Source organism: Brevibacterium luteolum, from assembly GCF_013004595.1.
Classification (GTDB): Bacteria; Actinomycetota; Actinomycetes; order Actinomycetales; family Brevibacteriaceae; genus Brevibacterium; species Brevibacterium luteolum.
In genome coordinates this window covers 1-57,671 of the sequence record NZ_JABEMC010000004.1, presented here as the reverse complement: position 1 = coordinate 57,671, position 57,671 = coordinate 1, and the positions used below count along the sequence as shown (strand labels likewise).

At 67.9% G+C, this 57,671-nt stretch carries 57 protein-coding genes, 1 tRNA gene, 1 pseudogene and 1 riboswitch (1 of these 60 running past the window's edge); of the genes and pseudogenes, 51 read left to right on the top strand and 8 right to left on the bottom strand.

The genetic code is table 11. The annotated features are described in order from the left end of the window. Positions 1–468: the 3' end of a RelA/SpoT family protein gene (locus HLA91_RS07720; RefSeq protein WP_420867888.1), read on the top strand. It extends 1,851 nt beyond the left edge of the window; the window shows 468 of its 2,319 coding nt (coding positions 1,852–2,319); the start codon falls outside the window, past its left edge; the stop codon is at positions 466–468. A gap of 10 nt (positions 469–478) precedes the next feature. Here HLA91_RS07720 and HLA91_RS07715 read toward each other — a convergent pair whose 3' ends face one another. Together HLA91_RS07715 and HLA91_RS07710 are read right to left on the bottom strand one after the other, a co-directional pair. After that, positions 479–1,057 carry a hypothetical protein gene (locus HLA91_RS07715; protein WP_102160335.1) on the bottom strand — a complete coding sequence of 193 codons (579 nt, stop codon included), beginning with the start codon at positions 1,055–1,057 and terminating at the stop codon, positions 479–481. Positions 1,058–1,179: 122 nt separating this feature from the next. After that, on the bottom strand, positions 1,180–2,622 hold the full coding sequence (locus HLA91_RS07710; protein WP_170274218.1) for a DUF349 domain-containing protein: 1,443 nt from the start codon (positions 2,620–2,622) through the stop codon (positions 1,180–1,182). Between the two features lie 127 nt (positions 2,623–2,749). Here HLA91_RS07710 and HLA91_RS07705 point away from each other — a divergent pair, with 127 nt between their 5' ends. Beyond that, a complete protein-coding gene (locus tag HLA91_RS07705) occupies positions 2,750–3,433 on the top strand; it encodes an MBL fold metallo-hydrolase (protein WP_102160331.1) in 684 nt (227 codons plus the stop codon). Between the two features lie 128 nt (positions 3,434–3,561). Next, positions 3,562–4,914 (top strand): histidine--tRNA ligase, encoded by a 1,353-nt coding sequence (hisS, locus tag HLA91_RS07700; RefSeq protein ID WP_170274217.1) that lies wholly within the window; start codon positions 3,562–3,564, stop codon positions 4,912–4,914. A 23-nt stretch (positions 4,915–4,937) separates the two neighbouring features. On the opposite strand, the gene HLA91_RS07695 is transcribed toward hisS, so the two are convergent. Continuing rightward, positions 4,938–5,327: an ArsR/SmtB family transcription factor gene (locus HLA91_RS07695; RefSeq protein WP_102160328.1), complete on the bottom strand. Its 390-nt coding sequence runs from the start codon at positions 5,325–5,327 to the stop codon at positions 4,938–4,940. 127 nt (positions 5,328–5,454) lie between these two features. On the opposite strand from HLA91_RS07695, the gene aspS reads away from it, so the two are divergent. From aspS to nusB, 15 genes are all read left to right on the top strand, one after another. Continuing rightward, on the top strand, positions 5,455–7,233 hold the full coding sequence (gene aspS, locus HLA91_RS07690; RefSeq protein ID WP_170274216.1) for an aspartate--tRNA ligase: 1,779 nt from the start codon (positions 5,455–5,457) through the stop codon (positions 7,231–7,233). Beyond that, positions 7,230–8,666 (top strand): replication-associated recombination protein A, encoded by a 1,437-nt coding sequence (locus HLA91_RS07685; RefSeq protein ID WP_170274215.1) that lies wholly within the window; start codon positions 7,230–7,232, stop codon positions 8,664–8,666. The genes aspS and HLA91_RS07685 overlap by 4 nt, the downstream gene beginning before the upstream one ends. Positions 8,667–8,753: 87 nt before the next feature. Then, positions 8,754–9,470 (top strand): ATP-binding cassette domain-containing protein, encoded by a 717-nt coding sequence (locus HLA91_RS07680; protein WP_170274214.1) that lies wholly within the window; start codon positions 8,754–8,756, stop codon positions 9,468–9,470. Between the two features lie 528 nt (positions 9,471–9,998). After that, complete coding sequence (locus HLA91_RS07675) at positions 9,999–10,367, top strand: hypothetical protein (RefSeq protein WP_170274213.1); 369 nt, start codon at positions 9,999–10,001, stop codon at positions 10,365–10,367. A 213-nt stretch (positions 10,368–10,580) separates the two neighbouring features. Further along, positions 10,581–11,207 carry a 30S ribosomal protein S4 gene (gene rpsD / locus HLA91_RS07670; protein ID WP_102160322.1) on the top strand — a complete coding sequence of 209 codons (627 nt, stop codon included), beginning with the start codon at positions 10,581–10,583 and terminating at the stop codon, positions 11,205–11,207. A gap of 169 nt (positions 11,208–11,376) precedes the next feature. Beyond that, the gene (gene alaS / locus HLA91_RS07665) at positions 11,377–14,034 is read left to right on the top strand and encodes an alanine--tRNA ligase (RefSeq protein ID WP_170274212.1); all 2,658 of its coding nucleotides are present in this window, start codon (positions 11,377–11,379) and stop codon (positions 14,032–14,034) included. Continuing rightward, a complete protein-coding gene (gene ruvX, locus HLA91_RS07660) occupies positions 14,034–14,510 on the top strand; it encodes a Holliday junction resolvase RuvX (RefSeq protein WP_170274211.1) in 477 nt (158 codons plus the stop codon). The genes alaS and ruvX overlap by 1 nt, the downstream gene beginning before the upstream one ends. A 1-nt stretch (position 14,511) precedes the next feature. Further along, positions 14,512–15,660, top strand: coding sequence for an endolytic transglycosylase MltG (gene mltG / locus HLA91_RS07655; protein WP_259795482.1), 1,149 nt, complete (start codon positions 14,512–14,514; stop codon positions 15,658–15,660). 74 nt (positions 15,661–15,734) lie between these two features. Beyond that, entirely contained in the window at positions 15,735–16,616 is an 882-nt protein-coding gene (locus HLA91_RS07650; RefSeq protein ID WP_170274210.1) for a shikimate dehydrogenase family protein, read from the top strand. Beyond that, positions 16,613–17,383 carry an A24 family peptidase gene (locus tag HLA91_RS07645; RefSeq protein ID WP_170274209.1) on the top strand — a complete coding sequence of 257 codons (771 nt, stop codon included), beginning with the start codon at positions 16,613–16,615 and terminating at the stop codon, positions 17,381–17,383. The genes HLA91_RS07650 and HLA91_RS07645 overlap by 4 nt, the downstream gene beginning before the upstream one ends. Positions 17,384–17,393: 10 nt before the next feature. After that, the gene (aroC, locus tag HLA91_RS07640) at positions 17,394–18,587 is read left to right on the top strand and encodes a chorismate synthase (RefSeq protein ID WP_170274208.1); all 1,194 of its coding nucleotides are present in this window, start codon (positions 17,394–17,396) and stop codon (positions 18,585–18,587) included. Continuing rightward, positions 18,584–19,303 (top strand): shikimate kinase, encoded by a 720-nt coding sequence (locus HLA91_RS07635; protein ID WP_338076730.1) that lies wholly within the window; start codon positions 18,584–18,586, stop codon positions 19,301–19,303. Before aroC ends, HLA91_RS07635 begins: the two co-directional genes overlap by 4 nt. Next, positions 19,300–20,403, top strand: coding sequence for a 3-dehydroquinate synthase (gene aroB, locus HLA91_RS07630; protein ID WP_170274207.1), 1,104 nt, complete (start codon positions 19,300–19,302; stop codon positions 20,401–20,403). The genes HLA91_RS07635 and aroB overlap by 4 nt, the downstream gene beginning before the upstream one ends. An 84-nt stretch (positions 20,404–20,487) precedes the next feature. Then, the gene (gene efp / locus HLA91_RS07625; protein WP_102160310.1) at positions 20,488–21,051 is read left to right on the top strand and encodes an elongation factor P; all 564 of its coding nucleotides are present in this window, start codon (positions 20,488–20,490) and stop codon (positions 21,049–21,051) included. Next, a complete protein-coding gene (gene nusB / locus HLA91_RS07620) occupies positions 21,048–21,596 on the top strand; it encodes a transcription antitermination factor NusB (protein ID WP_170274206.1) in 549 nt (182 codons plus the stop codon). The genes efp and nusB overlap by 4 nt, the downstream gene beginning before the upstream one ends. Before the next feature lie 86 nt (positions 21,597–21,682). Here nusB and HLA91_RS07615 read toward each other — a convergent pair whose 3' ends face one another. Then, entirely contained in the window at positions 21,683–22,771 is a 1,089-nt protein-coding gene (locus HLA91_RS07615) for an alpha/beta fold hydrolase (RefSeq protein ID WP_170274205.1), read from the bottom strand. A 207-nt stretch (positions 22,772–22,978) separates the two neighbouring features. Between HLA91_RS07615 and pyrR the strand changes: the two genes are divergently transcribed. From pyrR to pyk, 32 genes are all read left to right on the top strand, one after another. Then, a complete protein-coding gene (pyrR, locus tag HLA91_RS07610) occupies positions 22,979–23,551 on the top strand; it encodes a bifunctional pyr operon transcriptional regulator/uracil phosphoribosyltransferase PyrR (RefSeq protein ID WP_170274204.1) in 573 nt (190 codons plus the stop codon). Continuing rightward, positions 23,548–24,522, top strand: a complete 975-nt coding sequence (locus HLA91_RS07605) for an aspartate carbamoyltransferase catalytic subunit (protein ID WP_170274203.1) — start codon at positions 23,548–23,550, stop codon at positions 24,520–24,522. The genes pyrR and HLA91_RS07605 overlap by 4 nt, the downstream gene beginning before the upstream one ends. Beyond that, entirely contained in the window at positions 24,519–25,832 is a 1,314-nt protein-coding gene (locus HLA91_RS07600; protein ID WP_170274202.1) for a dihydroorotase, read from the top strand. Before HLA91_RS07605 ends, HLA91_RS07600 begins: the two co-directional genes overlap by 4 nt. Then, positions 25,820–26,314: a PH-like domain-containing protein gene (locus tag HLA91_RS07595; protein WP_170274201.1), complete on the top strand. Its 495-nt coding sequence runs from the start codon at positions 25,820–25,822 to the stop codon at positions 26,312–26,314. Before HLA91_RS07600 ends, HLA91_RS07595 begins: the two co-directional genes overlap by 13 nt. Further along, positions 26,311–27,501 carry a glutamine-hydrolyzing carbamoyl-phosphate synthase small subunit gene (carA, locus tag HLA91_RS07590; RefSeq protein WP_170274200.1) on the top strand — a complete coding sequence of 397 codons (1,191 nt, stop codon included), beginning with the start codon at positions 26,311–26,313 and terminating at the stop codon, positions 27,499–27,501. Before HLA91_RS07595 ends, carA begins: the two co-directional genes overlap by 4 nt. Further along, positions 27,494–30,766: a carbamoyl-phosphate synthase large subunit gene (gene carB / locus HLA91_RS07585; RefSeq protein WP_170274199.1), complete on the top strand. Its 3,273-nt coding sequence runs from the start codon at positions 27,494–27,496 to the stop codon at positions 30,764–30,766. The genes carA and carB overlap by 8 nt, the downstream gene beginning before the upstream one ends. Further along, positions 30,763–31,638 (top strand): orotidine-5'-phosphate decarboxylase, encoded by an 876-nt coding sequence (pyrF, locus tag HLA91_RS07580; protein ID WP_170274198.1) that lies wholly within the window; start codon positions 30,763–30,765, stop codon positions 31,636–31,638. Before carB ends, pyrF begins: the two co-directional genes overlap by 4 nt. Before the next feature lie 41 nt (positions 31,639–31,679). Further along, positions 31,680–31,997, top strand: coding sequence for an integration host factor, actinobacterial type (gene mihF / locus HLA91_RS07575; RefSeq protein WP_165882836.1), 318 nt, complete (start codon positions 31,680–31,682; stop codon positions 31,995–31,997). After that, on the top strand, positions 31,994–32,569 hold the full coding sequence (gmk, locus tag HLA91_RS07570) for a guanylate kinase (RefSeq protein WP_165882837.1): 576 nt from the start codon (positions 31,994–31,996) through the stop codon (positions 32,567–32,569). Before mihF ends, gmk begins: the two co-directional genes overlap by 4 nt. 10 nt (positions 32,570–32,579) lie before the next feature. Next, the gene (gene rpoZ, locus HLA91_RS07565; protein ID WP_170274197.1) at positions 32,580–32,918 is read left to right on the top strand and encodes a DNA-directed RNA polymerase subunit omega; all 339 of its coding nucleotides are present in this window, start codon (positions 32,580–32,582) and stop codon (positions 32,916–32,918) included. Then, a complete protein-coding gene (gene coaBC, locus HLA91_RS07560; protein WP_170274196.1) occupies positions 32,915–34,186 on the top strand; it encodes a bifunctional phosphopantothenoylcysteine decarboxylase/phosphopantothenate--cysteine ligase CoaBC in 1,272 nt (423 codons plus the stop codon). The genes rpoZ and coaBC overlap by 4 nt, the downstream gene beginning before the upstream one ends. A gap of 9 nt (positions 34,187–34,195) precedes the next feature. Further along, the gene (metK, locus tag HLA91_RS07555) at positions 34,196–35,395 is read left to right on the top strand and encodes a methionine adenosyltransferase (RefSeq protein WP_170274195.1); all 1,200 of its coding nucleotides are present in this window, start codon (positions 34,196–34,198) and stop codon (positions 35,393–35,395) included. Between the two features lie 21 nt (positions 35,396–35,416). Continuing rightward, the gene (locus HLA91_RS07550; protein WP_170274194.1) at positions 35,417–37,495 is read left to right on the top strand and encodes a primosomal protein N' family DNA-binding protein; all 2,079 of its coding nucleotides are present in this window, start codon (positions 35,417–35,419) and stop codon (positions 37,493–37,495) included. Between the two features lie 30 nt (positions 37,496–37,525). Beyond that, positions 37,526–38,470 carry a methionyl-tRNA formyltransferase gene (gene fmt, locus HLA91_RS07545; RefSeq protein ID WP_170274193.1) on the top strand — a complete coding sequence of 315 codons (945 nt, stop codon included), beginning with the start codon at positions 37,526–37,528 and terminating at the stop codon, positions 38,468–38,470. Beyond that, the gene (locus HLA91_RS07540; protein ID WP_170274192.1) at positions 38,463–39,929 is read left to right on the top strand and encodes an RsmB/NOP family class I SAM-dependent RNA methyltransferase; all 1,467 of its coding nucleotides are present in this window, start codon (positions 38,463–38,465) and stop codon (positions 39,927–39,929) included. Before fmt ends, HLA91_RS07540 begins: the two co-directional genes overlap by 8 nt. Positions 39,930–39,954: 25 nt before the next feature. Continuing rightward, positions 39,955–40,617, top strand: a complete 663-nt coding sequence (gene rpe, locus HLA91_RS07535) for a ribulose-phosphate 3-epimerase (RefSeq protein WP_170274191.1) — start codon at positions 39,955–39,957, stop codon at positions 40,615–40,617. A gap of 65 nt (positions 40,618–40,682) precedes the next feature. Then, positions 40,683–40,808, top strand: a riboswitch (FMN riboswitch). A 102-nt stretch (positions 40,809–40,910) separates the two neighbouring features. Continuing rightward, entirely contained in the window at positions 40,911–41,579 is a 669-nt protein-coding gene (locus HLA91_RS07530) for a nicotinamide mononucleotide transporter family protein (RefSeq protein ID WP_102160278.1), read from the top strand. A gap of 327 nt (positions 41,580–41,906) precedes the next feature. Continuing rightward, positions 41,907–42,170: a phosphoribosyl-ATP diphosphatase gene (locus tag HLA91_RS13855; protein ID WP_180964675.1), complete on the top strand. Its 264-nt coding sequence runs from the start codon at positions 41,907–41,909 to the stop codon at positions 42,168–42,170. Between the two features lie 68 nt (positions 42,171–42,238). After that, positions 42,239–43,078: an ATP phosphoribosyltransferase gene (hisG, locus tag HLA91_RS07520; RefSeq protein WP_170274340.1), complete on the top strand. Its 840-nt coding sequence runs from the start codon at positions 42,239–42,241 to the stop codon at positions 43,076–43,078. A gap of 40 nt (positions 43,079–43,118) precedes the next feature. Next, positions 43,119–43,526: a PH domain-containing protein gene (locus HLA91_RS07515; RefSeq protein WP_259795570.1), complete on the top strand. Its 408-nt coding sequence runs from the start codon at positions 43,119–43,121 to the stop codon at positions 43,524–43,526. A gap of 134 nt (positions 43,527–43,660) precedes the next feature. Next, positions 43,661–44,869 carry a CaiB/BaiF CoA transferase family protein gene (locus HLA91_RS07510; protein WP_170274189.1) on the top strand — a complete coding sequence of 403 codons (1,209 nt, stop codon included), beginning with the start codon at positions 43,661–43,663 and terminating at the stop codon, positions 44,867–44,869. Next, positions 44,866–46,371, top strand: coding sequence for a carboxyl transferase domain-containing protein (locus HLA91_RS07505; RefSeq protein WP_102160275.1), 1,506 nt, complete (start codon positions 44,866–44,868; stop codon positions 46,369–46,371). Before HLA91_RS07510 ends, HLA91_RS07505 begins: the two co-directional genes overlap by 4 nt. A gap of 16 nt (positions 46,372–46,387) precedes the next feature. Beyond that, positions 46,388–47,161: an imidazole glycerol phosphate synthase subunit HisF gene (gene hisF / locus HLA91_RS07500; protein ID WP_102160273.1), complete on the top strand. Its 774-nt coding sequence runs from the start codon at positions 46,388–46,390 to the stop codon at positions 47,159–47,161. Beyond that, the gene (gene hisI, locus HLA91_RS07495) at positions 47,158–47,529 is read left to right on the top strand and encodes a phosphoribosyl-AMP cyclohydrolase (RefSeq protein WP_165882854.1); all 372 of its coding nucleotides are present in this window, start codon (positions 47,158–47,160) and stop codon (positions 47,527–47,529) included. The genes hisF and hisI overlap by 4 nt, the downstream gene beginning before the upstream one ends. 34 nt (positions 47,530–47,563) lie before the next feature. Then, a complete protein-coding gene (gene trpE / locus HLA91_RS07490) occupies positions 47,564–49,039 on the top strand; it encodes an anthranilate synthase component I (RefSeq protein WP_346726241.1) in 1,476 nt (491 codons plus the stop codon). Then, positions 49,036–49,539 (top strand): Trp biosynthesis-associated membrane protein, encoded by a 504-nt coding sequence (locus HLA91_RS07485; RefSeq protein ID WP_170274187.1) that lies wholly within the window; start codon positions 49,036–49,038, stop codon positions 49,537–49,539. Before trpE ends, HLA91_RS07485 begins: the two co-directional genes overlap by 4 nt. Before the next feature lie 109 nt (positions 49,540–49,648). After that, entirely contained in the window at positions 49,649–49,924 is a 276-nt protein-coding gene (locus HLA91_RS07480) for an HGxxPAAW family protein (protein WP_170274186.1), read from the top strand. Continuing rightward, on the top strand, positions 49,921–50,727 hold the full coding sequence (gene trpC, locus HLA91_RS07475) for an indole-3-glycerol phosphate synthase TrpC (protein WP_170274185.1): 807 nt from the start codon (positions 49,921–49,923) through the stop codon (positions 50,725–50,727). The genes HLA91_RS07480 and trpC overlap by 4 nt, the downstream gene beginning before the upstream one ends. A gap of 38 nt (positions 50,728–50,765) precedes the next feature. Beyond that, positions 50,766–52,085, top strand: a complete 1,320-nt coding sequence (gene trpB, locus HLA91_RS07470; RefSeq protein WP_170274184.1) for a tryptophan synthase subunit beta — start codon at positions 50,766–50,768, stop codon at positions 52,083–52,085. Continuing rightward, positions 52,082–52,864: a tryptophan synthase subunit alpha gene (gene trpA / locus HLA91_RS07465; RefSeq protein WP_170274183.1), complete on the top strand. Its 783-nt coding sequence runs from the start codon at positions 52,082–52,084 to the stop codon at positions 52,862–52,864. Before trpB ends, trpA begins: the two co-directional genes overlap by 4 nt. Then, positions 52,857–54,035 carry a prolipoprotein diacylglyceryl transferase gene (gene lgt, locus HLA91_RS07460; RefSeq protein WP_170274182.1) on the top strand — a complete coding sequence of 393 codons (1,179 nt, stop codon included), beginning with the start codon at positions 52,857–52,859 and terminating at the stop codon, positions 54,033–54,035. Before trpA ends, lgt begins: the two co-directional genes overlap by 8 nt. An 87-nt stretch (positions 54,036–54,122) precedes the next feature. Next, positions 54,123–55,643: a pyruvate kinase gene (gene pyk / locus HLA91_RS07455; RefSeq protein WP_170274181.1), complete on the top strand. Its 1,521-nt coding sequence runs from the start codon at positions 54,123–54,125 to the stop codon at positions 55,641–55,643. Positions 55,644–55,720: 77 nt separating this feature from the next. On the opposite strand, the gene HLA91_RS07450 is transcribed toward pyk, so the two are convergent. Further along, a complete protein-coding gene (locus tag HLA91_RS07450) occupies positions 55,721–56,137 on the bottom strand; it encodes a phage holin family protein (protein WP_170274180.1) in 417 nt (138 codons plus the stop codon). A 49-nt stretch (positions 56,138–56,186) separates the two neighbouring features. Further along, a tRNA-Leu gene (locus HLA91_RS07445) sits at positions 56,187–56,268 on the bottom strand. A 100-nt stretch (positions 56,269–56,368) separates the two neighbouring features. On the opposite strand from HLA91_RS07445, the gene HLA91_RS07440 reads away from it, so the two are divergent. Next, positions 56,369–56,986 carry an ANTAR domain-containing response regulator gene (locus HLA91_RS07440; protein WP_102160253.1) on the top strand — a complete coding sequence of 206 codons (618 nt, stop codon included), beginning with the start codon at positions 56,369–56,371 and terminating at the stop codon, positions 56,984–56,986. 61 nt (positions 56,987–57,047) lie between these two features. Here the strand turns inward: HLA91_RS07440 and HLA91_RS07435 are convergent, their stop codons facing one another. Both HLA91_RS07435 and HLA91_RS07430 read right to left on the bottom strand, forming a co-directional pair. Further along, entirely contained in the window at positions 57,048–57,500 is a 453-nt protein-coding gene (locus tag HLA91_RS07435) for a PaaI family thioesterase (RefSeq protein WP_102160251.1), read from the bottom strand. A gap of 39 nt (positions 57,501–57,539) precedes the next feature. Further along, positions 57,540–57,671 (bottom strand): annotated as a pseudogene (locus HLA91_RS07430) (integrase core domain-containing protein); the annotation flags it as partial.

The window sequence follows — 57,671 nt, the reverse complement described above, 5'->3', positions numbered from 1 at the left end:
CGCGGCCACCATTCCTCAACCGAGGGTGTGCGCGTCAAGGGCTCTGATGACATCCTCGTCAAGCTCGCCCGCTGCTGCACACCCGTGCCCGGCGACACCATCATGGGATTCGTCACCCGCGGCGCCGGGGTGTCCGTGCACCGGACCGACTGCAAGAACGTCTCGAGTCTCAAACGCGAACCCGAGCGCATCGTCGAAGTCGAATGGGCACACCACTCGCAGGGCATCTACCTCGTCCAGATCCAGGTCGAGGCACTCGACCGCGCCGGACTGCTCTCTGACATCACCAAGGTCCTCACCGACAACCACGTCAACATCCTGTCTGCCTCGGTGGCGACCTCACGGGCCCGGGTGGCGCAGTCGCGGTTCGTCTTCGAGATCGGCGACTCCACCCACCTCGACACTGTGCTCTCGGCCGTCAAACAGGTTGAAGGCGTCTTCGACGTCTACCGCATCACCGGCGGCTGAACCACCGGTCTCAGCGGATCGGCAGGAGCGTGCGCGCATGGGGGATGATGTCACCGAGCAGGCCGCGCATCCGCACGAGATGCGGGCGCCGGTACTGCTCAGCGACGAACCGGGTGAGCGCGATCTGCTCATCGAAGCCGACTGACTCGAGTACGGCCTGCGCGCCGGCGCGCACCGTCTCCTCGTCCGTGTCAGCATCGAGGAGCTCATAGAGCAGGTCGTACAGCGTCCGCTCCGGTGTCGTCAGGGCCAGCCCGGCCAGCTCAGCTTCTTCGGCGGGGCACACATCGCGTTCGTGGACGACGACCGGCAGGCGGGCAGCCCGGATGCGGCGCCGCACCCGTGTGGTGTATTCCGCAACCACCGGCGCCAGACCCGAACCCCACCACACCCAGTGCGCCGACCGGTGGCTGAGCACCAGTCCCGGCAGTGGAGCGGCCTCGACGCTGCTGGCCCGCAGCCGCGCATCGACCGGCATGCCCACCGGCGCCCAGCAGGTTGCTGAGAGCCGGAAGGCCAGCCCATCGAAGGTCAGCTCCATGAGCTCGGTGTAGCTCAGCGGCTCACCCAAACGCAGCAGATCATCCATGCCCCCACTCTGGCCCAGCTCATGCCGGCAGACCAGGCGCTGGCCCGAATCTGTGGACAGAGCACTGCGGCCCGCCTGAGGACAGGCGAGCCGCAGTCGGCAGTCTCAATCAGACGCAGGCGTCACTGCATCTCTTCAGCCGTGCGGGCGACCTGGTCGCGCCAGGCACGGCGGGCCTCCAGAGCCTCACGCGCCTTGGCGATGTCGCTGTCCTTGCCAGCGGCCTCGGCCTTCTCCAGCTCGGCCTCCAGCTCAGCGATCGAGGCATCGAGCTGGGCGAGCATGCCCGAGGTGCGGGCCTGGTGCTCCGGATTCGTGCGCCGCCACTCAGCGTCCTCCGCCTCAGCCAGCGCCCGCTCAACAGCGCGCAGCCCGCCTTCCATCCGGGAGATATCAGCTCGGGGCACCTTGCCGGCGTCCTCCCACCGATCCTGGATGACACGCAGCTTCTCCTTCGCCGTCACCGGATCGGTGATCGGCAGCAGCGCCTCAGCCTCAGCCAGCAGCTTCTCCTTGACCTTGAGGTTTTCGCCGTACTCAGCCTCGACCTCCTCATTGGCCCGGTTGCGGGCCGCGAAGAACCGATCCTGGGCGGCCCGGAACTTCGCCCACAGAGCGTCGTCGTCCTTGCGCCCGGCACGCGGTGCGGCCTTCCACCGGTCCATGAGGCGCCGGTACTGCTGGGCGGTCTCACGCCAGTCGGTCGAATCCGACATCGCCTCAGCCTCGGTCACGAGCTTCTGCTTGATCCGCTTTCCCTCAGCGTTGCGCTCATCGAGAGCGGAGAAGAACTCGCGGCGGGCCTTGTCGAAGCGGTTGCGGGCCTTGGAGAACCGGCCCCACAGCTGCTGGTCCTGCGAGCGCGGCAGCCTCGGCGTCGTCGCCTGCACCTGCTTCCACTGCTCGAACAGCTCCTTCATCCGGGCACTCGACTGCTTCCACTGCACACGCGCCGGATCCGCATCGGCGATCGCCTCGGCTTCCTCGACGACCTTGATGCGCGCCTGCAGGCCGGCAGCCTTCGACTCCTCATGCGCCTGTGCCTGCTGGGCAGTGGCCTCGGCTGCCTTCTCCGAGACGGCATCGAGCCGGGCGCGCAGCGCATCGAGATCACCGACGACCTGCGCGTCCGCGAGCGCCTCACGCTGGGTGCCGGCCGCCTCGGCGACAGTGGCACCGGCGGCACCAGCAGCCAGGCGCTGCTCCAGCAGCGTGACGGCATCGGCGAGATCGAGGTACTTCTTCGCGAAGTACTCCAGCGCCTGGGCCTCATCGGCATCCGGGTACTGGCCGACCTCCCGCTCACCATCAGAGGTCTTGACGTAGACCGTCGAGTCCTCACCGACCCGGCCGAACGTCTTCGCCTCAGCGATCTCCGCGGTCCGGTCGTGGGCCGGTGCCGCCGGGGCGGCAGGGGCCTGACCGGGCCGGGGACGCAGGGCCGCCGGCGAGGGGACCGCCGAGGGCTTGGGCACCGGCGCCGGCTTCGGCTTCGGGGCGTCGGAGGACTGGGAAGCGCCGGCAGGCGTGGGCGCGGAAGTGGACTGCTGCGTCTCGTCGGTCATATGGCACCTTGTCGTATCGTCGGTCGAATCCTGTGACGGATCACTCAACGCGGGAATGTACCTTCCCAGCATAACGACAAAACCGCGCGCGCCCGCCGCGCTCCGCACGGGTCGATACACTGGTGGCATGGAGATTGCTGGAGTCCGCGCCGAGTTCCTCGACGTCAACTGCTATGCCGTCGCCGCTGAGCATCCCGAGGGGCAGGCACGCGAATGCCTGCTCGTCGACGCCGGCTTCGACTGCGCCCCGCGCATGAAGACGCTGCTCGACGAACTCGGCTGGACCCCGGTCGCGGTGCTGCTCACCCACGGCCACCCCGACCATGTCCTCGGCCTGCCCCGCCTGCGCGAGGTGTTCCCGAGCCTTCAGGCCCACCTCGCCGCCCCTGATGTTTACCGGCTGGCCGACCCTGCCGGCACCCTGTCACCGGAGCTGGGGCAGATGCTCGGCGGGATGATCGGCGACTGGACCGCGCCCGAGGTGGTCGAGACCGCCGATGGTGCGTGCTGGCAGGCTGCCGGGCTGGTGATCGAGGCGACCTACGCGCCCGGGCACACCGAGGGGTCGACACTCTGGCGGGTGCGCGACACCTCGGGCGCGGCCGAGGATCTGGAGGTGCCCGAAGTGCTCTTCACCGGCGATGTGCTCTTCGCCGGATCGATCGGGCGCACCGACCTGCCCGGTGGTGACGATCAGGCGATGCGCACCTCGCTGCGCATGTTCGCCTCGATGCCGGACACCCCGATCCTGCCCGGGCACGGGCCCGGCAGCACGATCGCCCACGAGCTGCGCACCAACCCCTTCCTCTGAACCGGCGCCTGCCGCAGGGGAGAAGCGCATATGACGACCAGCCGACCGGCTGGCACCGGCTGCCGCCTATGATGGATGCGGTCGGCGCACAGCACCGTCGGCACTCACTGGCAAGGAGAACGACTCACATGGCACAAGCCGCACGCCTGTCCGGATTCCCCGAATGGCTGCCCGCCGACCGCATCGTCGAAGAGCGGGTCATCGACCTGCTCAAGCACACCTTCGAGCTCAACGGCTATGCGGCGCTGCATACGCGTGCCGTCGAACCGCTCAGCGCACTGGCCAAGGATGGTGAGATCGACAAGGAGATCTTCGCTGTCTCCCGGCTGCACGGCGACCCGTCTGACTCCCGCAACCCGATGGGCCTGCACTTCGACCTGACGGTGCCCTTCGCCCGCTACGTCGTCGAGAACGCAGGCCACCTGTCGTTCCCGTTCAAGCGCTACCAGATCCAGCCGGTGTGGCGCGGTGAGCGCCCCCAGGACGGCCGGTTCCGCGAATTCATCCAGGCCGACATCGACGTCGTCGCCGAGGACAGCCTCGCCGATCACTTCGAAGTCGAGGTCCCGCTGGTGATGGCGCAGGCCTTCGACGCGCTGCGCGAACTCGGCGTGCCGCCGGTCAGGATCCTGGCCAACAACCGCAAGCTGCTTGAAGGCTTCGCTCGCGGTCTGGGCCTGGAGAACATCCCGGCTGTGCTGCGCAGCCTTGATAAGTACGACAAGATCGGCCCCGACCGGGTCGGCGAGCTGCTCGCCGCCGACGCCGGCGCTTCGGCGGCCCAGCAGCAGGCGCTTTTGAAGCTGGCAGCCATCGAATCCGACACCTCGGCGTTCGCCGATGAGGTCCTCGCCCTCGGCGTCAGCGATGCGCTGCTCGATGAGGGACTCGAATCCCTTGTCCGCCTCGTCGATGCCGCCCACCGCATCCAGCCCGGCGTCGTCGTCGCCCAGCTCAAGATCGCCCGCGGCCTGGACTACTACACCGGTTCGGTGTACGAGACCCAGCTGCTCGGCCACGAATCGCTCGGCTCGGTGTGCTCCGGCGGCCGCTACGACTCCCTGGCCTCTAACGGCAAGAAGACCTACGCCGGTGTTGGCATCTCACTCGGCGTCTCCCGGCTGATGTCGCGGCTGGTCGGTAAGAACCGGATGGTGGCCGCGACCCGCTCGGTGCCCACAGCCGTGCTCATCGCCGTCACCGATGAAAGCGGCCGCAGCGAGGCCGATGCGGTGGCCATGCAGCTGCGCCGCCGCGGCATCCCCGTCGACGTCGCACCGGCTGCCAGCAAGTTCGGCAAGCAGATCCGCTTCGCCGACCGCCGCGGCATCCCGTATGTGTGGTTCGTCGACGGTGAGACCGGTCACGAGGTCAAGGACATCCGCTCCGGCGAGCAGGTCTCAGCCGACCCCGAGCTGTGGACACCGCCGGCCGAGGACGTGTGGCCGCGGGTCGAACGCGTCGCCGGCGACGAGGCCTGACCCACAGGTCTCGACCTGGACCCTCAGCCCTCGCCCTGGACCCGCAGCGGGGCCGCCGTGCGCGGCTCCGGGTCCGGGGCCAGCGAGCCGTCTGGGGCGATGTGGTCGAAGATCTCCGAGACCATCGTCACCACGTGCGGGTCGTCGACGACGTAGAAGATGTGCTTGCCGTCCCGTCTGGAGGACACGAGGCCTGCCAGGCGCATCTTCGCCAGATGCTGGGATACCACCTGCACGCTGACCCCGCATTCCTCGGCCAGGCTGCTGACATCGCGCTCCCCATGGAGCAGATGCCACACGATGAACAGCCGGGTCGATGAGGACAGCATCCGGAACGTCTCGGCAGCGACATCGACCTGGGCGGGCGTCGGCACCTCGGGAACGGCAGATCCGGGGGGAGTGTCATGAGTCATTCGCAGCGTCCAGCCTTTCCATCAGTACCGCGCACTATGACTATCATGGTGCAAGCGCAGAGTCTGCACACCATCCGTGCCCGCAGACCGTCACCTGAATCCTCACACCATGAAGGAGTTCCACCCCATGCTACGCACCCGTGAGGCGGCCACCCTCGGCACGCCCGACATCGACAGCACCGTCACCCTCACCGGATGGGTCGACCGGCGCCGTGACCACGGGGGAGTGGCCTTTATCGACCTGCGCGACTCATCGGGCATCGTGCAGGTCGTCGTGCGCGAGGACGTCGCCGACAAGCTGCGCAACGAGACCGTCATCCAGGTCACCGGTACCGTCGCCGCCCGCCCGGAGGGAAACACCAACGACCAGCTGGCCACCGGTGAGATCGAGGTCGTCGACACCGAGGTGACCGTGCTGTCGCAGGCGGCGCCGCTGCCGTTCCAGGTCTCCGACCACGCCGAGGATTCCGGCACCGTCGGCGAGGAGGTCCGCCTCAAGCACCGCTACCTCGACTTGCGCCGCAGCGAACCGGCCCGCATCATCCGCCTGCGCTCCGAAGCCAACAAGGCCGCCCGCCGGGTGCTCGATGAGCACCGCTACATCGAAGTCGAAACCCCGACGATGACCCGCTCGACCCCTGAAGGCGCCCGCGACTTCGTCATCCCGGCCCGCCTGCGCCCCGGCTCCTGGTACGCGCTGCCGCAGTCGCCGCAGCTGTTCAAGCAGCTGCTGCAGGTCGGCGGCATCGAACGCTACTACCAGCTCGCCCGCTGCTACCGCGATGAGGACTTCCGCGCTGACCGGCAGCCGGAGTTCACCCAGCTCGACATCGAGGCCTCCTTCGTCGAACAGGACGACATCATCGCCCTGGCCGAAGACGTCCTCGCCGCGCTGTGGGAGCTTATCGGTCACACCATCGACCGGCCGATTCCGCGCATGCCCTACTGGGAGGCGATGGAGCGTTACGGCACCGACAAGCCCGACCTGCGCTTCGACATCGAACTGACCGACCTGACCGAGTACTTCGCCAACACCCCGTTCCGCGTGTTCCAGGCTCCCTACGTCGGCGCCGTCGTCTACCCCGGCGGCGGCTCGCTGCCGCGCCGCCAGCTCGACGGCTGGCAGGACTGGGCCCGCCAGCGCGGCGCGAAGGGCCTGGCCTACGTGCTCATCGGCGAAGACGGCACCCTCGGCGGCCCGGTGGCCAAGAACATCTCCGAAGAGGAGAAGGCCGGCCTGGCCGAGAAGGTCGGCGCCAAGCCCGGCGACGCGATCTTCTTCGCTGCCGACAAGCCGGCAGTCGCTCGCGCACTGCTCGGTGCCGCCCGCAACGAGATCGCCGAGCGCACCGGCCTCATCAAGGACGGCGACTGGTCGTTCGTGTGGATCGTCGACGCCCCGGTCTTCGAACCGGCCGAGGACGCCGTGGCTGCCGGTGACGTCGCTGTGGGCGAAGGCAAGTGGACGGCCGTCCACCACGCCTTCACCGCCCCGAAGCCCGAATACCTCGACACCTTCGACACTGATCCCGGCTCGGCTCTGGCCAGCGCCTACGACATCGTCTGCAACGGCAACGAGATCGGCGGCGGCTCGCTGCGCATCCACCGCCCCGAGGTCCAGCAGCGCGTCTTCGACGTCATGGGCATCACGCAGGAGGAAGCGCAGGAGAAGTTCGGCTTCCTGCTCGAAGCCCTGAGCTTCGGTGCGCCCCCGCACGGCGGCATCGCCTTCGGCTGGGACCGCATCGTCGCCCTGCTCGCCGGCACCGACTCGATCCGCGAAGTCATCGCCTTCCCCAAGACCGGCGGCGGCTACGACCCGCTCACCGACGCCCCGGCGCCGATCACCGCCGAACAGCGCGCCGAGGCCGGGGTCGACTACGACCCTGACGCCGAGGACGAATGAGCGACCTGTTCTCATCGGCCAACGAGGCGGCTGCAGGTGCCGACGAGGCACCGGCGGCCGCCTCTGGCACCGAGCCCGCAGAAACCGCCGCACCGCCGAACCCAGACGACCTGAGCGGTGTCAGCGCACTCGACCCGCTGGCGGTGCGAATGCGCCCGCGCAGCATCGACGAGATCGTCGGCCAGGAGCACCTCACCGCCCCCGGCTCACCGCTGCACCAGCTCGCCGAAGCCCGCACCGGCGCTCGCGCCGGGGCCACCTCGGTGATCCTGTGGGGCCCACCCGGAGTCGGCAAGACGACGATCGCCCACGTCATCTCGCACAGCCCCAACCGCAAGTTCGTCGAACTCTCAGCCATCACCGCAGGCGTCAAGGACGTCCGGCAGGTCATCGAGAACGCCCGCAACGACCGGGAGCTCTACCAGCGCACGACCGTGCTGTTCCTCGATGAGATCCATCGCTTCTCCAAAGCCCAGCAGGACGCCCTGCTGCCGGCCGTGGAGAACCGGCTCGTCGTGCTCATCGCCGCCACCACCGAGAACCCGTCGTTCTCCGTCATCGCCCCGCTTGTCTCCCGCTCACTCGTCCTGACCCTCAAACCGCTGACCGACGAGGGGGTGGCCGCACTCATCGACCGGGCGCTGGAATCCCCGCGGGGGCTGGCCGGCACCTTCACCCTCGATGACGACGCCCGCGACTACATCGTCCAGGTCGCCTCCGGTGACGGCCGGCGGGCGCTGACCGTCCTCGAAGCCGCCGCCGCCAGCGCGCGGGCCACCTCCGGCAGCGACGAGACCACCGCCATCACCCGGGATCAGGCCGCGGAATCGGCCAACCAGGCCGTGGTCCGCTACGACCGGGCAGGCGACCAGCACTACGACGTCATCTCCGCGTTCATCAAGTCGATCCGCGGCTCAGACCCCGACGCCGCCCTGCACTACCTGGCCCGGATGATCGTCGCCGGTGAGGACCCCAGGTTCATCGCCCGGCGCATCGTCATCGCCGCCGCCGAGGACATCGGCATGGCCGACCCGCAGGCCCTGCCGCTGGCCGTGGCCGCCCAGACCGCCGTCGAGCGCATCGGCATGCCTGAGGGCCGCATCCCGCTGGCCGAAGCCGTCGTCTACCTCGCGTGCGCCCCGAAGTCGAACGCCTCCTACACCGCCATCGACGCCGCGATCGCTGACGTCAAGGCCGGCAAGGCAGGCGAGGTGCCCCTGCACCTGCGCGACGCCCACTACCCAGGTGCGAAAGCCCTCGGACACGGTGCCGGTTACAAATACGCCCACAGTTACCCGCATTCGGTTGCCGCCCAAGACCATCTGCCCGAGACCCTGGCAGGTGCCCAGTACTACACGCCGACAGCCAACGGCGCGGAGAAGGGCATGGCCGAACGGCTGGCAGCGATCGCCCGGCTGCGCGCCGGAAAGTGACGCCTGCTTCTCCGAACTGCGGATGAACGTCCGTGGCAAACCGCGCGCATGTGGCCTGACACCTGCTAGGCTCCTGCAGGTGCCGTCATGCCATCCCCCGACTGCACGCATGATCCCTGTTCCTCCCCTCGACACCCCACAAGGATCCACTGTGCACAGCGAGACCCTTCTGAGCGCGCGCGGACTGCGCAAGCATACGGCTCCACCGTAGCTCTCGATAGCGTCGGATTCGACATCACCCGCGGCGAGATCGTCTGCCTCATCGGCCGCAACGGCGCCGGCAAGACGACTCTCCTCGACCTGCTGGCCGGCCTCAAGCCGCCGACATCGGGAGAGATGCACCTGGCCGGCGAGATCTACCGTCCAGCCGACCGTGCCGAAGCCCGGGCCGCCGGCGTCGGCATCGTCACCCAGCGCCTGAGCATCGACCCGCGCCTCACCGTTGCTGAGGCGCTTGTGCGCGAGACCTACCGAGCCAGCCTCACCACCGAGCGTCAGCTCGAGTTCGCTCGCCAGGCTCTGGCGGACTACGGCAGCGACCTCGACCAGCTCGAACGCCTCGGGGATTTGGAACGGGCCGACATCACTGTCGTCGAACTGCTGCGCCTGGCGTACGCAGAAACACAGCTCATCCTCCTCGACGAGATCACCGCAACCTTCAACGACCACGAGATCCCCTGTTCCACGCGCTGGCGAACAAGCTGGCTGCCGAAGGACGGGCCATCGTCAGCATCTCCCACCGCCTCGACGAGGTCGCGGCGCTGGCCGACCGTGTGCTCGTCATCCGGGAGGGCCGACTCGTGAGCGAACTGCAGCAGGGAGCCGCGACGAGCACCGCGCTGTTCACCTCCCTGTTCGGCGGCACCTTCGAACAGCGCCGGCGCCCAGCTCCGGCACACAGCGGAGGGTCGCTCATGGAGCTGCGCGATGCCGTCGGCACGCGCGGTCTCGCACCGGTCAATCTCGACATCCGCGCCGGGGAGGTCCTCGGCATCACCGGGCTGCGCCGCTTGGGAATCGCAGAACTTGTCGCGCTGCTCGTCGGCGCCGACAGCCTCACCGATGGACGCATGCTCATCGACGGCGTCGACGTCCGTCTCAACGGCGTGGTCGATGCTCTCCGCGACAGGATCGGATACCTCTCAGACCGCGATGACGAGATCGGCAGCGGTGAGACGGCCACCCTCGGCGGGGCTCTCACCTCGATCCAGGGAGCAGACGCGGCAGGCTCCGGGTCGGTCATCGAGGACATGCGCCTACTGCAGAAGGTGGTCCGAACGATCGAATCGCTGGGCATCCGACGATGCGCCCGCCGAGAAGGAGAACCCACCCATGTCGCAGATCGACACGTTCATCCAGCAGATGCTCATCATCGAAGGCGCCACTGGCGCAGCCATCGTCGACATCTCCTCCGGCATGGCCCTGGCCACCGGCGGACACCCCGGATTCGACCTCAACGTCGCAGCAGCCGGCAACGCCGACGTCGTGCGCGCAAAGCTGCGCACCATGAGAGTCCTCGACATCGACGACAGCATCGAGGACATCATGCTCACCCTCGGCACGGCCTACCACCTCATCGCCGTGCTCAACCAATCCGACACCGAAGGCCCGTTCATCTACCTCGTCCTCGACCGGTCGCGGTCGAACCTCGCCCTGGCCCGCCACAAGGTCAACCAGATCGCCAAGCTGGTGGAGGTCTGAGCTCTGCTCACCCATTTGCCCCGCCCGCCTGCCAGCCGGTAAGGTAGTGCGGTGCTGTGCCTGGCCGAAATCGGCTGCAGGGCGGTCGATGGGCTCCGGTCTCGCGGAGCCGATCCTCTTTCCATACGCGGAAACAGCAGCCTCCCACGCTGACCGAGACACCCGCACGCGCGGGATCAGCCGAGGCAGAAGAAACACGAAAGGTTGGCATCCATGCCTGCACCCGCACGTTCGCGCCGCCAGGTCCGCCTCTCGCGGTCCCTGGGTCTGCCGCTGACTCCGAAGGCCGAGAAGTACTTCGAGCGCCGCCCGTACCCGCCCGGTGAGCACGGCCGCGCCCGCCGCCGCAACGACAGCGACTATTCGGTCCGCCTGAAGGAAAAGCAGCGTCTGCGCGCCCAGTACAACATCCGCGAAGCCCAGATGCTCAAGGTCTACAAGGAGGCCCGCCGCGAGCAGGGCCTGACCGGTGAGAACCTCGTCGAGCTCCTCGAGATGCGTCTCGACGCCCTCGTGCTGCGCGCCGGCTTCGCCCGCACCATCCAGCAGGCCCGCCAGTTCGTCGTCCACCGTCACATCATGGTCGACGGCCAGCGCGTCGATCGTCCGTCCTTCCGCGTCAAGGAAGGCCAGATGATCCACGTCCACCAGAAGTCCGCTGAGATGGAGCCCTTCCAGATCGCCGCTGCCGGTGGTCACCGCGACGTCCTGCCGGCCGTCCCGGGCTACCTCAAGGTCGACCTCGAAGCCCTGCAGGCGACGCTGCTGCGCCGCCCGAAGCGAGAAGAGGTTCCGATCACCTGTGACATCCAGCTCGTGGTCGAGTACTACTCACGCTGATCCACCGTCTGCGCAGACGCTGCGCAGCACCTCCTGCCCGGGTGTTCGCCACTGCGAATGCCCGGGCAGGTTTGTATGATGGCGCAGGAGGAACGCTCCGCGCCCGAGGCGCCGGCCACCGGCCGTCATCGCCTCCCGCCTGACCCCGCAACAGTTTCGAAAGGTTCGCATGAAGACTGCAGAGATCAAACGGCGCTGGCTCGAGTACTTCGCCGCCAACGGCCACACCGTCGTGCCGTCCGCGTCGGTGATCAGCAGCGACCCGACGATCCTGTTCAACATCGCCGGCATGGTGCAGTTCATTCCATACCTCTCCGGCCGCGAACCAGCCCCATACCCGCGGGCGACCAGCGTGCAGAAGTGCGTGCGCACCCAGGACATCGAAGAGGTCGGCAAGACCACCCGCCACGGCACGTTCTTCCAGATGAACGGCAACTTCTCCTTCGGCGACTACTTCAAGGACGACGCCATCCGCTTCGCCTGGGGACTGCTGACGAACTCAGAAGAGGACGGCGGCCTCGGCTTCGACCCCGACCGGCTGTGGGCGACCGTGCACGCCGATGACGCCGAGACCATCGACCTGTGGCTGGAGAACACCTCGATCCCGGCCGAGCGGATCCAGACCCGCGGCAACGAGGACAACTTCTGGCACACCGGCCAGCCCGGCCCCGGCGGCTACTGCTCGGAGATCTACTACGACCGCGGCCCGGCCTACGGCGTCGAAGGCGGACCGGTCGCCGACGAGGACCGCTACATCGAGATCTGGAACCTCGTGTTCATGGAGTTCGCACTCTCCGAGGTCCGTTCGAAGGTCGACTTCACCATCGAGAAGGAACTTCCGGCCAAGAACATCGACACCGGCATGGGCCTGGAGCGCGTGGCCTTCCTCAAGCAGGGCGTCGAGAACATGTACGAGATCGACGAGGTCTACCCTGTCATCGAGGCCGCCTCGAAGCTCTCGGGCCGAAAGTACGGTGACAGCGAAGAAGACGATGTCCGCATGCGCGTCGTCGCCGACCACGTCCGCTCCGCCCTCATCATCATCGGCGACGGCGTGCGCCCCTCGAACGAAGGCCGCGGCTACATCCTGCGCCGCCTGCTGCGCCGTGCGGTGCGTGCGATGCGCCTGCTCGGCGTCACCGAGCCGGTGCTGCCGACCCTGCTGCCGGTGTCGAAGGATGCGATGAAGGACTCCTACCCGGAGCTGGAGACCGACTTCGACCGGATCTCGCGCATCGCCTATGCCGAGGAGACCGCGTTCCTGCGCACCCTCGAATCCGGCACCCAGCTGCTCGGCCGCTCCGTCGACGCCGTCGGCGAAGGCGGCACCATCAGCGGCGACGTGGCCTTCGCCCTGCATGACACGCACGGCTTCCCGATCGACATGACCCTCGAGATGGCAGCCGAGCACGGCGTGTCCGTCGACGAGGAGGGCTTCGCCGCGCTCATGGCCGAACAGCGCCAGCGCGCCAAGGCCGATGCCAAGGCCCGCAAGGGCGGCATGCACACCGATCTGTCGGCGTACTCCGCGCTGCTCGAAGAGGGCTCGACCGAATTCATCGGCTACGACAACCTCACCGCTGACTCCCGCATCCGCGGCGTGGTGGCAGCAGGGGAGAGCGTCGAGGCCGCTGAGTCCGGAGACGAAGTCGACCTCGTCCTCGACGTCACCCCCTTCTACGCCGAATCGGGTGGTCAGAAGGCCGATATCGGCATCATCCGCGGTGACGCCTTCGTCGCCGAGGTCCTCGATGTCCAGAACCCGCTCAAGGGTCTGCCGGCCCACCGGGTGCGCATCGTCGAAGGCGCCCTGCACCCGGGATCTGAAGTGCACGCCGAAGTCGATGCCGGCCACCGCTTCCAGGCCGCCCAGGCCCACTCGGCCACCCACCTCATCCACGCCGCGCTGCGCGAGGTGCTCGGCTCGAACGCCGTGCAGGCCGGCTCGCTCAACCAGCCCGGCTACATGCGCTTCGACTACTCCTTCCCAGAAGCACCTTCTGCTGCCGCCCGCGCAGAGATTGAGGATGCGGCCAACATCGCGGTGCGCGACAACCTTGACGTGGCGTATGAGTACATGCCCTTCGAAGACGCCAAACGCTCCGGCGCTCTGGCCCTGTTCGGTGAGAAGTATCCGGACATCGTGCGCGTCGTCGACATCGGCGGCCCGTTCTCCCGTGAGCTGTGCGGCGGCACCCACGTGCTGCGCACCACCGAGGTCGGCCCGATCTCGGTCGTCTCCGAGGCATCCGTCGGCTCCGGCACCCGCCGCATCGAGGCGACTGTCGGCCTGAGCGCCTTCCGCGAACTGGCCAAGGAGCGCACGATCGTGCAGTCCCTGTCCGACATGCTCAAGGTGCCCGGCCCCGACGTCATCGACCGCGTCTCCGGACTGCTGGCCAAGATCAAGGAAGCTGAGCGGACCATCGCCAAGCTCAACCAGCAGCAGGTGCTCGCCGCTGCCGGCTCGGCTGTGCAGTCCGCCGAGCGGATCGGTGAGATCGTCTTCAGCGGCACCGAACTCGGCGAAGTCTCCTCCGGCGATGACGTGCGCTCCTTCGTCCAGGACGTGCGCAACCGCCTCGGCTCCGAAGCTGCCGTCGTCGCTGCGATCGGCAACGCCGGCGGCAAGCCCAGCGTCGTCGTCGGACTCAACGACGCCGCACGCGAGGCCGGATACAAGGCCGGCGACCTCGTCAAGACCGCCTGCCAGATCCTCGGCGGCGGAGGCGGCGGCCGGCCCGACCTCGCCCAGGGCGGAGGAACCGACATGAGCAAGGCGCCGGAGGCACTGGCCGCACTGCGCCGCGAACTCGGAGCCGCCTAGTGGCGTTCCGCCGCGGCCGCAGGCTCGCCCTCGACATCGGCTCGGTGCGCATCGGCGTGGCCCAGTGCGATCCCGACGGGATCCTCGCCACGCCGCTGACCACCGTGTACCGGCGCGACGGCGATGAGCGCGCGCTCACCGAGATGCATGCGCTCATCGCCGAGCACGAGCCGATCGAGATCATCACCGGACTGCCGACCTCACTCGACGGCCAGCAGCGCGCCTCAGCCGAGGCCGCCCGCTGCTTCGCACGGGTCCTTGCAGGTCAGACCGACATTCCGGTCCGCGAAGTCGATGAGCGATTCACCACAACCCAGGCACACGGCGTGTTACAGTCAGCTGGCAGAAGCTCGCGCCAGAGACGCGAGATCGTCGATTCTGTTGCAGCGGTGATGATCCTGCAGGCGGCGATCGATCAGGAGAAGCGTACCGGCCAGCCCGCCGGCAGCCCCATCGACACGACCGAGGAGCCCTGAGGTGAACCTGTCCGAGGAGTTCGACGCAACCGATGACGGTCTCTCCCGTCAGGAACTGCGCGCCAAACGCCGCCGGCAGATGATGCGCCGCAGGCGCACCGTCACTATCCTCACCGCCTGTGTCCTCGTTCTCGGCGTCGTCGGCGCCGTCGCCTTCTCCACCGCTACTGGAGTGGTCTCGGAGATCTTCGCCGAGAAAGGCGATTACGAAGGTGAGGGCACAGACGAGATCGTCATCACGGTCATGCCCGGCAGCTCCGCCCGCGAGGTCGCCAACCACCTCGTCGAACAGGACGTCATCATGTCCTCGAAGCCCTTCCTCGACGAGATCGAGAAGCGCGACGCCGTCATCCAGGCCGGGGACTTCACGATGCGTAAGCAGATGAGCTCCGCAGCCGCCGTCGAAGCGCTCATCGACCCGCTGGTCAACCAGCGCCTGGCCATCCCCGAGGGCTTCAGCATCAAGCAGATCAAGGGCCGGATGCTCGACTCCGGCATGGACGAGTCCTCGATCAACGAGGCGATCGACGACAAGAAGCCAGCCGACTACGGACTCGACATCGAGGCTCCCAACCTCGAAGGCTATCTGTACCCGGCGACCTATGAGATCAAGCCGAAGATGACCGCCGAGCAGATGGTCCAGGAGATGGTCGACAAGACCAAAGCGGAGATCGACGAGATCGGCATCCCTGCGGAGAAGGTCAATGAGGTCTTCACCCTGGCGAGCATCGTGCAGGTCGAAGCCCCCGGCAACCCCGAAGACCGGGCCAAGGTCGCCCGCGTGTTCCTCAACCGCATCGACAAGGACCAGGCGCTGCAGTCCGACGCGACCGTCAGCTACATCCACGGCGCGCGCTCCGACCTGACCACCACGCAGGAGGAGCGCGAATCCGACAACCCCTACAACACCTACAAGCACACCGGACTGCCGCCGGGACCGATCAACTCACCGAGTGCCGAAGCAGTCGAAGCCGCGCAGAACCCCGCCGACGGCAACTGGCTGTTCTTCGTCGCCGTCAACCCCGACACCGGTGAGACGAAGTACGCCGAGACGTACGCCGACCACCAGAAGAACGTCGAAGAGTACCGCGTCTGGCTGCGCGAGCACCGCAAGAACAACCCCAGTGACGACGCCGGAGGCGAGGGCTGAGGTCGAACCCAGGCCAAGCACAGGCTGAGATGATGTTGTGAGGTGGGAGACCACCGCCAGGAGAGGAGAACCTGATGACCGGGATCACCGCCGCCGTGCTCGGCTCGCCGATCGCCCACAGCCTCTCACCGGTGCTCCACACCGCAGGCTACCGCGCACTCGGCATCGCCGAGGCGAGCAGCTACGGCCGCTTCGAAGTCACCGAAGACCAGCTCGCAGCCTTCCTCGCTGAACACCCGGAGCACACCGGATTCTCACTGACGATGCCGCTCAAGACCGAGCTCGTCGGCCTTGCCGCCGACCGCAGCTGGCACAGCGATGAGACCGCTGCCCAGACCGGTGCCGCCAACACCCTCATCCGGCATCCTGACGGGCAGCGGATCGCCAACACCGACGTCATCGGCATCGTCGAGGCGATCGCCGAATGCCAGCCCGCAGCCACCGACACCGCTGCGATCCTCGGCAGCGGGGCGACCGCCGCCTCGGCTGTGGCCGCACTCCACCGCCTCGGCGTCGCCGCACTCGACCTCTACGCGCGCAGGCCGGAACGAGCCAGGGGAGCAGCCGATTTCGCCTCCCGCCTCGGCATGCAGGCAGCCATCCACCCGCTGGCCGACTATCAGCCGGGTCAATGCCCGCTGACCGTCTCCACGCTGCCGGCCGGTGCGCTGAGTCCTGAGTCCTTCAGCTGGCCGGACAGCGTCGACGCGGCCACCGTGCTCCTCGACGTCGCCTATGCGGCAGGCGGCTACAGCGTCGGCGCCGACATCGCCGCCCACGGCGGACAGGCGATCGCCGGGGAGCGGATGCTCATCCACCAGGCCGTCGAACAGCAGCTGCTCTTCGCCGCAGCCGCCGGCGTCGACGCGCCACCCCAGACCTGGCGGCCGCGCCTGGCCGCTGCCATGACCGAAGCCCTGAGAACCGCGCACACCGCGAAAGGAGACCGCCGATGATCGAGCAGCTGTCGCTTGTCTCCAGCCTCACCATCACCGTGGGCGTTGCCCTGCTCACCAGCCTTCTCATCTGGCTGCGGTTCCCATGGATCATCAACGACGAGGCAGGCATCCGGCTGCTGCGCGGGGTCAACAGCATCAATCGGCCCGGCGGGCTCGTCACCTTCGTGCTCTCCAGCGTGGGCCTCGTCCTCTCCTGGCTGGCCGCTTTCATCGTTCCCGGCTCTCTGTCACGCACCCTGGCCGATGTGCCGCTCATGATCGCCTTTGCAATGGTCGCCGGTGCCACCGGCTGGCTGTTCTGGATCGACATCTCGATCCACCGGCTGCCCAACCGGATCGTCATGCCGATCACCGTGCTGTCCCTGGCGCTGTTCCTCATCTCGCTCATCATGGGCGTCGGGCAGGCCGACCGCAGCGACGTCCACCTGTGGGCCGGTGCCGGAACACCTGCCCTCAACGGGCTCATCGGCGCACTGGCCATGCTCATCTTCTTCGTCATCCTCAACGTCGGCGGCACCCTCATGCGCCGCTCGACGATGGGCATGGGCGACGTCAAGCTCTCCGTCAGCGTCGGCCTGCTCACCACTGCCCTGAGCCCGAGCGGCCCGATCCTGGCGCTGCTGCTCATCAACGGCATCGCCGTCGTCCACGTGCTCATCCTGCTCGCCACCAAGCGCCGGCAGTGGGCATCGAAGATCGCTTTCGGGCCGTACATGCTGATCGGTACGTGGACGACTGTCCTGGTCGGTGCGGTCTTTTTGTAGGATGGGTTGAATGTTGAGATGGCTGACTGCAGGCGAGTCACACGGTGAGGCACTTGTCGGGATTCTGGAGGGGATCCCGGCGCATGTTCCCGTCACTCGCGACGATATTTCCCAGGCATTGGCGCGGCGCCGGCTCGGCTACGGACGCGGCGCCCGCATGAAGTTCGAAGCCGATGAGGTGCGCATCCTCGGTGGTGTCCGCCACGGCTCCACGCTGGGCTCGCCGATCGCCATCGAAGTCGGCAACACCGAATGGCCCAAGTGGGAAACCGTCATGAGCGCCGATCCGGTTGATCCCGAGGTGCTCGCCGACCAGGCCCGCAACGCCCCGCTCTCACGCCCCCGCCCCGGTCACGCTGACCTGGTGGGCATGCAGAAGTACGGCTTCGACGAGGCCCGTCCGATCCTCGAACGCGCCTCTGCTCGCGAGACCGCTATGCGCGTCGCGCTCGGCGCCGTCGCTGCCCGCATGCTCGCCGAACTCGGCATCACCGTGCTCTCCCACACCGTGGCCATCGGCCCGGTCGCCGGCTCTGGTGAGGAAGCTCTGCCGACCATCGACGACGTGCCGGCTCTCGATGCCGACCCGCTGCGTTGCTTCGACGCTGAGCTGTCCGCGCGCATGGTCGCCGAGGTCGAGGATGCCAAGAAGTCCGGCGACACCCTCGGCGGCGTCGTCGAAGTCATCGTCGACGGCGTGCCTCCAGGGCTCGGCTCCCATGTCCACTGGGACCGCAGGCTCGACTCCCGGCTGGCCGGAGCCCTCATGGGCATCCAGGCGATCAAGGGTGTCGAGGTCGGCGACGGATTCCGCACCGCCGCCCGCCGCGGTTCGGCCGCCCACGACGAGATCGAGTCCGCTGAGGGCCGCATCACCCGCCGCAGCAACCGCGCCGGTGGCACTGAAGGCGGCATGTCGACCGGTGAGAGCCTGCGCGTGCGCGCGGCGATGAAGCCCATCGCCACCGTCCCGCGGGCACTGGACACCATCGACGTCACCACCGGTGAGGCCGCCCGGGCCCACCACCAGCGCTCTGACGTCTGCGCCGTGCCAGCTGCCGGTGTCGTCGCCGAGGCGATGGTCGCCCTGGTCGTGGCCGAGGCCGTCTGCGAGAAGTTCGGCGGGGACTCCCTGGCCGAGGTCAAGCGCAACCTCGACTCCTACCTCGCCGCGATTCCGGATACGCTGCGCTCACACTCGTGAACGCGCCGGACCTGCCCGTCCCGCGCCCGGCTCCGCCGCTCGACCCGGTGCCGGCGGCCACTGCCCGGATCGTGCTCATCGGACCGCCGGCGGCAGGAAAGTCGACGATCGGCCGTTTGCTCGGTGACCGCCTCGGGATTCCGTTCAGTGACACCGACGCGATGATCGTGTCCGCCCACGGGCCGATCGCTGAGATCTTCCGCACTCGCGGGGAAGCCCGCTTCCGGGAGTTCGAACGCGAGGCCGTCCGCCGCGCCCTGCGCCGGCTGCTCGATCGGCCCGGGGTCGTCTCACTCGGTGGCGGCGCGATCCTCAACTCCGGCACGCGGGCCCAGCTGAAGCACCCGGCGATCAAGGTCATGAGCATCGAGATCGACGAGGAGACCGCCTCTGCCCGGCTGCACGGCTCCCACCGGCCGCTGCTGGCCGACGAGGACCCGGTCGAACGCTGGAAGGCCCTGGCCGAGGAGCGCCGGCCGCTCTACGAGTCCGTGGCCACCGCGACCGTCTCGGCGTCCAACGACCCGCCCTCGACGGTCGTCAACCGAGTCGTCGACGTGCTCACCGGCCTGCAGCGGGCAGAGAACTACGCGAAGTTCGCCGCCGAGGGCGAGGCCCAAGCAGCACACGCCGATGGCGGGTACGCTGAGGACGGCCAGCGCACCGTCGCAGACGACACAGACGCAGACGACACAGAAGGAAGTGATGAGGCGTGAGTTCCACGCGCATCGACGTGACCGGCGGCGGGAACTACAGCGTCCACGTCGGCTCAGGACTGCTCGGCACCCTGCCTGAGCTGCTCGGCTCACGCGTGAGCAAAGTGCTCGTCATCCATCCGCGGGCGCTGCGCACCACCGGTGAACTCGTCCGCGAGGACCTCGGCGCTGCCGGCTTCGAGGCGCTGTCGGCTGAGATCCCCGATGCCGAGGAGGCCAAGCACATCCAGGTCGCCAGCTTCTGCTGGCAGGTCCTCGGGCAGGCCGACTTCACCCGTACGGATGCGATCGTTGCCGTCGGCGGGGGAGCGGTGACCGACCTCGCCGGCTTCGTCGCCGCCACCTGGCTGCGCGGCATCCGCTTCGTGACCATCCCGACCACGGTGCTCGGCATGGTCGATGCCGCGATCGGCGGCAAGACCGGCATCAACACCGCCGAGGGCAAGAACCTCGTCGGCGCCTTCCACGCCCCAGCCGGTGTCCTCGCCGATACCGACACGCTGGCCACTCTGCCGGAGAACGAGCTGTTCACCGGCCTGGCTGAGGCGGTCAAATGCGGCTTCATCGCCGACCCGGCGATCCTTAACATCATCGAATCGACACCTCGGGAGCAGCTGGCAGACCACACCTCGCCGCAGCTGCGTGAGATCATCGAACGCTCCATCCAGGTCAAAGCCGACGTCGTCTCCGATGACTTCAAGGAATCCGGCCGCCGCGAGTTCCTCAACTACGGTCACACCCTCGGGCACGCGATCGAACGCACCGAACGCTACCAGTGGCGCCACGGAGCGGCCGTAGCCGTCGGCATGATGTTCGCCGCCGAACTCTCGGCGATGACCCGCAACCTCGACGCTGCGGTCGTCGACAGGCACCGCAGCGTGCTCGAGCACCTCGGCCTGCCGACCGGCTACCGCGGCGACAAATGGCCGCAGCTGCTGGAGACGATGCGCCGGGACAAGAAGGCCCGCGGAAGCCTCATGCGCTTCATCGTCCTCGACGACCTGGCCAGCCCCGGCGTCCTCGAAGCCGCCGACACCAGCCTGCTCTACACCGCCTACCAGGCGATCGGCACCGAATCGCCGGTCACCCGGCTGAGCTGACCTGACAGGCCGAAAGGCCTTGCTACACTTGACCCCTGGTGCGCCGCGAACGGCGCCGCCGTTATCGACTGCGAAGGATTTGCATTGGCAACGACCAACGACTTGAAGAACGGCATGGTCCTCAAGATCGAGAACCAGCTGTGGCAGGTGCTTGAGTTCCTCCACGTCAAGCCCGGCAAGGGACCGGCTTTCGTGCGCACGAAGCTCAAGAACGTCACCTCCGGCAAGATCATCGACAAGACGTTCAACGCCGGCACCAAGGTCGAGACCGCCAACGTCGACCGCCGCGACATGGAATACCTCTACAACGACGGCACCGACTACGTCTTCATGGACCTGGAGGACTACGACCAGGTCTCCCTCGCCCCCGAACTCGTCGGTGACTCCGCGAACTTCATGCTCGAGAACCAGAAGGTCCAGGTGGCCTTCCACGACGGTGCAGCCCTATACATCGAGCTGCCGCCGAGCGTCGAGCTGGCCATCACCCACACCGAACCCGGACTGCAGGGCGACCGCTCGACCGGCGGTTCGAAGCCGGCAACCGTCGAGACCGGATACGAGATCCAGGTGCCGCTGTTCCTCGAAGAGGGCACCAAGGTCAAGGTCGACACCCGCTCGGGCGAATACCTCGGCCGCGTCAAGGAGTGAGCTCCCGCAGCCGCGCGCGCAAGCGCGCCCTCGAACTGCTCTTCGAGTCTGAGCAGCGCCGCCTGCCGGAACCCGAGCTCATCCGCATGCGCTCGGGCGATCCGGACTACCCGATGAAACCCTACGCCGTCGAGATCGTCACCGGTGTCGTCGACCACCGCGACGAGATCGACGGGCTCATCGAGGAGTTCGTCACCGACTGGCCGGTCTCACGCATGCCGGCTGTCGATCGGGCGCTGCTGCGCATGGGCATCTGGGAGATCATGCACAACGACGACATCGACGATCCCGTTGCGATCTCCGAAGCCGTCGCGCTCAGTCGTGTGTACTCCCGTGACGAATCCCCGGCCTTCATCAACGCCGTGCTCGACGCGGTCAGCCGCAAACGGCGGACCGGTGAGGCACAGCCGGCTGTGGCTGCCCCCAAGGCAACCGCTTCCAACGTGCCGAGCGGGTCGACGCTCACGCTTGTCGACGACGCATCCGCTGCTCAAGGCTCCAGCGACGACTCGCCCGAGGCAGACGACTCCGAACCGTCTGCCTGACAGCGCAAGCGCGATCTGCAACAACGACGAAGCCCCGGTCACCGACAGCTCGGTGACCGGGGCTTCACGTTGCGCTTCTGAGCGCTTCAGCCTTCCTGGCGGACGGAGCTGAGCCAGTCGGTGAGCACTTCGGTGGTGTGGATTGGCTTCTCCTGCACCACCCAGTGACCCGCTTCGATGATGCGCTCGGTCAGCTGGGGGACCGCCTCGCGCATCGGCTCGGCCATCGTGGACCCGAGGGTGTCGCACACCTGGTCGTAGCGGGCGTGGACGAACAGCGCCGGCTGGGGGATCCGCCCACCGCCGGGCAGGCTCTCGGTGAACGCGGCGTTGGCCTCGACATTGCGGTACCAGGCATTCGGGTAGGCGAATCCGGTGCGCGAGAGCGAGGCGACGAGCGCATCGTAGTCTTCGGCGCTGAGCACCCGGCCATCCCGCTCCCGGAACGGCACGCCGTCAGGGAACCAACCGCCTCGGGACCGGATCTTGGCCTGCAGGGCAGGCTTGGTCATCTGCTCCGGATTGCCCCGGCGCATGATCGTGGCGATGAAACCGGGCACATCAGCATCGAACTCCGCGGCGAGCTTCTCCGGCATCTGCTGGTGGGCGACCATGTAGTCCCACTGGCCGTAGGGGAACGTGTCCTCCGGGTACATCGACCGGTTGACATGCGCAGTCATCGACGCACCTGCCGGCAGATGCGGCACGCACATCCCGGCCACCGCCCTGCACATCTCCGGGTGCGCAGCAGCGAACGACCATGCGACCGGGGCGCCGTAGTCGTGGCCGACGACGATCGCCTCGGCGTGCTCACCGGGCTTGAGCGCGCTGATGAGTCCGCGCACATCGGCCACCGCATTCTCGATCGCGTACGCCGAGGTGTCCGCGTACACCGTCGAGGCGCCGTAGCCGCGCATATCGGGAGCAACCGCGAAATAGCCCTCGGCCGCGATGCGCGGCAGCAAGCCGGCGAACGAGCGTCCGAGCTCCGGCCAGCCGTGCAGGAACACGATGAGCGGATCGGCCTGGCTGCCTGCGTGCAGATAGCCGCAGGTGTGCTCGCCATCGGCGGTGGGGTAGGTCGCGGTGGCGAACGACACCTCGGCAGGCAGGCCAGCGGTGTGTACGTCGAGGTCGAGGGCGGGCAGCTGTGCGTGTGATGATGCGGAACTCACGCGGTTCTCCTCACGAAGGGCGTATGAGCCCGGCGCAGTGGGGCCGGGCTCGGGGCGCTCGAGTGCATCGCGCATTGGTGAGAGTCTAATCACAGCTTGCCGGGCGCACCACCCAGGCGGTGTCCGGTACCGGCCGAGGGGGTACACTCGTGTGCAGACGACACTCCTTTAACCACCGTCCCGTGAGGCGGAGAAGGGGGACCGCACATGCGTGTTCGCACTGTACTGAACGCCGACGAGATATCCCGCGCCATCACGCGGATTGCCCATGAGATCCTCGAGAGCAACAAAGGTGCCGGCGACCTCATCATCCTCGGCATTCCCACCCGCGGCGTCCCGCTGGCACAGCGGCTGACCGCCAGGATCGCCGACATCGAACGCGGCGTCGATCCCGCCCAGATCTGCGGCAGCCTCGACATCACGATGTACCGCGACGACCTGCGCCACGGCAAGCTGCGCGCACCCGAACCCACCCACATCCCGCCCGGCGGCATCGACGGGCGCACCGTCGTGCTCGTCGACGATGTGCTGTTCTCCGGGCGCACCATCCGCGCAGCTCTCGATGCGATCGCCGACATTGGACGCCCGGCGGCCGTCCGGCTGGCCGTGCTCGTCGACCGCGGCCACCGCTGCCTGCCGATCCGCGCCGACCACGTCGGGAAGAACCTCCCGACCGCCGTCGACGAGCGCGTCTTCGTTGGCCTCGAAGAGATCGACAGTGAGGACACCGTCACGATCTCCTGGCCCGAGACCGCCGAGGCGGAGGGAGACCCGGCATGAAGCACCTCCTGTCGACCGCAGACCTCAGCCGGGAGGACGCCATCGGCCTCCTCGACGTCGCCGAGGAGATGACCCAGGTCAGCACCCACTCGGTGAAGAAGCTGCCGGTGTTGCGCGGCCACACCGTCGTCAACCTCTTCTTCGAGGACTCCACCCGCACCCGCATCTCCTTCGAAGCCGCCGCCAAGCGACTCTCAGCCGACGTCATCAACTTCTCCGCCAAGGGCTCGAGTGTGTCAAAGGGCGAGAGTCTGCAGGACACCGCCCAGACGCTCGGCGCGATGGGCGCAGACGCCGTCGTCGTCCGCCACAACGGCTCCGGCACCCCCTACCGGCTGGCCACCACCGGCTGGATTGACGCCGGGGTCGTCAACGCCGGCGACGGCACGCACGAGCACCCCACCCAGGCGCTGCTCGACTCCTTCACCCTGCGGCGCACGCTCACCGGATCGCCGGCCTCGGGACCGGGAGGCAGCGCCCGCGGCACCGACCTGGCCGGCACCACCGTCGCCGTCGTCGGCGACATCCTCCACTCCCGGGTCGCGCGCTCGAACGTCCACCTGCTCACCACCCTCGGCGCCCGGGTCGTGCTCATCGCCCCGCCGACCCTGCTGCCGTGGGGTGTCGACACCTGGCCGGCCGAGGTGTTCTACGACTTCGACAACGCCCTCGACGCCTATGACTTCGACGCGGTCATGATGCTGCGCGTGCAGTTCGAGCGGATGCACCAGTCGTTCTTCCCCAACACCCGCGAGTACAGCCGGCTGTGGGGCCTGACCGCCACCCGCTACAACCGACTGCCCGAGCACACGGCGATCATGCATCCGGGCCCGATGAACCGCGGCTTCGAGATCTGCGCCCAGGCGGCCGACTCTCCGCGCGCGGTCATCCTCAACCAGGTGGAGAACGGCGTGGCCGTGCGCATGGCCGTGCTCTACAGTCTGCTCACCGGTAAGGAAGGTGCCCTATGACATCGCTGCTCATCCGCGGTGCGAACATCCTCGGCAAGGAGACCGGCGACATCGCGATCGATCACGGCCGCTTCGTCGACCCGGCCTCGCTCACCAGCCCTGATGAGGTCATCGACGCCACCGGGCTCATCGCCCTGCCCGGCCTCGTCGACCTGCACACCCACCTGCGCGAACCCGGCCGCGAAGACGCCGAGACCGTGCTCACCGGCTCCCAGTCAGCCGCCCGCGGCGGCTTCACTGCCGTGCACGCGATGGCCAACACCGCACCGGTGGCCGACACCGCCGGCGTCGTCGAGCAGGTCTACCACCTCGGCCGCGAAGCCGGCTACACCGAGGTCGTGCCGATCGGCGCGGTCACCGTCGGGCAGAAGGGCACCCAGCTGGCCGAACTCGGAGCGATGGCACGCTCGGCTGCCGGGGTGACGATCTTCTCCGACGACGGGCTGTGCGTGTTCGATCCGCTCATCATGCGCCGCGCCCTGGAGTACGTCAAGACCTTCGGCGGAGTCATCGCCCAGCACTCCCAGGAGCCCCGGCTGACCGAAGACGCCCAGATGAACGAAGGCGTCGTGTCTGCCGAACTCGGCCTGCCCGGCTGGCCGGCGGTGGCCGAGGAGGCGATCATCGCCCGCGACATCCTGCTCGCCGAGCACGTCGGCTCCCGCCTGCACATCTGCCACCTGTCGACCAAGGGCGCGGTCGACCTCGTGCGCTGGGCGAAGTCCCGCGGCGTGCAGGTCACCGCCGAGGTCACCCCGCACCACCTCATGCTCACCGATGAGCTCGTCCGCAGCTTCGACCCCGTCTACAAGGTCAACCCGCCGCTGCGCACCCGGGCCGATGTCGACGCCGTGCGCGCCGGCCTGGCCGACGGCACCATCGACATCATCGGCACCGACCACGCCCCGCACCCGTCCGAGCACAAGTGCTGCGAATGGACCGCTGCGGCGATGGGCATGGTCGGCATGGAGTCAGCGCTGCCGATCGTCGTCGAGGCGATGGCCGACTACGACTTCGGATGGGCCGATATCGCCCGCGTCATGTCGACCACACCGGCACGGATCTCCGGCCTGCGCGAACAGGGCAGCCTGGAGATCGGCACCGGTGCCAACCTCGTGCTCGTCGACCCGGAGGCCGCAGACCGGATCACCCCAGATGCGCACGCGACGATGGGACGCAACAACCCATTCGCCGGGATCGAGGTGTCCTCCCGGATCGTGCACACGATTCTCTACGGCCACCGCGTCGTCACCGACTCCCAGCTGTCCGACCCGCACCCGATCACGAGAGGCGGCACATGGATCGCCTGATCCCGACCCTCATCGTCGCAGCCGTCATCGTCGTGTTCTTCGCTCTCATGTGGCTGGGCTGGCGGTCCCGGAAGCATCGGCAGTCCGGCATCCCTGCTCCTGAGGCGCCGGCAGCCGACCTTAAGCTCAGCTCACCTCCGGTCGCGGGCACCTATGTGGCGACCACCCTGGCCGCCGAACCGCTCGAACGCGTCGCCGTCCACCACCTCGGCGTGCGCACCACCGCCTCACTGGGCATCAGCGGCACCGGCATCGTCCTCGACCGCGACGGCGTGCCCGACATGCTCATCCCCACCGCCGACCTTGAAGCCGTGCGCACCGACTCGGGGATGATCGGCAAATTCGTCGAACGCGACGGGCTCATCATCATCACCTGGCGGCTCGGCGACACCCTCGTCGACACCGGCTTCCGCCCCCGGCACGCAGCCGACCGCACACCGACACTGAATTCCATCCGCCAGCTCCTCGGGGAGGACTCATGACCCTGCACCAGCGCCCACCTGCCGTTCTCGTCCTCGACGACGGCCGCACACTGACCGGCCGCGCCTACGGCGCTGAGGGCTCGACCACCGGCGAGGCCGTGTTCGTCACCTCGATGACCGGCTACCAGGAGACCCTGACCGACCCGTCGTACCGGCGCCAGATCGTCATCCAGACGATGCCGCACATCGGCAACACCGGCGTCAACGACGAAGACGACGAATCCCGCGACATCTGGGTCGCCGGCTACGTCGTCCGCGACGCCGCCCGCCGCCGGTCGAACTGGCGGGCCACCGGCGACCTCGAAGCCCGGCTGGCCGACCGCGGCATCGTCGGCATCACCGACATCGACACCCGCGCACTCACCCGCCACCTGCGGGACAAAGGCGCGATGCGCGCCGGGATCTTCTCCGGTCCCGAGGCGCAGCGCCCGAACGCAGAGCTGCTCGCCGAGGTGCGCGCTGCCGAACCGATGGCAGGGGCGAACCTGAGCGCAGAAGTCACCTGCGAGCAGCCGTACACGATCCCGGCTGAAGGGGAGAAGAAGCACAGCGTCGTCGCCTACGACCTCGGCATCAAGACGACAACTCTCGACCAGTTCGCCGCCCGCGGCATCGAGACGACCGTCGTGCCGGCCGACTTCACCTTCGAACAACTCACCGAGCTGGACCCCGACGGCGTGTTCTTCTCCAACGGGCCCGGCGACCCGGCGAGCGTGACGAACGCCGTCGACGTGCTCGCCCGCGTGCTGGAGGCCAAGATCCCGTTCTTCGGCATCTGCTTCGGCAACCAGCTGCTCGGCCGGGCACTGGGTTTCGAGACCTACAAGCTGCCCTTCGGCCACCGCGGCTCGAACCAGCCGGTCCTCGACACCGCCAACGGACGGGTCCACATCACCACCCAGAATCACGGCTTTGCCGTCGACGCCCCGCTGCGCGCGGTCGTCACCGCGCCTGCCGGTGAGCACCTCGGCCGAGTGGAGGTCAGCTACATCGGACTCAACGACGACGTCGTCGAAGGCCTGCGCTGCCTCGACCTGCCGGCGTTCTCCGTTCAGTTCCACCCCGAATCCGCTGCCGGGCCGCACGACGCCCGCGACCTGTTCGACCGGTTCATCGAACTGCTCGACGGCGCCGCCACCGTCACCCCGAGCATCGAGACCAGCGAAGGAGACAACGCACATGCCTAAGAGGGACGATCTCTCCTCAGTCCTCGTCATCGGCTCCGGGCCGATCGTCATCGGCCAGGCCTGCGAGTTCGACTACTCCGGCACCCAGGCCTGCCGCGTCCTCAAACGCGAGGGCATGCGGGTCATCCTCGTCAACTCCAACCCGGCGACGATCATGACCGACCCGGAGCTCGCCGACGCCACCTACGTCGAGCCGATCGACCCGGCCGTCATCGAGACGATCATCGCCAAGGAACGCCCCGACGCGCTGCTGCCGACTCTCGGTGGGCAGACCGCGCTCAACGCCGCGATCAACCTGCATAAGGCAGGTGTGCTCGAGAAGTACGGCGTCGAGCTCATCGGCGCCGATGTCGAGGCGATCCAGCGCGGTGAGGACCGCCAGCAGTTCAAACAGGTCGTCGAACGCTGCGGTGCCGAGGTCGCCCGCTCGGCGATCTGCCACTCGATGGAGGAATGCCTCGCCGCCGCCGAGGAGCTCGGCTACCCGATGGTCGTCCGCCCCTCGTTCACGATGGGCGGGCTCGGCTCCGGCATGGCCTTCAACGAAGCCGATCTGCGCCGCATCGCCGGCGACGGACTCGTCGACTCCCTGACCCATGAGGTGCTGCTTGAGGAGAGCATCCTCGGCTGGAAGGAGTACGAACTCGAGCTCATGCGCGACAAGAACGACAATGTCGTCGTCGTGTGCTCGATCGAGAACGTCGACCCCGTGGGCGTGCACACCGGCGACTCCATCACCGTCGCCCCGTCGCTGACGCTCACCGACGTCGAATACCAGGAGATGCGCGACATCGGCATCGCCGTCATCCGCGAAGTCGGCGTCGACACCGGCGGCTGCAACATCCAGTTCGCCATCGACCCCGATGACGGGCGCATCGTCGTCATCGAGATGAACCCGCGCGTCTCCCGCTCCTCAGCACTGGCGTCGAAGGCCACCGGCTTCCCGATCGCCAAGATCGCCGCGAAGCTGGCGATCGGCTACACCCTCGATGAGATCCCCAACGACATCACCGAGGTGACCCCGGCCGCCTTCGAACCGGCACTCGACTACATCGTCGTCAAGGTCCCGCGGTTCGCCTTCGAGAAGTTCCCGGCCGCCGACCCGACGCTGACGACGACCATGAAGTCCGTCGGCGAGGCGATGGCCCTGGGCCGGAACTTCACCACCGCCCTGCAGAAGGCGATGCGCTCGATCGAGCAGAAGAACTCCTCGTTCTCGTGGAACGACCCGCTCGACATCTCCACCGATGCCGCGCGCGCCCAGGTCATCCGCGACCTCGGCCATGCCACCACCGAGCGCCTCTACACCGTGCAGCGGGCACTGGCCGCCGGCATGAGCGTCGAGGAGGTCCACGAGGCCTGCGACATCGACCCCTGGTTCCTCGACCAGATCCAGCTCATCAATGATGTCGCCGAGGAGATTGCCGCCGCTGAGAGCCTCGACGTCGAAACGCTGCGCCTGGCGAAAAACCATGGCTTCTCCGACGCCCAGATCGGCCAGCTGCGCCACCTCGACGAAGGCGTCGTCACCGCCGTGCGCCAGGCACTCGGGTTGCGCCCGGTGTTCAAGACCGTCGACACGTGCGCTGGCGAGTTCGAGGCGAAGACCCCGTACCACTACTCCAGCTACGACGACGAGACCGAGGTGTCCCCGCGCGAACGCGAGGCCGTCATCATCCTCGGCTCCGGTCCCAACCGGATCGGCCAGGGCATCGAATTCGACTACTCGTGCGTGCACGCCACCATGGCACTGGCCGAGGCCGGCTACGAGACGATCATGGTCAACTGCAACCCCGAGACCGTCTCAACCGACTACGACACCGCCGACCGGCTGTACTTCGAACCGTTGACGTTCGAAGACGTCATGGAGATCTACCATGCTGAGAAGCAGGCCGGGCCTGTCGCCGGCGTCGTGTGCACCCTCGGCGGGCAGACTCCGCTCGGCTTGGCCGACCAGCTCAAGGCCGCCGGCGTGCCGGTGCTCGGCACCCAGCCGGAGGCCATCGACCTGGCCGAGGACCGCGGCGAGTTCGGCCAGGTGCTCGCCGAAGCCGGGCTGCGCGCGCCCAAGCACGGGACCGCCACGACCTACGATGAGGCCCAGTCGATCGCCGAGGACATCGGCTACCCGGTGCTCGTGCGCCCCAGCTACGTGCTCGGCGGCCGCGGCATGCAGATCGTCTACGACACCGAACAGCTGATGAACTACATGGCAACGGCCACCGAGGTCTCGATCGACCGGCCGGTGCTCGTCGACCGGTTCCTCGAAGACGCCGTCGAGATCGACGTCGATGCCCTCTACGACGGCAACGAGACCTACATCGGCGGGATCATGGAGCACATCGAGGAGGCCGGCATCCACTCCGGTGACTCCGCCTCGGTGCTGCCGGCCCTGACCCTGGGGGAGAACGTCATCGAGCAGGTCCGCAACGCCACCGCCGCGATCGCCCGCGGCACGAACGTGCGCGGCCTCATCAACATCCAGTTCGCCGTCGCCGCTGACGTCCTCTACGTCATTGAGGCAAACCCGCGCGCCTCCCGCACGGTGCCGTTCGTCTCGAAGGCCACCGCGGTGCCGCTGGCCAAGGCCGCCGCGCTCATCGCCGTCGGCAAGTCGATCAGAGAGCTGCGCGGCAGCATCCTCGCCGCCGAACACGACGGCTCGACCCTGCCGGATGACAACCCGGTCGCCATCAAGGAGGCGGTGCTGCCCTTCCGCCGGTTCCGCACCGTCGACGGCAAGGTCGTCGACTCGATCCTCGGTCCTGAGATGCGCTCGACCGGCGAGGTGATGGGTATCGACACCGCCTTCCCCGTCGCCTTCGCCAAAGCCGAGCTCGCAGCCGGAGCCGCCCTTCCCACCTCGGGCACGGTGTTCGTCTCGGTTGCCGATCGCGACAAGCGCTCCTCGGTGCTGGCGGTCAAGCAGCTCGTCGACATGGGCTTCGACGTCGTCGCCACCGCCGGGACCGCGGCGATGCTCGACCGCTACGGCATCACCAGCACCCGGATCGCGAAGTACTACGAGGCCGCCGAAGGTGAGCGCACGATCCTCGATGACATCACCGAAGGCCGCATCGACCTCGTTATCAATGTGCCGGCCGGCCGGCAGGAGCGTGCTGACGGCTACGAGATCCGCGCAGCCGCCGTCGCCTCGTCGATCCCGCTGGTGACCACGGTCGCCGAATTCACCGCCGCGGTCACCGCGATCGAAGGCCAGCGGGCAGCGGCCTTCGATGTGCGCTCCCTGCAGGACTGGGCATGAGCCAACACGACACGGGCGCCCAGCCCGAGCGCGACTACGGACGCGACTGGCCGCAGGCCAACCGGACCCGGCTGTGCGTCGGCATCGACCCACACGCCGGGCTGCTGGCCGACTGGTCGCTGCCGGATTCGGCAGCCGGGGTGCGCGACTTCGGGCTGCGCGTCGTCGAGGCGGCGGCAGGGGAGTGCGGGACGGTCAAACCGCAGGCGGCGTTCTTCGAACGCCACGGCTCCCGCGGCCTCGCCGCCCTCGAAGACGTCCTCGCTGCTGCCCACGATGCCGGGCTGTCGACGATCCTCGACATCAAACGTGGAGACATCGGCTCGACAATGGCAGGCTACGCCGAGGCCTACATGAACCCGGCCTCCCCGCTGTACGCCCACGCCGTGACCCTCTCGCCGTACCTGGGCTTCGGCTCACTCGAACCGGCCTTCGAGTGCGCACGCACCTACGGCACCGGCGCATTCGTCCTCGCACTGACCTCGAATCCAGATGGGGCCAGCGTCCAGCATGCGCGCACCTCCGGCGGCCCATCGGTCGCCGCCGAGGTGATCGCAGGCGTCCGGGACGTCAACGCACAGCTCGGTGCCCCACGCCTCGGCGTCGTCATCGGCGCGACCACCGGCACTGCCGCCCGCGACCTCGGCATCGACCTGACTGCAGGCGACTACCCGATCCTGGCACCGGGCTACGGCGCTCAGGGCGGGGGAGTCGAGGATCTGCACTCCGTGTTCGGAGCAGCGTTCGCAGACGGCCGTGTCATTGTGAATGCCGGACGCACGATCCTCTCAGCAGGGCCGGCGATTCCGGCGCTTCAGGAGCGCATCCGGGAAACGACCCGTGCGCTCACCGGTGCAGACGGTCTACACTGATACAAATCTGCTGATGCGGACTGGACCACTAAGGAGTAGACGTGGCTCTCCAACCCCTGACACCCGAACAGCGTTCTGCAGCACTCGACAAAGCGTTCAAGGCCAGGCAGGCTCGGGCAGATGCCAAGGCCGCACTGAAGTGCGGTGAGAAATCCCTGTCGACAGTCCTGAAGGAAGCAGCAGACGACGAAGCACTGAGCAAGATGAAGGTTCATGACCTGCTGCGCTCCATGCCCGGCGTCGGAAAACGCCGCGCCTCAGTGCTCATGGAGCAGATCGGCATCGCCGAATCCCGGCGACTCAAAGGCCTCGGTGTGCACCAGAAGGCCGCACTCCTGGAGAGATTCGAAACCGCGTGACACAACGACTGACTGTTCTGGCAGGACCGACCGCCGTCGGCAAAGGCACCGTCGGCGCACACATCCGCAGAAACTTCCCACAGATCTGGTTCTCCGTATCCGCCACCACGCGCCCACCGCGTGAGGGCGAACGCGACGGCGTCGACTACTACTTCGTGACCGAAGAGGAATTCGATCGGATGATCGACGACGGTGAACTCCTCGAATACGCAACCGTGCACGGCCGGTACCGCTACGGCACGCCCGCGAAACCGGTGCGCGAAGCGCTCGAAGCCGGTTCGCATCCGCTGCTGGAGATCGACCTGCAGGGCGCCCGCCAGGTCAAGGAGACGATGCCCGAGGCGAGGTTCGTGTTCCTCGGCCCACCGAGTTGGGATGAGCTCGTCCGCCGGCTCATCGGCCGCGGCACCGAATCCGAAGAGGAACAGGCCCGCCGGCTGGAGACTGCGAAGGAAGAACTCGCCGCTGAGACCGAGTTCGACCACACCGTCATCAACCACGACATTTCAGAAGCCGCCGAGGAACTAGTAACATTGATGGGGTTGTCAATCGACAACACCCCCGACAACTGATGGAGTTTGAGTGTCCGCTGAACCGAAAGGTATCACCAATCCGCCGATCGACGACCTGCTGGCGGTGACGGATTCGAAGTACGAACTCGTCATCGAATCGGCTCGCCGCGCCCGGCAGATCAATGCCTACTACGCGCAGCTCCAGGAAGGCCTGCTCGAGAACGTCGGCCCGCTGGTGACCCCGGAGCCGAACGAGAAGCCGCTGTCGATCGCCCTGCGCGAGGTCAACGAGGGCAAAATCCTCATCCGCGAGCCGCGTGAAGAGGACTTCGCCGCGCCGGTCATCGAGGACTTCGAGACCGCTGAAGCCGACATCGACCTGAGCTTCGACACCCCCACCGAGCAGTGAACATCGTCGTAGGGGTCAGCGGCGGCATCGCGGCCTACAAGGCCTGTCATGTCGTCCGCGCCCTGCGAGAACTCGGGCACACCGTCAAGGTCGTGCCCACTGCCTCGGCGCTCACCTTCGTCGGCGCTGCCACCTGGGAGGCCCTGAGCGGCCAGCCGGTGCAGACGAGCGTGTTCGAACGCATCGACGAAGTCGAGCACATCCGCATCGGCCAGCACGCCGATCTCGTGCTCATCGCCCCGGCGACTGCCGACCTCATCGCCCGGCTGCGCGCCGGACGCGCCGATGACCTGCTGACCGCCACCGTCATCTCCACCACCGCACCGGTGGTGCTCGCACCTGCGATGCACACCGAGATGTGGCTCAATCCCGCCACCGTGGACAACGTCACAGTGCTGCGCAAACGCGGCATCCATGTCATCGAACCGGCCAGCGGCCGGCTCACCGGAGCCGACTCCGGTCCCGGACGGCTGCCCGAACCCGAGGACATCGTCACCGCAGCCCTCGACGTCCACCGGACCCGCACCTCGGGAACGGAGACCGAGGCGGCACTTGCCGGCCGGCGCGTGCTCATCACCGCCGGCGGCACCCGCGAGCCGCTCGACCCGGTGCGCTTCCTCGGCAACCGGTCCTCAGGCAAACAGGGCATCGCCCTGGCCCGCGCCGCAGCAGCACTCGGTGCCGATGTCACCCTCATCGCCGCCAACGTCGACGATCGGCTGCTGGAGAACCTCAGCGACCGGATCACCGTCACCGGCATCGAGACGACCGCCGAGCTGCAGGACGCCGCCCAAGCCGCCCAGCCCGATGCTGACATCATCATGATGTGCGCTGCCGTTGCCGACTACCGGCCGGCTGAGACCGCCGCGCACAAGATGAAGAAATCCGGGGACTCCGGACTGACGATCGAACTCGTGCAGAACCCCGACATCCTCGCCGGTCTCGTCGACACCCGCGCCGAGGGTCAGACGATCATCGGATTCGCCGCCGAGACCGGCTCCCCGGACGCCAGTGCCGAACAGCTCGCCCAGCAGAAGCTGCTGCGCAAGGGCTGCGACATGCTCGTGCTCAACGACGTCTCCGCCGGCCAGGCCTTCGACCGCGATGACAACAGCCTCGTCGTCTACGAACGCATTGATGCTGACGCCTCCGAGGGTGGAACCGCTGGTGAGAGTGCCGGTGTGCGCGAGGTGCTGCGCACGGCCGGGTCGAAGGAGAATGTGTCGCAGGAAGTCATGGCCGCTGTCGCTGTCCGTGCGAATCGATAGGATGGCCGGGTGAGCACACAACATCTTCGCCAATTCACCTCAGAGTCCGTCACCGAAGGACACCCCGACAAGATCTGCGACCAGATCAGCGACGGCGTCCTCGACGAACTGCTGAGCCAGGACCCCAACGCCCGCGTCGCCGTCGAGACGATGGTCACCACCGGCCTCGTCCACGTCGCCGGTGAAGTCTCGACAGACGGCTACGCCGATGTCGCCGGCATCGCTCGCAGAATCATCACCGGCATCGGCTACGACTCCTCCGAAAAGGGCTTCGACGGCCACTCCTGCGGCGTGTCCGTCTCGATCGGCGCGCAGTCGCAGAACATCGCCGATGCTGTCACCACCTCCCTTGAACACCGCACCGGCGGCGAGGTCGAAGATGCCGACTCGCTGCTCGGCGCCGGCGACCAGGGGCTCATGTTCGGCTACGCCGATGATTCCACCGACGTGCTCATGCCCCTGCCGATCCACCTGGCGCACCGGCTGAGCGAACAGCTGAGCCGGGTGCGCAAGTCCGGCCGGCTGGACTACCTGCGGCCCGACGGCAAGACCCAGGTGACGATCGGCTACGACGGCGACACCGCCTGCACCGTCGAGGCACTTGTCGTCTCCACCCAGCACGATGCCGCGATCGGCCAGCACCAGCTCGAAGCCGACGTCAAGCGCGAGGTCATCGAACCGGTGCTCGCCGACTTCAGCCTCGACACCGCCGCCACGAAGTTCTACATCAACCCCGCCGGCCCGTTCGTTGTCGGCGGCCCGATGGGCGACGCCGGACTGACCGGCCGCAAGATCATCGTCGACACCTACGGCGGCTTCGCCCGCCACGGCGGCGGAGCGTTCTCCGGCAAGGACCCCTCGAAGGTCGACCGCTCCGGTGCCTATGCGATGCGCTGGGTGGCCAAGAACGTCGTCGCCGCCGGCCTGGCCCGCCGCTGCGAAGTGCAGGTCGCCTACGCGATCGGCTCCGCCCGCCCGGTCGGCCTCTACGTCGAGACCTTCGGCACCGAAACCGTCGACCCGGCCCGCATCGAAGCGGCCATCCGCGAGGTCTTCGACCTGCGCCCGTCGATGATCATCAAGAGCCTCGACCTCAAGCGCCCGATCTACACCGAGACCGCCACCCACGGTCACTTCGGGCGCACCGTTGAGAACTTCACGTGGGAGCGCACGGATCGCGCCGAGGACCTGCGCCGCCTGTGCTCCTGACCCGGTCAGGGGAGCAGACACATGAGCCAGCAGCCGCGGCTCATCGCCGACGACGGCGATGACGACGGCCTCGACACCGGCATCAGGGTGCGCGGCGGCAAGACGCCTGCCGCGCACCTTCCGGTCGCCGAGGTGCTGGTCGAAACCCAGCTGCCGCACCTGGCCCGCCCTTTCGATTACGCCGTCACCGAAAGCCTCGCCGCTGACGCACAGCCCGGAGTGCGCGTGCGGGTCCGCTTCGCCGGACGGCTCATCTCCGGATTCGTCGTCGCCCGCAAGGACAGCACCGAACACGTCGGCGAACTCACCGCCATCGAACGCGTCGTCTCCGACCTCGTCGTCCTCACCCCCGGGCTGCGGGCCCTGTGCGAGGAGATCGCCTCCCGCTATGCCGGCACCCTGCCCGATGTCCTGCGCCTGGCGATCCCGCCCCGGCACGCGACGGCTGAGAAGCGCGCCCGTGCAGCAGAACCCGAACCCTTGGGCGAAGTCGAACGGCAGCAGATCTGCGATGAGATCAGCGCCCACACCGATGAGCCAGCGGACTTCACCGACTACCTCACCGCCCTCGACACCTGGATCGGCGATACACCGTCCGAGGCCACCGACACCGGACGCCCACCTGCCGGCCCGCGCGCAGCCATGGCGCTGTTGCCAGGAAGCATGCCGGGCACCGGCTGGATCCACTACGGACTGCGCGCAGCCGCCCGCGTGCTGCGCACCGGCCGATCGGTGCTGTGGCTCGTACCCGATCACCGCGAACTCTCAGCCCTCGACGCCGCCCTCGGCGACCTCAAGCCGCTGGCCATCCGCCTATCAGCCGACCAGGGCCAGTCCGCCCGCTGGTCAGCCTGGGTGCGCGCCCTGCACGGGGCAGGCCGGCTCATCATCGGCACCCGCGCCGCCGCCTTCGCCCCGACATCCGACATCGGCCTCGTCATCTGCCTCGACGACGGCGACGAGAACTACCTCGACCAGCACGCCCCCTACCCGCACGCCCGCCAGGTGCTGCTCACCCGCATCCAGCAGACCGGCAGTGCAGCCCTGTTCCTTGACTACAACCGCACCGTCGAGATCCAGCGGCTCGTGCGCATCGGCTGGTTCGGTGAGATCACCTATCCGGGACCGGTTCATCGCCAACAGGCCCCGATCTGCCAGCTGCCACCCGACGACCTGCCGCCGCACCAGCATCAGCGGCTGCCCGAACTCGGCTTCCGCCTCACCCAGGCAGCGATCGGGCGGACGACGGAATCCCCGGCCATCGGACCTGTCCTCGTGCAGGTCCCGCGTGCCGGCTACCTGCCGGTCGTGGCCTGTGCTGGCTGCCGCAGCGTCATCGAATGCCCGCAGTGCGCCGGCAAACTTGAAGCCGCCTCCCAGACCGGTCCGTTCGCCTGCCGCGCTTGCGGCTTCCGCGCTGAGACCTTCACCTGCCCGCAGTGCTCCAGCAACGCCATCCGGTCGGTCGTCGCCGGCATCGAGCGCACCTTTGAAGAACTCGGCCGCGCCTTCCCCGGCACCAAGGTCATCCGCTCGGGCGGCAGCCACATCATCGACCGGGTCCCAGACGAACCGAGCATCATCGTCGCCACCACAGGCGCCGAACCGTATGCAGACAACGGCTACGCCCTGGCCCTGCTGCTCGACTCGCTGTGGCCAGGCCCCGGTCTGCAGGCCACCGACCGCGCCATTGCTCGCCGCATGCGGGCCGCCTGTCTGGTGCGCGGCTGGCAGCACGGCGGGCGCATCCTGCTCATGGACGACGACCCCTCGATTCGGCAGGTCATCTCCGCCTCCGCACCCGTCGCCTGGGCCGATGAGCAGTACCAGGCGCGCAGCGAGTTGCGCTTCCCGCCGGCCGTGCGCACCATCGGCCTGCGCGGCGACCGGTCCGCCGTCGCCGAGGTGGTCGCTGCGGCCTCCGAGGTAGGGGAGGTGTGGGACATCTATGCCCACGACGAGCCGTATGAGCGCATCATCGGCACGACGATCGCCTCCGGTCCTGCTGTCACCCGGCGCATCGCCGCCGAGGTCGCCGCCCGGTCCATGCGGCATGAGGAGTCCGTCTTCGCCCGGGTCGACGATCCCGACGTGCTCTGAACCGGCCGGCCCGGTCGTTAGACTGGCGGGGTGAGAATCGTCTTCGCAGGAACCCCCGCCGTCGCCGTGCCCGCTCTCGAGGCGCTGCTTGAATCCGACCATGAGGTCATCGCCGTGCTCACCCGCCCCGATGCCCCGGTCGGCCGCAAGCGCGTGCCGACCTCGAGCCCGGTGAAGGAGCGCGCCCTTGCCGCCGGCATCCCGGTGCTCGAGGCCGCCCGGCTGCGCGGGGAGATCCTCGACGAACTCGAAGCCCTCGGCCCCGATGTCGTCGCCGTCGTCGCCTTCGGTGCGATCGCCGGACCTCGTGCCCTGTCGATCAGTGAGCACGGCTGGTACAACCTGCACTTCTCCCTGCTGCCCCAGTGGCGCGGGGCAGCACCGGTCCAGCGGGCGCTCATGGCCGGACAGACGACCTCAGGAGTCACTGTCTTCCGCATCGACACCGGCATGGACACCGGACCGGTCCTCGCCCAGCAGGAACTCGACCTGCCCTCGGCACCGGCCGGAGAGGTCCTCGACTCCTACGCCCGCACCGGGGCGGAGCTGCTCGTCACCGCCTTCGATCAGCTCGCAGACGGCAGCGCCGAACTCACCCCACAGCACGGTGAGACCAGCCACGCTGAGAAGATCACCCCCGACGAAGCCGAACTGCCCTTCACCGCCACCACCGCCGAACTCGTCGCCCGCGCCAACGGCGTCGCCCCAGCACCGGGCCCATGGGCGCTCATGGACGGCAAGCGCACCAAGCTCTCCGGCATCACCGCCGCCGATGACCTCAGCAGCGCCGCCTGGCAGCAGCCCGGCCGGCTCGCAGCCGCCGCTGACGGCACTGTGCTCATCGGCACCAGCGACGGTGCCGTCGCTGTCGAACGCATCCAGCCCTTCGGCAAGGCGATGATGGACGCCGCCGACTTCCTGCGCGGCCGCGGCCAGGCCGCCTTCGACATCAGCGAGGAGCCCGGCGATGCCTGAGTCCAGCGGAGACCGCAAACCCGCTCCCGGCAAACTCGGCCCCGGCGTCAAACGCCGCCGTGCCAGCCACGGCCGCACCCGCGTCAACCCCGGTAGGCGCATCGCCTTCGACGTTCTCATCGGCGTCGACGATGACGACGCCTACGCCAACCTGCTGCTGCCCCCACGGCTCAGCCGTGCCGGGCTGAGCACCGCCGACGCCGGGCTGGCAACCGAACTGACCTACGGCACCCTGCGCGGCCGCGGTCTTTACGATGCGATCATCGCCCACGCCGCCGGCCGGCCGGTCAGCAAGCTCGACACGCCCGCCCGCAATGCCCTGCGGCTGGGTGCCCACCAGCTGCTCGACATGAACACCGCCGCCCACGCCGCCGTCAACGAAGCCGTCGGTCTCATGCGGGCGACCAAGCACATGAAGGCCGCAGGCTTCGTCAACGCCGTCATGCGCCGCATCAGCGAACGCACCCGCATCGAGTGGCTCGACCTCGTCACCAGAGGCGCCAGCGACGACGAGCAGATCGGGCTGACCTACGCGCACCCGGCCTGGATCGTCACTGCACTGCGCCGATCGCTCACCGCCCACGGGCGCGATGCCGGCGAACTCACCGCACTGCTCGCAGCCGACAATGTGCCCGCCCGCGTGTGCCTGACAGCCCTGCCCGGCCTGGCCGACCGGGAGGCGATCGCCGCCGACTGCGGAAAGCCCACCGCGCTGTCCCCGCTCGGCGTCGAACTGTCCTCCGGAGACCCCTACGCACTTCCTGAGGTGCAGGCAGGACAGGCCCGCGTCCAGGACGAAGGCTCCCAGCTCGTAGTCCTCGGCCTGACCGCAGCCCCGGCACCTGACGGCCCGGTCCTCGACCTGTGCGCCGGGCCCGGCGGCAAGACTGCCATCCTGGCAGCAGACGCCGCTGCCACCGGAACACCAGTCGTCGCCTGCGACGTCTCCGCACACCGCGCCGAACTCGTCCGCGACTCCGTACGCGCCATCGACGCAGACGTCACCGTCCTCAACACCGACGGCCGCAGCCTGACAGACGAGCACCTCGGCCGCTACACCCGCGTGCTCGCCGACGTTCCCTGCACCGGCCTCGGCGCGCTGCGCCGCCGACCCGAAGCCCGCTGGCGGCGCAAACCTGAGGACGTCGAGGCACTGCAGCCCATCCAGCGCGAACTGCTGACCCGGGCGATCGAGCTCACCGCACCCGGGGGAGTCGTGGCCTACACCACCTGCTCGCCCCACCACGGGGAGACGATCGACATCGTCACCGAGGTGCTCACCGCCTCGGGCACGGACGTCGAGGTGCTTGACGCGCCGGCGATCCTCGCAGACGTCACCGGCCAGGAGGCCGCCCAGTTCGCCTCGGCGCCGATCGGCACCGGGCAGGCCGTGCAGCTGTGGCCGCACGTGCACGGCACTGACGGGATGTTCCTGGCACTGCTGCGCCGCACCGGCTGAAGCGCTGAGGCTCTATGCTGGGAGGGTGAGCATTCGCATTCATCCCAGCATCCTGTCCTGTGACTTCTCCCGCCTGTCCGAGGAACTCGACGCGATCTCGGCAGCCGATATGGCCCACGTCGACGTCATGGACAACCACTTCGTTCCCAACCTCACCTTCGGCCCGCCGGTCGTCGAGCGGATCCGTGAGGTCTCGCCGATTCCCATCGACGCACATCTCATGATCGAGCAGGCCGACCGGCACGCCCAGGTCTACGCGGAGATGGGCTGCGCATCGGTCAGCTTCCACGCCGAAGCCTCCGCGGCCCCTGTCCGGCTGGCCCGCGAGATCCGCGCACTCGGGGCGAAGGCCTCGCTGGCGATCCGCCCGGCCACTCCGATCGAGCCCTACATCGACCTGCTGGCCGAATTCGACCAGATCCTCATCATGACCGTCGAACCCGGCTTCGGCGGCCAGTCATTCCTCGACGTGTGCCTGCCGAAGGTCACCCGCACGCGCCAGGCGATCGACGACGCCGGACTCGAAGTCCAGCTGCAGGTCGACGGGGGAGTCTCGACCACCACCGTCGCCCGCGCTGTGGCCGCCGGAGCGAATGTGCTCGTGGCAGGCTCCGCCGTATACAGCGCTGAAAACCGCAGCGCAGCGATCGAAGAGCTGCGCGAACTCGCTCTCGACGCCCTGCGCTGAACAGGCATGCGCGGCAAGACAGAAGTTGCCGCGCATGTGAGCCAGAGCCTATAGTGCCACCAGGAGTACGTGCTCCGGGGTCGGTGAAAGTCCGAGCCGGCGGTGACAGTCCGCGACCCCCGTTCCGACGGGGCTGAACTGGTGGGATTCCAGTACCGACGGTGAAAGTCCGGATGGGAGGAAGCACGTCTGCGTCCGCGCAGCTGATGGCGATATGTGCCTGAGCCTACGCGGCGCCACCGCGCTATTCACGCGTCGCAACCCCCGGAGCCTTGAGCGAAAGGTTTCGGAAAGTGGATATCATCTCGTGGCTCAACGCCCCGGTCTTCGAACTCATGGGCAAGCCCGTTCCCTGGTCCGATGTCATCGGCAACATCTGCGCACTGGCAACGGTGTTCCTGGCACTGCGGCGCAACATCTTCTCCTGGCCTGTGCAGATCACCGGCTCGATCTTCCTGTTCTCGGCCAGCATCTCGGCAGGCCTCGGCGGCAACGCCGCGCGCCAGGTCGTCATCGTCGCCGCTGCGATCTGGGGATGGAGCCAGTGGAAGCGCTCCCAGGAGGAGACCGGTGAGATCCGCGTGCGCTGGGCGACCTGGCCCGAACGACTACTGCTCATCGCCGCCCTGGCCGCAGGCACTGCCGGTTTCGGCTGGATCCTGGCGTGGGGCGACTGGTCGTGGAACCCATACCCGGACGCCTACATCTTCATCGGCTCACTCGTGGCGATGTACGCCCAAGGCCGGGCGATCGTCGAGTTCTGGTTCGTGTGGCTGGCCGTCGACCTCGTCGGGATTCCACTGGCCATCATGGGCGGCCTGCTGTTCTCCGGCATCGTGTACTTCGTCTTCCTCATCATGGTCATCGTCGGCATCGTCGACTGGGCGAGGAAGTCCAAGCAGACGATCGCATCACCGAGCGAACCCGCACAGACGATCGCCGGGCACTGCGCCGACGGCTGAGGGTCTTCGAACGTCGTGTTGACGTCGACCCCGATCATGTACGTCCGCCCTCGGCATTGCCCTCAACCATCCGGTCTGTGCGCCATCCCGCACGGGGCAGGCTCCCGAGCTCACGGCAGGAGGTTTCGGTGGCCTGGAGCTGTGATCCTCCCCTCACTTCCTCCTGATCGCAGTTTCATACGTCATCGTCTGGATGCGCCGGGCGCGGGCCGCAGCCTCTGGGGCCGCTGCTTCCAGCTCCTGCGCTGGGACTTCGCCTCTCTGCTCTGTAGGGCGGCGCCTGAGACTCTCTGCAGACTGGTGCCGGTGGTGTATTACCCTGGCCGTGTGAAGACCTTCGAAGAACTGTTCGCAGAACTGACCGAAAAAGCAGCCACCCGTCCCGCTGGTTCGTCCACCGTGGCCGAGCTGGACGCCGGAGTCCATGCGATCGGCAAGAAGGTCGTCGAAGAGGCCGCCGAGGTGTGGATGGCCGCCGAGTACGAATCCGATGTCGAACTCGCAGGTGAGATCGCTCAGGCGATCTACCACCTGCAGGTGATGATGATCGCCCGCGGGATCAGCCTCGACGACGTCTATCGCGAACTGTGAGCCGAAAGGAAGCTGTGAGCCGAGAAATCACCGATACCGGCCGCATCCCGGCGGTCCGGGCCGACGGCATGCTGCGCGTGGCTGTGCCTAACAAGGGCTCGCTGTCCGAATCAGCGACGACGATGCTGCGCGAAGCCGGCTACCAGGTGCGCACGACCTCCAAGCGACTCGTCCACCGCGACGTCGACGCCGGCATCGAGTTCTTCTACCTGCGCCCGCGCGATATCGCCGTCTATGTCGGCCGCGGGCTCATCGACCTCGGCATCACCGGCCGCGATCTGCTGCTGGAATCCGGTGCCGAAGCCGAGGAGCTGCTGCCGCTGGGCTTCGCCCGCTCCCGCTTCCACTACGCCGGAGCCGAAGGCGCTTTCCACGAGATCGACGAACTCGAGGGCCTCACCATCGCCACCAGCTATCCGACGCTGGTCGAACGCGACCTTGCACAGCGCGGACTCGAAGCCCGGGTCATCAAACTCGACGGGGCCGTGGAGGTCTCGATCGAACTCGGTGTCGCCGACGTCATCGCCGATGTGGTTGAAACCGGCACCACGCTGCGGATGGCCGGGCTGCAGACCTTCGGCGAACCGGTCCTGCACTCCGAAGCCGTGGTCATCTCCAACCGGAAGTCGAACCCGGGCACCCGGAAGTTTCTGCGCCGGCTCGAAAGCGTCATGGTCGCCCGCGACTACGTCCTCGTCGACTACGACATCGCCGCCGAACACCTCGCCGAGGCGACCGCGCTGACCCCCGGCTTCGAAAGCCCCACCGTCTCCGCCCTGCACGACAGCGACTGGTACGCCGTGCGCACCATGGTCGCCGCCCGCGACGTGCACAAGACCATGGACCAGCTCTACGAAGTCGGCGCACGCGCCATCCTGGTGACGAACATTGGCGCCTGCCGCATCTGAGACACGGCCATTCAGGCCCTATTTCACGAGGATCCTCACCGTGTTCCTCGCGATCACGATCGTCGTGTCCTTCGCACTGCTGAGCTGGGGGCTGACTCAGTTGCACTGGACCGGCTGGAAGACCCGCGACATCATCTGGATGAATGCTCTGGGCGTGATCTTCGGAGCCGTCGTCTGGCGCGTCGGGGCGATCGCCGCATTTGTCACCGACGAAGCACTCATCGTGCGCAACATCTTCAGCACGACGAGGGTCGAATGGACGCGCATCCTCTCCATCAGCTTCCACCCGCGGGGTGGTGACTCGTGGGTCACCCTCGACCTGTCCGACGGTTCGACCCTGTCGGTGATGGCGATCCAGTCCGCAGACGGAGACCGGGCGCGCTACGCCTGCGAGCGGTTGCGTAGACTCGTGGACACATACAGCTCACCCGATGTGCCGGACAACTGAACCGGTCTGACACCACCCGTGCAGACACGCGTCCGCGAGACGACAGCGCAGCGGCACCGACACCTCGGGCACACTGAGACCAGCCGCCGGGCACGGCTGCCAGCGGCCGAACGACGAAGGAGAACCGCCTGACGATGAGCAGCACATCCGAGACCACCACCCGCCCCGGACCGCTGTCCGGCTACACCGTCGTCGACCTCTCCCGCGCACTGGCCGGACCGCACGCCGGGCAGATGCTCGGCGACCTCGGCGCCCGCGTCATCAAGGTCGAGAACCCCGCCTCCGGCGACGACTCCCGCTCCTGGGGCCCGCCCTTCGTCGGCCCTGAGGACGACCCGCAGGCCACCTACTTCTTCTCCTGCAACCGCAACAAGGAATCCATCGCCCTCAACCTCAAGGACGACGGCGACAAGGAGGTCCTCGCCCAGCTCATCGAACGCGCCGACGTGCTCGTCGAGAACTTCCGCGGCGGCGTGCTCACCCGCCTCGGGTTCTCCACCGAACGCTGCATGGAGCTCAACCCGCGCCTCGTGATCCTCTCGATCACCGGCTTCGGCCACGACGGCCCCGAAGCCTCCCGCGCCGGCTACGACCAGATCGCCCAGGGTGAGGCCGGCCTCATGTCGCTGACCGGCTCCGGCCCCGATGACATGCAGAAGGTCGGCGTGCCGATCGCCGACCTGCTCTCCGGCATCTACGGCTCCTACGGCGTGCTCGCCGCCCTGCTCGAACGCGAGCGCACCGGCCGCGGCAAGGTCGTGCGCACTTCGCTCATCGCCGGCATGGTCGGCGTCCACGCCTTCCAGGGCACCCGCGCCACGGTCGCCGGGGAGAACCCCGCACCTGGCGGCAACCACCACCCGTCGCTGTCGCCCTACGGCCTGTTCCACTGCAAGGGCGGGGCCGTGCAGATCTCGGTGGGCAACCAGAACCTGTGGCACAAACTCTGCGCCGCCTTCGACATCGACTCCGAAACCCAGGGCATGGCGACCAACGCCGAGCGCGTCGCCAACCGCCCGGCAGTCATCAGCGTCATCGAGGAGCGCTTCCGCGACTACACCGCCGAAGAGCTGCTCGAGAAGCTCGCCGCCGCCGGCATCCCATCGGGCATCGTGCGCTCCCTGCAGGAGGTCTACCAGTGGGAGCAGGCCCTGTCGCAGGGACTGAAGATCTCCGTTGAGCACCCGGTGCTCGGTGAGATCGACCTGCCCGGCCCGCCGCTGCGGTTCTTCGACGCCGATACCGAAGGCGAGACCGAATCGACCCCGCGCGAGCACCTCGCCCCGCCGCTGCTCAACGAGCACGGCGACGCGATCCGCCGCTGGCTCGAGGAGACGCCATGAGCTCGCGGCTGAGCGCCCGGGAGCTCATCGACCTCGTCGTCGACGACGGCACCTTCGTCTCCTGGGACGAAGAGCCGATCGAACCTGCTGATGGGATCTCCGAGACCTACGCCGCCGAACTCGCCCAGGCTGCCCAGAAGTCCGGTGTCGACGAGGCCGTCATCACCGGTGAGGGCCGCATCTACGGCCGCCGCGTCGCGGTCGTGGCCTGCGAGTTCCGGTTCCTCGCCGGATCGATCGGCGTCGCTGCAGCCGAACGGCTGTGCCGGGCGATCGAACGCGCCACCGCCGAAGGCCTCCCACTGCTGGCCGGACCGGCATCCGGCGGCACCCGCATGCAGGAGGGCACCGTCGCATTCCTCACGATGGTCAAGCTCGCCGCTGCTGTGAAGGTCCACCGCAAGGCCGGACTGCCCTACCTCGTCTACCTGCGCCACCCGACTACCGGAGGCGTGTTCGCCTCCTGGGGATCACTGGGCCACTTCACCGTCGCCGACCGCGGCAGCCTCATCGGCTTCCTCGGCCCGCGCGTGTACGAGCAGCTCTACGGCGAGAAGTTCCCCGACAGCATCCAGACCGGTGAGAACCTCTACCGCAACGGGCTCATCGACGCCGTCCTCTCACCTGAGCGGATCGCCTCGACGGTCAACATGGTCCTGAATGTGCTCATGGGTGCCCGCGAAGTCCCGGGACCGGTGCCGGATCCGCGCACCGAACCCGACCCGATGCCGGTCAACACCCACGCCTGGGACATCATCACCGCCTCGCGCCGGCCCGAACGCCCCGGCGTGCGCGAACTGCTGCGCCACGGCGCCACCGACGTGCTGCCGCTCAACGGCACCGGCCAGGGTGAGAAGGACCCCGGCCTGCTGCTGGCCGCCGCCCGTTTCGGCACCGCACCGTGCATCGTGCTCGGCCAGGACCGCAGCCGGCAGGCCGCGGGCGAACCGATGGGACCAGCCGCCCTGCGTGAAGCCCGCCGCGGCATGGCCCTGGCAGCCGAGCTGCACATCCCGCTCGTCACGATCATCGACACCCCGGGTGCCGCGCTGTCGAAGAGCGCTGAGGAAGGCGGGCTGGCCGGAGAGATCGCCCGCTGCCTGGCCGACCTGGCCACCCTCGACGCACCGACCGTCTCCCTCATCATGGGCGAGGGGACCGGCGGCGGGGCATTGGCACTCGTCCCAGCTGACCGGGTGCTCTCAGCCGAGAACGGCTGGCTGTCACCGCTGCCGCCCGAAGGCGCCTCGGCGATCGTCTACCGCGACACCGACCATGCCCCGGAGATGGCGCAGAAGCAGGGCGTGCAGGCCGAGATGCTGCTCAAGCACGGCATCGTCGACCGGGTCATCGCCGAGCAGCCAGATGCCGCCGACGAACCCGAGGCGTTCGTCACCCGGGTGGCGAAGACCCTGGAGTACGAGATCATCTCGCTGATGCGCGAGCCGGCCTACCGCCGCGAGCACCGGCGCATCGAACGCTACCGCAGCCTCGGACTGTAAGAGGAGCCCCGCGAACATGACCCTTGCCGTGCGCGTCATCCCGTGCCTTGACGTCGACGCCGGCCGCGTCGTCAAAGGGGTGCGGTTCGAAAACCTGCGCGATGCCGGTGATCCGATCGAACTCGCCCGCCGCTACAGCGAACTCGGCGCTGACGAAGTCACCTTCCTCGACGTCACCGCCTCCAGCAGCGACCGGGAGACCACCTACGACATGGTCTCCCAGTGCGCGGAGACGGTGTTCATCCCGCTGACCGTCGGCGGGGGAGTGCGCAGCACCGACGACGTCGACCGGCTGCTGCGGGCCGGCGCCGACAAGGTCGGCGTCAACACCGCAGCCGTCGCCCGGCCCGAACTCATCACCGAGATCGCCGAACGCTTCGGCAGCCAGGTCCTCGTCCTCTCCCTCGACGCCCGCCGGGTCCCAGCAGACCAGCCGGCCACCGCCTCGGGATTCGAGGTCACTACCCATGGCGGCCGCCGCGGAACCGGCATCGACGCCATCGAATGGATCCGCGAGGCAGCCGAACGCGGGGCAGGGGAGATCCTGCTCAACAGCGTCGACGCCGACGGCACACATGAGGGCTTCGACCTTGAACTCATCCGCGCCGCCCGCGCAGCCGTCGACGTCCCGCTCATCGCCTCCGGAGGCGCCGGCAAGCTCGAGCACTTCGCCCCGGCCGTCCACGCCGGAGCCGATGCCGTGCTCGCCGCCTCGGTCTTCCACTTCGGCACCTTCACGATCGCCGAGGTGAAGGAAGCCCTCGCAGCCGACGGGATCACCGTCCGATGACCGGCGTCCCGGACTCCAGCCTCGACCCGGCGATCGCCGAACGCCTCAAACGCGGCAGCGGCGGGCTGCTGCCGGTCGTCGTGCAGGAGGCGACGAGCCGCGAGGTGCTCATGCTCGCGTGGATGGACGACGAGGCACTGGCCCGCACCCTGCGCACCGGCAAGGCGACCTACTGGTCGCGATCCCGCCAGGAGTACTGGGTCAAGGGCGAGACCTCCGGTCACACGCAGAAGGTCCGCTCGGTCGCCCTCGACTGCGACGCCGACACCATCCTGCTCATCGTCGACCAGGTCGGGCCGGCGTGCCATACTCAGACAGCCACCTGCTTCACCGGAAGGGAGCTCGATGCACATCTCGCCGACACGTGAGGAGTTCCGCGCCAGTGCGGAACACCATCGGCTCGTGCCTGTCTTCACCCGCGTGCTCGCCGACGCCGAGACGCCGCTGAGCCTGTACCGCAAGCTCGCCGCCGGCCGCAGCGGAGCGTTCCTCTTCGAATCGGCCAGCCAGGGCCAGTGGGACCGCTACTCCTTCATCGGCCGCGACCCGGTGGCCACCCTGACCGAGCAGGACGGCGAGCTGCTGTGGCTCGGCACCGCCCCGGCCGGAGCGCCCACCAGCGGAGACGTGCTCACCGGCCTGCACGAGACGATGCGGCTGCTGTCCATCGAACGCCCCCACGCCGGCCTGCCGCCGATGATCTCCTCCTTCGTCGGCTACCTCGGCTGGCACTTCGTGCGCCGCACCGAACGCCTCGGACCCGGCCCAGAACCCGTCGACGCGGTCCCCGAACTCAGCCTTTCGGTCCCCGGCGACGTCGCCATCTACGATCACTACACCTCTGAGGTGACCCTGGTCGCCAACGTCGTCAACGTCAACGGACTCGACAGCGGCGTCGACGACGCCTATGACGCCGGCTGCCAGCGCCTCGAGGCGATGCTGGCCGAGCTCGCCACACCGCTGGAGTCCGACGTCGCCTGGTACGACCGGGCCGAACCGCAGGTCTCCTCGCGCACCGACCGCGACGACTACCTGCAGATGATCGAACGGGCCAAGGGCAACATCGTCGACGGCGACGTCTTCCAGGTGGTCCTCTCCCAGCGCTTCGAAGCCGAGTGCACGGCCGACCCGCTCGATGTCTACCGGCTGCTGCGCACCTTCAACCCGAGCCCGTACATGTACCTGCTCGACGTGCCAACCCCCGACGGGACCCCGATGGCGATCGTCGGTTCCTCACCCGAGGCGCTGGTCACCGTCACCGACGGGAAGGTCGAGACGCATCCGATCGCCGGCTCTCGGCCGCGCGGTGCCACCGCCGAGGAGGACCGCCAGCTGGCAGCCGAGCTGCTGGCCGACGAGAAGGAGCGCGCCGAGCACCTCATGCTCGTCGACCTGGCCCGCAACGACCTCTCCAAGGTCTGCCGGCCCGGCAGCGTCGATGTCGTGAACTTCATGGAGATCGAGCGCTACAGCCACATCATGCACATCGGCTCGACCGTCGTCGGCACCTGCGATGACGATGTCGACGGCATCGATGTGCTCTCGGCGGTGTTTCCCGCCGGCACGCTGTCCGGGGCGCCGAAGCCGCGCGCCCTCCAGCTCATCGACGACTACGAGACCGTCGCCCGCGGAGTCTACGGCGGAGCAGTTGGGTACCTGTCCTTCACCGGCGACCTCAACGTCGCCATCGCGATTCGCACCGGCGTCATCCGCAACGGGCGCATCTCCGTCAGTGCCGGTGCCGGAGTCGTCGCGGACTCCGTGCCCGCCTCGGAAGATCAGGAATCGCGCAACAAGGCCGCCGCAGTGCTGCGTGCAGCAGCCGCCGCGCAGACGCTGACCCGCCCGAACGGGAGCGCAGCAGAGGTCCGGCCATGACCCGATCTCGTGCCGTCATCGCGCTGCTCGCCGCAGCCGCCGTGCTGTGGATCGTCGGCTCCCAGCCATGGTTCGAGCCCGCCGAGACCGCAGAACTCGCAGGCGTGAGCGCAGGATCGGTCGCGGCTCCAGAGAACTCGCCGGTGCTGCTCGCCTGCGCGGGCATCGTCGCTGTCAGCGGCCTGCTGCTCACCATGCTCAAGCGCATCGGCCGCTGGATCGTCACCGCCTGTGCGGCACTGGCCGGGCTCGGCTTCGCCGGGGTGGCCCTGAGCGCGACGCTCAGCAGCGCGGCGACGACGAACCTGCCGGCCATCGGCATCATCGCCGGGCTGCTCGCCGCAGCAGTTGCCGTGTGGGTGCTGCTGCGTTCGGGCAGCTGGCAGACGACCGCGCGCTTCGAAGCCGACACCTCCGAAGCGGAAGCTGAAGACGAGCAGGGTGACCTCGACCCGACCCGTACCTGGGATGCGATCTCCCGAGGCGAGGATCCGAGCTGAGACCTGTGCCACATCGATGACGATCAGATGTCGGTTAGCGGGTCGGTTTCTGGCCCGCCGCATCGTCGTGAGAGAATGACCGCATACCGCGTGAGAACGAAGGAGAACCATGCCGAAGACCATTTCCCGCAATGGGGCATACGACCTCGACCGCTCGAGCATCGACTACGACACAGTCAAGGATCCGGGCCACGGGAACACCGTTGCCGCCTGGACCGGAGTCTTCATCATCCTCGTCGGCTTCATCGTCGGGTGCATCGGCGTCGTCGCCGAGACCCCGATGCTGCTTTGGGTCGGCCTCATCATCTGCGTCCTCGGTCCGATCGTCGGGCTTGTGCTGCGTGCGGCCGGCAGGGGCGGGAAGAAGACCAAGGCGAAGGCGTGAGCGTTCTCGCCGACATCGTCAGCGGGGTGAAGGCAGACCTGGCAGAACGCCGGGCTGCCTGCCCACTGGCAGACATCGCCTCACGCGCCGCGGATGCACCCGCGGCGCTTCAGTTCCTGCCGCGTGCGGCCGACGACTTCAGCATCATCGCTGAGGTCAAGCGCTCCTCGCCGTCTGCCGGAGCCCTGGCCGACATCGCCGACCCCGCCGGGCTCGCGAGCTCCTATGCCGCAGGCGGTGCGGCTGCGATCAGCGTGCTGACCGAGCAGCGCCGCTTCAACGGCTGCTTGGACGACCTCGACGCCGTCCGTGCTGCGGTGGATATTCCCGTGCTGCGCAAGGACTTCATGGTCGACGAATACCAGTTCCACGAAGCCCGCGCCCATGGCGCCGATATCGTGCTGCTCATCGTGGCCGCGCTCAGCCCCGCCCAGCTGCAGGAGTTCAGCGAACTGTCCGCCAGCCTCGGGATGGCAGCGCTCGTCGAGACCCACACTGCTGAGGAGATCGAGATCGCTGCCGGCATCGAACCGGCCCTCCTCGGCATCAACACCCGCAATCTCAAAGACCTCAGCGTCGACCTCAACCGCTTCGCGCCATTGGCCGAGCTCTGCCCGCCCGATACCGTGCTCGTCGGCGAATCCGGTGTCAGCGAGGCCGGTGATGTCGCCGCCTATGCTGCGCAGGGTGCCGATCTCGCACTTGTCGGCCAAGCGCTCGTCACCGGCGGGAAGCCGCGCGAGAACGTCGCCGAGTTCACCGAGGCCGGGCGGAAGGCGAAAGCCGAGCGCCGAGCCCCCTGACACCGCCTCGTCTTTGCGTCTCGTTGGGAAAGGACCACATGGACTACGAACTCTTCTCCCCGCAGCACAGCGAACTGCCGCAGGGTCCCTACTTCGGCGACTTCGGCGGCCGGTTCGTGCCCGAAGCGCTCATCGGCGCGCTCGAAGAGATCGGCGAAGCCTTCGCCAAAGCGATCGTCGACCCGGAGTTCGTCGCTGAGCTCCAACGCCTCCACGCCGAATACACCGGCCGGCCGAGCCTGCTGACCGAGGCTCCGCGGTTCTCCGAACACGCCGGCGGGGCGCGCATCTTCCTCAAGCGCGAGGACCTCAACCACACCGGCAGCCACAAGATCAACAACGTCCTCGGACAGGCGCTGCTGACCAAGCGGATGGGTAAAACCCGCGTCATCGCCGAGACCGGTGCCGGCCAGCACGGCGTGGCCTCCGCCACCGCCGCAGCACTGCTTGGGCTCGACTGCACTATCTACATGGGAGCCGAGGACTGCGCCCGCCAGGCACTCAACGTCGCCCGCATGCGCCTGCTCGGCGCCGAGGTGGTTCCCGTCGAAGCCGGGACCCGCACACTCAAGGACGCGATCAACGAGACCTTCCGCGATTGGGTCGCCTCTGTGCAGACCACCCACTACCTCTTCGGCACCGTCGCAGGCCCCCACCCATTCCCATTCCTCGTGCGCGAACTCCAGCGCATCATCGGCGTCGAGGCCCGCGGCCAGATCCAGGAGCAGACCGGCCGGCTGCCCGATGCCATCACCGCATGTGTGGGCGGCGGCTCGAACGCGATCGGCATCTTCCATGCCTTCATCGGCGACGAGGAGGTCCGGCTCATCGGCTGCGAGGCAGCCGGGTCCGGCATCGCCTCCGGCCAGCACGCAGCCCCGCTCAACGACGGCCGCGTTGGTGTGCTGCACGGTTCGAAGTCGGTCATCATGCAGGACGAGGACGGCCAGACTCTGCCGTCGCACTCCATCTCAGCAGGACTCGACTACCCCGGTGTCGGCCCCGAGCACGCCTGGCTGCAGTCGACCGGCCGCGGTGAGTACCGCCCGGTCACCGACGACGAGGCGATGGCCGCCTTCCGTCTGCTGTGCCGCACCGAGGGCATCATCCCAGCGATCGAGAGCTCGCATGCCCTGGCCGCTGCACTCCAGGTCGGCCGCGAGCTCGGTGAAGGCGCGATCATCATCGCCAACCTCTCCGGCCGCGGAGACAAGGACGTCGACACAGCAGGGAAGTACTTCGGCTACCTCGACGCCCAAGCCGAAGAAGCTGAGACCGCAGAACCCGTCGGCGCACAGGACCCGGCTGAAGCCGAGGATGCCGCCGACGCAGGACACGCCGAGAGGAGCCGTTCGTGAGCACCGCTGACGTGCTGCGCGACTGCGCAGCAGACAACCGCGCCGCCTTCATCGCCTATCTGCCGGTCGGCTATCCTGACGTACCCGGCTCGCTCGATGCGATGCGCGCCGTCGTGGCCGGCGGCGCTGACATCGTCGAAGTCGGCATCCCGTACTCCGACCCGGGGATGGACGGACCGACCATCCAGGCCGCCTCGGTCCAGGCGCTGCGCGGCGGCGTGCGCACCCGCGACGCCTTCACCGCTGTCGAGGCCGTCGCCGCGGCCGGAGCCACCCCGGTAGTGATGTCGTACTGGAACCTCGTCTACCAGTACGGTGTTGAAGCTTTCGCCCGCGACCTTGCCAACGCCGGGGGAGCAGGCATCATCACCGCAGACCTCACCCCGGATGAGGCCGGCGACTGGATGACGGCAAGCGAAGCGCACGGTCTCGACCGGATCTTCCTCGTCGCCCCGTCGTCCAGCCCCGAACGCCTCGCCTACGTCGCCGCCCATGCCTCCGGTTTCGTCTACGCCGCCTCGACGATGGGCGTCACCGGCACCCGCGCGCAGGTCGGCGCCTCAGCCGAGAAGCTCGTCGCCGACACGCGCGCCGCCGGCGCCGAGCGCGTCTGCGTTGGACTCGGCGTATCCAACCGGCAGCAGGCGGCAGAGGTCGCCGCGCACGCTGACGGCGTGATCGTCGGTTCTGCGCTCGTCACCGCCCTGACCGACGGCGGGCCAGCCGCCGTCGAAGCCCGAGCCACCGAGTTCGCCCAGGGAGTGCGCGACCATGCCTGAACCGGTCACCGGTGCCGCTGCGCTCACCCCGCTGAGCGCGGCGATCCCCTCACCGAGCTGGTCCGGATTCGAGGTCGGGCCCTTCACCATCCACGCCTACGCGCTGTGCATCCTGGCCGGCATCGTCGCCGCCCTCATGCTCGCCCAGTACCGCTGGAAGCGCCGCGGCGGCAGCGAAGACGATTTGTGGAACATCGCCGTCTGGGCGATCCCGGCGGGCATCATCGGCGGGCGGCTGTACTACGTGCTCACCGTGCCCGGCCCGTACTTCGGGCCCAACGGCAACCCGCTCGATGCATTCAAGATCTGGCAGGGCGGTCTCGGTATCGGCGGTGCGGTCGCCCTTGGTGCGCTGACCGTGTTCCTCGTGTGCCGTCACTACGGCATCCGCTTCACCTCGTTCATCGATGCTGCGGCCCCTGGGCTCATCCTCGCCCAGGCCTTCGGCCGCTGGGGCAACTGGTTCAACCAGGAGCTCTTCGGACGCCCGACGACCCTGCCCTGGGGCCTGGAGATCGACAAGGTCCTCAACGGCGCACCGAACCCCAACTGGCCTGATGCCGCGCTGCCGGCCGACACCCTGTTCCACCCGACCTTCCTGTACGAGTCGCTGTGGAACTTCGCCGGCTGCCTGCTGCTCATCTGGGCGGCTAAGCGCTTCCGGCTTGGTCACGGCCAGGTCTTCTACGCCTACATCTGCTACTACACGATCGGCCGCCTCTGGATCGAGTCGCTGCGCATCGACCACTCCGAGTACTTCCTCGGCGTGCGCATCAACATGTGGTTCTACATCGTCGTCCTCTTCATCGGCCTGGCCCTGTTCACCTTCTCCCGGATGCGCCACCGCGAACCGGCACCGGAGGTCTACACCGAACGCTGCCTGGCACGGATGGCAGCCGAACGGGCAGACGGAAAGAACTCCAACGATGCCAACGACCGCCGAGGCGGCGGTGACGGCGGCACCGGCGGGCCCACCGCCTCGGGAACGGCAGGCGGCAGCAGTGCCGCCAGCACCGGCCGCTCGGGCACCGGCGACCGACGCGATGACGACGGCGGCAACGCGCTGACCAACCGCAGCTTCGGGTTCTTCGGTGCGGTCACCTCGGCGATCTCGATCGTCCCGCAGGTGCGCCGCAGCCCGCGCGAGGACGGGTCCGCTAGCACCGACTGACCGGCCTTTGTGTCCACCTGCTGGTCAGAGCGCAGAAATTTGGACAGGATTGAAGGCAGGTGCGCAGACCCGACTAGTGTGGTGGACATGAGGCATGCAAAGATCGTCGCCACTCTTGGCCCTGCCCAGCAGAGCTACGAAGACATCCGCTCGCTGATCGAAGAAGGCGTCAACGTCTTCCGATTCAACCTCAGCCACGGCACCCACGACCAGCATGAAGAGAAGTACCGGTGGGTCCGCAAGGCCGGCCGCGACACCGGTGAGCCGGTCAGCGTGCTCATCGACCTGCAGGGCCCGAAGATCAGGGTCGGCACCTTCGCCGACGGACTCAAGCCCGAACTGAGCAAGGGCGACACATTCACCATCACCACCCGTGGCATCGAAGGCACCGCGACCGAGGTGGGCACCACCTATGCCGGTCTCGCCCGTGACGTCGAGGTCGGGGATCCGCTGCTCATCGACGACGGCCGAATCCGGCTGCGCGCCACCGATGTCACCGACACCGACGTCACCTGCGAAGTCGAGGTGCCCGGCCGGATCTCCGACCACAAGGGCATCAACCTCCCCGGAGTGCCGGTGTCCGTGCCAGCGATGAGCGACAAGGACGTCGAGGACCTGCGCTGGGGACTGCGCCTGGGCGCGGACTGGGTCGCACTGTCGTTCGTGCGTACACCCGAGGACGCGGGGACGGTGCGCGAGATCATGCGCGAAGAGCGCATCCTCGTCCCGCTCATCGCAAAGCTGGAGAAGCCCCAGGCCGTCGAGGCGCTCGAGAGCATCGTCGATGCCTTCGACGGCATGATGGTCGCCCGCGGCGACCTCGGCGTCGAACTGCCGCTGGAGCAGGTGCCGATCGTGCAGAAACGCACCGTCGAACTGTGCCGCCGCAACGCCAAGCCCGTCATCGTCGCCACCCAGATGCTCGAATCGATGATCGAGGAGCCGCGGCCCACCCGCGCTGAGGCCAGCGACTGCGCCAACGCCGTACTCGACGGTGCTGATGCGCTCATGCTCTCGGGTGAGACCTCGGTCGGTGCGCACTGGCTGGAGGCTGTGCGCACGATGGCCCGGATCATCGAGTCGACCGAAGAGCACGGCCTTGACCGGATCGCCCCGCTCGGCACCGAACCGCACACGCAGGGCGGCGCCGTCACCGCTGCCGCGGTGCGGATCGCCGAACAGCTCAACATCGACACCCTGTGCACCTTCAGCCAGTCAGGCGACTCGGTGCGCCGCATGTCGCGGCTGCGCGTACAGCAGTCGATCCTCGCGTTCACCCCGGACGTGCGCGTGTACCACCAGCTGGCTCTGACATGGGGTGTGCGCGCCTTCCTCGTCAACCAGGTCCGCCACACCGACCAGATGGCCCGCCAGGTCGACCACGTGCTGCGCTCCCGCGGCCTGGCCGAGGACGGCGAGAAGTGCATCATCGTCGCCGGTTCGCCTCCCGGAATCGTCGGATCGACGAACGCGCTGCGCATCCACACTGTCGGCAACGCGATCACCGGCAAGGCCGCCGCCTACCGCGACGACTCCGACACCGGCCCGGTCAACGAGGTCTACGGCGAGATCGCCGAACCGAAGGAATACGAGCAGAACACCGACTGATCCCTTCTGCTCACCTGGATGACAACACTGACTGCCGCTCCGTTTTCGGAGCGGCAGTCAGTGCTTTGAGGGGTCCGTCAGCGTTCGGTCTCGCGTTCGCGCGGGCGGACGAAGAAATTCAGCACGAGCGACACGATCGCGATGATGATCGAGGCGAGCACCGCCGTCCAGAGGAAGCTGTCGATCTCCAGGCGGATCGGCGTGAACTGCGAGACCCAGGACGTCAGCGACACCATGGCGGCATTGATGACGATGGTGAACAGACCCAGGGTCAGGCAGGTGATCGGCAAGGCGATGAGCTCGATGAGGGGCCGGATGATCGCGTTGACGAGCCCGAAGATCAGGCCGATGACGAGGTAGGAGACGACCGCCGAGGCGGTGGGGCCCAAGCCGGTGAGGACGGTGTCGGCGCTGGTGATGGCCATGCCGGGCAGAAGTGCGGCCGCCGCCCAGATAGCGACGGCGTTGACGATGACGCGGAGCAGGAAAGTCATGTCTGCAGTCTTCCAGCACGTGCTGGGAAACCCGTGAATTCCACAAGAGTGCCGGATGTGGGACTCGAACCCACACACCTCTCGATACCGCATTTTGAGTGCGGCGCGTCTACCAATTCCGCCAATCCGGCAACGAAGAACATCCTAGACCAGCTGGGCGCCCACCCGCACCTCCAGATGAACACCGGCCCGCGCTGTCAAAACGCGCAGCGGCGTGACTAAAATGAAACCGTGGCTACTAATGAAGAAGCACCCAAGACAGAGAACGGCGTCGTTCGGCGTGTCGTCGTCGCCGAAGACGAGGCCGTCATCCGGCTCGACATCGTCGAGATGCTGCGCGAGGTCGGATACGACGTCGTCGGCGAGGCAGCCGACGGCGAGTCGGCGATCCGGCTGGCTGAGGAGCTGCGCCCGGATCTGGTCGTCATGGACATTAAGATGCCCGTCCTCGACGGGATCTCCGCGGCTGAGCGGATCGCCAAGGCCCGCATCGCCCCCGTCGTGCTGCTGACGGCGTTCAGCCAGAAGGAGCTCGTCGAACGGGCCCGCGACGCCGGAGCGATGGCCTACGTCGTCAAGCCGTTCACCTCCAATGACCTCGTCCCGGCCCTGGAGATCGCGCTGTCCCGCCACGCCGAGATCGCCGCACTCGAATCCGAGATCGCCGATATGACCGACCGGTTCGAGACCCGCAAGCTCGTCGAACGCGCCAAGAGTCTGCTCATCTCGAACATGGGCCTAAGCGAACCCGAGGCGTTCCGGTGGATCCAGAAGACCTCGATGGACCGCCGCCTGACGATGCGCGAGGTCGCCGAGACCGTCCTCGAGCAAATCGGCAGCAAGAAGTAACCCACACACTCTCATCGGCCCCTGTCGCACAGCTGCGGCAGGGGCCGACGCGTATCCGGTCTCAGCTGCGGCCGGAGAGCACCATGTTCGTGATCCGCACGATCGAGAGCAGCCGGCCCTCATCATCGGTCATGCGCACCTCATGGTTGATCATCGTGCGACCGTGATGATTCAAAGTCGCCGTGGCATGCACATGCCCGTCCTTGGCCGCCCGCACATGCGTGGCGTTGAGGTCCACGCCGACGACCGGACGCCCGGAGATGAAGTACGAGTGCAGCGAGGCCAGCGACTCGGCGATGACGACATGCGCCCCGCCGTGGAAGAGCCCGAACGGCTGCGTGTTGCCGGCCACCGGGATCGAGGCGGTCGCACGGTCGTAGGCGACGTCCTCGACTTCGATGCCGACGCGTTCGAGAAGCGTACCGGCACTGCGCTGCCGGTTTCCGGCCACCAGCTGGGCCCGCACCTCGGGCGGGGTGTCCTTCGTCAGGGGGAGAAGTTCGTCTTCTGTCATGGCACGACTCTACGGGATGCCTCTTGTCTGCTTCGCGCGCTAGGTGTAGTTCCCCGTGAGGTTGTGAACGCGGTCGGCTGGGGTGAGGCCTCCGATAGCGGTGTGGGCTCGATGCTGATTGTAGTCGTGGAGGAACGTCTCGTAGGCGGCTTCCCGCTCGGCTTCACTGGA

Excerpts from the sequence above, each read along its gene's own strand:
- HLA91_RS07685 (WP_170274215.1), top strand. The coding sequence starts at position 7,230 with ATGAGCGACCTGTTCTCATCGGCCAACGAGGCGGCTGCAGGTGCCGAC.
- HLA91_RS07675 (WP_170274213.1), top strand. The coding sequence starts at position 9,999 with ATGTCGCAGATCGACACGTTCATCCAGCAGATGCTCATCATCGAAGGC.
- hisF (WP_102160273.1), top strand. The coding sequence starts at position 46,388 with ATGACCCTTGCCGTGCGCGTCATCCCGTGCCTTGACGTCGACGCCGGC.
- HLA91_RS07605 (WP_170274203.1), top strand. The coding sequence starts at position 23,548 with ATGAAGCACCTCCTGTCGACCGCAGACCTCAGCCGGGAGGACGCCATC.
- HLA91_RS07540 (WP_170274192.1), top strand. The coding sequence starts at position 38,463 with ATGCCTGAGTCCAGCGGAGACCGCAAACCCGCTCCCGGCAAACTCGGC.
- HLA91_RS07645 (WP_170274209.1), top strand. The coding sequence starts at position 16,613 with ATGATCGAGCAGCTGTCGCTTGTCTCCAGCCTCACCATCACCGTGGGC.
- HLA91_RS07595 (WP_170274201.1), top strand. The coding sequence starts at position 25,820 with ATGGATCGCCTGATCCCGACCCTCATCGTCGCAGCCGTCATCGTCGTG.
- HLA91_RS07485 (WP_170274187.1), top strand. The coding sequence starts at position 49,036 with ATGACCCGATCTCGTGCCGTCATCGCGCTGCTCGCCGCAGCCGCCGTG.
- HLA91_RS07695 (WP_102160328.1), bottom strand. The coding sequence starts at position 5,327 with ATGACTCATGACACTCCCCCCGGATCTGCCGTTCCCGAGGTGCCGACG.
- HLA91_RS07705 (WP_102160331.1), top strand. The coding sequence starts at position 2,750 with ATGGAGATTGCTGGAGTCCGCGCCGAGTTCCTCGACGTCAACTGCTAT.
- HLA91_RS07505 (WP_102160275.1), top strand. The coding sequence starts at position 44,866 with ATGAGCTCGCGGCTGAGCGCCCGGGAGCTCATCGACCTCGTCGTCGAC.
- HLA91_RS07680 (WP_170274214.1), top strand. The coding sequence starts at position 8,754 with ATGCCATCCCCCGACTGCACGCATGATCCCTGTTCCTCCCCTCGACAC.
- carB (WP_170274199.1), top strand. The coding sequence starts at position 27,494 with ATGCCTAAGAGGGACGATCTCTCCTCAGTCCTCGTCATCGGCTCCGGG.
- aspS (WP_170274216.1), top strand. The coding sequence starts at position 5,455 with ATGCTACGCACCCGTGAGGCGGCCACCCTCGGCACGCCCGACATCGAC.
- hisG (WP_170274340.1), top strand. The coding sequence starts at position 42,239 with ATGCTGCGCGTGGCTGTGCCTAACAAGGGCTCGCTGTCCGAATCAGCG.
- HLA91_RS07435 (WP_102160251.1), bottom strand. The coding sequence starts at position 57,500 with ATGACAGAAGACGAACTTCTCCCCCTGACGAAGGACACCCCGCCCGAG.
- alaS (WP_170274212.1), top strand. The coding sequence starts at position 11,377 with ATGAAGACTGCAGAGATCAAACGGCGCTGGCTCGAGTACTTCGCCGCC.
- HLA91_RS07450 (WP_170274180.1), bottom strand. The coding sequence starts at position 56,137 with ATGACTTTCCTGCTCCGCGTCATCGTCAACGCCGTCGCTATCTGGGCG.
- HLA91_RS07550 (WP_170274194.1), top strand. The coding sequence starts at position 35,417 with ATGAGCCAGCAGCCGCGGCTCATCGCCGACGACGGCGATGACGACGGC.
- HLA91_RS07480 (WP_170274186.1), top strand. The coding sequence starts at position 49,649 with ATGCCGAAGACCATTTCCCGCAATGGGGCATACGACCTCGACCGCTCG.
- lgt (WP_170274182.1), top strand. The coding sequence starts at position 52,857 with ATGCCTGAACCGGTCACCGGTGCCGCTGCGCTCACCCCGCTGAGCGCG.
- HLA91_RS07710 (WP_170274218.1), bottom strand. The coding sequence starts at position 2,622 with ATGACCGACGAGACGCAGCAGTCCACTTCCGCGCCCACGCCTGCCGGC.
- HLA91_RS07510 (WP_170274189.1), top strand. The coding sequence starts at position 43,661 with ATGAGCAGCACATCCGAGACCACCACCCGCCCCGGACCGCTGTCCGGC.
- rpsD (WP_102160322.1), top strand. The coding sequence starts at position 10,581 with ATGCCTGCACCCGCACGTTCGCGCCGCCAGGTCCGCCTCTCGCGGTCC.
- pyk (WP_170274181.1), top strand. The coding sequence starts at position 54,123 with ATGAGGCATGCAAAGATCGTCGCCACTCTTGGCCCTGCCCAGCAGAGC.
- trpB (WP_170274184.1), top strand. The coding sequence starts at position 50,766 with ATGGACTACGAACTCTTCTCCCCGCAGCACAGCGAACTGCCGCAGGGT.
- aroC (WP_170274208.1), top strand. The coding sequence starts at position 17,394 with ATGTTGAGATGGCTGACTGCAGGCGAGTCACACGGTGAGGCACTTGTC.
- HLA91_RS07715 (WP_102160335.1), bottom strand. The coding sequence starts at position 1,057 with ATGGATGATCTGCTGCGTTTGGGTGAGCCGCTGAGCTACACCGAGCTC.
- HLA91_RS07600 (WP_170274202.1), top strand. The coding sequence starts at position 24,519 with ATGACATCGCTGCTCATCCGCGGTGCGAACATCCTCGGCAAGGAGACC.
- HLA91_RS07650 (WP_170274210.1), top strand. The coding sequence starts at position 15,735 with ATGACCGGGATCACCGCCGCCGTGCTCGGCTCGCCGATCGCCCACAGC.
- pyrR (WP_170274204.1), top strand. The coding sequence starts at position 22,979 with ATGCGTGTTCGCACTGTACTGAACGCCGACGAGATATCCCGCGCCATC.
- hisS (WP_170274217.1), top strand. The coding sequence starts at position 3,562 with ATGGCACAAGCCGCACGCCTGTCCGGATTCCCCGAATGGCTGCCCGCC.
- hisI (WP_165882854.1), top strand. The coding sequence starts at position 47,158 with ATGACCGGCGTCCCGGACTCCAGCCTCGACCCGGCGATCGCCGAACGC.
- pyrF (WP_170274198.1), top strand. The coding sequence starts at position 30,763 with ATGAGCCAACACGACACGGGCGCCCAGCCCGAGCGCGACTACGGACGC.
- carA (WP_170274200.1), top strand. The coding sequence starts at position 26,311 with ATGACCCTGCACCAGCGCCCACCTGCCGTTCTCGTCCTCGACGACGGC.